Below are 57183 nucleotides of genomic sequence, written 5' to 3' on the forward strand. Positions count from 1 at the left end.
TGCAACATGCTATTTTCTAACATGCTAAATCAACAGCTAGATATAAATGAAAAATATAACGAGGTCACAAAAAAAGAGTACAATATATGCTCCTTGAGTGAAGTTAATGATTCCATATTAATGTGGTCACATTACTCTAATAATCATAAAGGTTTTGTAATGGAATACGACCTTACGCAAGAAGGCTCAATAGTCAATGACCTGTGGCCTGTTGTGTACAGCGATCATTTATTTAAATCTAATGCCATGCTGGAAAGCTATCTAAGATACGGTACTATTAATCCTATACTTTTTGTTCTAGCATCACTGTATAAATCCAAAGAATGGAAGTACGAAAGGGAATGGAGGATTATAGAAATAGATAGATCTAATTCAAAGACTCCTTACAATAGAAAAGTTCCAAGGGCTAAAGCCATATATTTAGGGGCGAAAATATCACCTGTTTATGAAAGGATCTTGAAAGATATCGCTAAAAGAAAAGGGGTTCCAATATACAAAATGGAACTTTCTACATCAGAATTTAAAATGACATCAAAGAAAATATAATTCAGTATTGGATTGGTTTGACCACAAGGGCTGCTAGAGCAGCCCTTTCTAACGTTTGGGGGTTGTGATAGCCAGATCAGGGAATCTGGCGGGTTGAAGGCAAGGGTGGTAAATATCCACTATTCAACTTTAACAATTGGGAATCCTTCTTTAGAGTAATCAACGCAATGCCCTTTATAGCCGATTATTTCAAAAATAAGCCTATACATAAAATAGTGACACATATGCATTCTAAGCATATCTTTTTTTAGAGTAGCATTGTCGTATTCCATTACAGTCGAATGAAGTTTTTTATTTCTTACCTTAGACCATGTTTTTGCAAGTTTCGTACTAATTGCAATTTTATTACATATTTCAACTGCAACAGTACTTGGTGACTTTCTCTTCATACTGGATAGTCGTGAGAGTGCATGTTCTCTTGCTTCGCATTTTTCTATCGATTCAACAGCCTCAATTATCCCGTCAAGACTTGTTAGATAATCTCTGTCGTCTTTTTCAAACATGGTCTGAAAATAACTGTCTATTAATCCTTCTATTTGAGCTGAACACGAGTATAGCCCTGAATGAATACTTCTTCGATTGGTCATTAATGAATCATGCCAGCGTGGAAAAACGCTATCATTATTTTCGAATTCTAGCTCCAATTTTCGCACATATGATTCAATGAAGTTTTTAGCATCTTCATTATTGTAATAATAACCCAATATAGGAAATAACGATTGAGAATCAATATCATTGTTTTTGGAATAGATTTTTTGGGATGCTCCTTCCAATACGTAAAGCTCAGATGAAATAGGGCATATCTGCTTCCCCAATAGCATACTAATAGGCTTATATATACAGTTAGATATCTTGTCTATCAAGTCTGAACTTTCAGATTGGATAAATACCTCTACAAAATCTGATTTAATATTAATTAATGCCATTGATTTTCCGATTTTTACATATATCTTATTAGGGCGCAAATTGGTTGAGCTGAAGCACATTATTGACTTAAATTCAGCTACATTATTAGAAATTTGAATATCCCTCTTAATCATAGTTACTGTTGCGAAGAGATTACTTTTGTCGTTTATGTTGTTTTTCAAACCTAATCTTTCAGCTTTCCAATTAACACCATTGTGATCAGTCGCATACAAGTCAAAGTATTCATGTTCGGGCTTAATAAACCCAACACTATTAAACTCATTCTGTGTGAAGTTTGGATAATCATTTGTAAGGGAGTTGGCTGTTAATTGAATGACACCATGTTCGTCTTGCTTCAATGTACCCTTAGCGATAATTGTTATTGGGGGCGATTTTTCTCTTTGTATAAGTTTAATGTTGATCAGTTCAAGATCTAATTTTTTGGATTGAATTTCAGATATTTGCATTTGTCTTTTTTTTAATTTATTGGCAATATCGCATTATACAATATATTTAGAATAAAATATAACAATTATAAGGAATAATTCTCTTAGTAGTTAATGAAACAATACAGGCTTTACGAATAAGAGCGTTCTTTGATTCGTGTGTTCTTAATATTATTGCCGAACATTTCAGGGTATATTTTCTATAAAAGTAAAAGAATACTATCAGCATAAGCCGATAAATGGGGTTATCGGCTTTAAATAAAAGCTCATAACATTATGATTTATTGATGTTTTTGCTGGTATGCATTTATTGTGCCAAGTGCGTATTATATAGATTATGTTAAACGGGCTGTGATTTGCGTTACATAATCAATGCAACAGAATGTAATCACAATTATAACCCGCCCCGCGTACTCGTAAGTCATTGAATATTAAGGCAATTTAACATAAAAACGGTAATCTGCATTTTTTGCAGATTACCGTTTAAATCTATTTCACTAAGATGTGTTAAAGCCCCATAAGCAGCTTAAAATGACTAAAGTTAGTCGAATTATGATCGCCGTTAAACTCAATGAAATTAACAGAAAAGCCATCTGCCATTAGAGCATCCTTAAAACTCACCGCAGATTCAATGCTGAACAACTGATCTTTATTTCCGTGAATCAAAGTAAATTTAGTATTTCTAGCTAAATCAGGAGTTTCTAATAACTTATTTAACGAGTTGTAATCCTCTAATAGAATTGAGTTTATGAGGCTTTTCAGACCTTTTGATTCTGTTACTGCTACCGACAAGTCTGAGAATCCAGATTGGATTATTACATTACTCACAGCAGAAGGATTTTGAACAAAAAGCTCTATTGCGTGAGCTGAACCAATAGAACGCCCCCATAATATTAACTCGCTCCCATCATAATGTTGCTCTAGCCATTTATTCGTTGCCTTTATGGAGCCTTTAAGACTAGGAAATCCATCGCTATTACCGTATCCAGGATATTCAATCATAACTATATTGTACCCAATCTCTCTGGACAGGTTTTTAAAGCTCCAAGCATAGTCGTCTACTAACTCCATGTTTCCATGAAAAAAGACAATGAGTGGCTTTGACTCATCTCCTTTAAAGTAGAGAGTTTTAATCTGATTGTTATCAACCACAATCTTCCCAACAACCATGTTTTCAGAGCTGCTAAGTTCGTACTCTTGAAGTGATCGGAAATACGCTGGGTAAATCGCAGCGTTTTGCAGTAGAAAAATCAATGCCATTCCAAGTATTATGGAAGAAGCAATGAGTGCAGCTTTAACTTTCATAATAAATTACCCACTACTACATTAATTAGAATGGTGATACTTTTAAGCAGACAGTATCAATATCTCTAGGCAAATCATCATCAAACAAGAACTTAACTGTACCCACATATGACTGACCATCTTGCTTGAAATCGGATAGTAAAGCACAAGGATGCCAATCATCAATCGCCTGACTCATCGCACTATATGACAACAAAAGATTTGTATCTGATACCACCTTAAACTCATACTTAGTCAAAAATGTATCTATACCAAATACATCAGCATCAATCTTACGTGTGAATTCAATTTCAATATCTACTTTTTTGAAGTCATCTTCAGATAGTGGTTTATTTACCGAATCTTGTTGGTTTACACGGCTAGCAAGCCCCTTCAACATTTGCTCAATTTCAGTAATTGAACTCTCTGCATCGTCGCAGTCGTATGATGATTCACCTACGTAACCTTTAGCTATCTCATTCACGTTACAGTCTTGGCATTCCAAAAATGCTTGTTCGCTACGAAAGATTTGATCTTTTCTTGATTTGCTCAACTCATCGCGAAGTGCATTCATCGTAAAAACTAAACTTGAAAGTCTGGCTTTAATCTCTTCTCTTCGCTCAGCAACAAGTTTAGCTTCTCGCTCTCTTTTTTCTCTACCTTGTAACTCCCTAATGTAGTCCATTATATTGATGGAAATTACAATTACGAAGAATGCAATGACAAACGCGCCAACTATAGCAGCTACATCTAATAACCCCAAAACCATATCTAAATTCCTCTATTTCTTTGAGTGTCAGGCATACATCTCTATGTAAATAATCCCGTCACTTAATTTATTTATTTTATTCTTTCAGTTAAAATAGCATGATTAATTAAACAAATAAAAAAGTTCATTATGGAAAATTCGGAAAAGTTTAAAAGAATAGTCGCGAAACATCTTGTAGGTAGCTCGGTAAAATGTTTAGACCATCGTAAACAATTAACGAATGGGGAATCTATAACATTCATGTATGGAAATAGTTATTCTGCTAGCAGGAAATTTACATTAGTTCCAGAAGGTAACAGTCTAAAACTCAAAACTGGCAAAAACACATTCGAGCATGTCGTAAACTTTACGCCATATGATTCTATTGATGAAGAATACTCTGAAGCATTTAATAAAACATTAACAGAGGATGGTTTTGCGATAGATGAAGATCTTATGGACAGATATTTTGAGCGATTCGAAGACTAGGGTGTCGTTAGATACCCTTTTAATTAAATGCCATAGGTCGTATTGGTATGAGCCGCTTGTTGGGTATAGTCATTAGTTCTTTCATTATTAACCCAAACACTTGAGTTCTCTAATTCAAACATCATGTCATGCGTAAAACCATCAAAATTGTCCACGTAAGCTATCATTCTCTGTTGCTTAACATCATTGATGGTCAGCTCCCCTAACCCCTTTTGTAGCAGCTCTCTTGACGCTTCTACCTTATCATTTTTAAAAGCCTTATGATAATGTTCGGTATTAGCTGACAATTCAGAAGCTATCGCTATCCAAGATTCATTTCCGCTCTTGTTAACTGCATCCAAGAGCGCTGAAGCTGCCTGGTTAATTTTTTCCGTTTTACCACTAGGACTTGATTTGTGTATATGCTCCAAGAACTGTTCAGTAACTAAACCGAATTCGAACTGTTGATTGACTCTATCCAGGTCATCCTTTGTTTTTACACGGTCTACAACAGTTAATGAATGTTCTACAAAATCCCTATTAAAGTCATAATCAATGACTTTAGTAGCTATAATCTCAGCCATTTTTTCAATTTCAGAGTTTGTTAGACGATGAAATTGTTCAGGGTCTTTATTGTATAGTGACTTCACAAAAGCCAAGCTAGGAACTGTTCTGTGCGTAGGGTTATGATTCCCTTCGTTTTCGATCTCTTTATTGTGAGCACGGACAACGGCTTTCCTGTCTCTGATCGCTTCATTCAAAAACTCATTAATGAATTCCTGGCTAGCACCAGACTCATGAAGTACATTGATGGTCTTTGCGCTCCCAATTACATCTGAAGAGTTTTCGAGCATGTATAACTGCTTTTGAGAAAAAATGAGCTTTGCTGCATCAATTGCGCCTACTTGCTGGTGTTCTACTGAATGACCAGCTTCATGCATCATTACAAACAAAGTCATCGCTCTTGCAATATCTTCGTTAACGGGGTTTTGCGATCTGAAATCTTTGTATACAGCCTGATTAATATATGAGTAATTGATATCCGCATTGAGTGGATTAGGATCTTGAATATGCCTTGAAGCAAGAGACTTTTCATCTTGGAGCATATCCTTTAGCATCCTATTCCAATCATAAACATCTGGGTCAATACCAAACTCACTCAAGTCATTTCGAATTCTGTCTGATGCATCTTTATCATGACTGAACTCAAACACTACCACTTTATCATCATACAATGGGTGCTTATATAAACCACTTTTACTATGGTCAACAATATCAGCAAATGTGTTGCCGTTCACTTCAGCAATTTGCTTTTGACCATAACTCATATCGATAGAATCCTGAACACTTTGCATAGCAGGTGACGCACAGCCTGCAAGAGCCATTGATGAAGCAAGTGCTATTGCTTTCATTGCTCTCATAGTAAGAAAGCTTGAGTTTCCATGCTCTATGCAAACACTATCTTTCAAAACCCCTAACAAGTTTTTTGTTGAAATTTTTGCCATAGCTATTTCTTATTGTTTGTATTAATTAAAATTTAGAAAACTTCGTTTTCACGACCAATTGGGCTTATTCTGTATGCTTCTTCAAATTCTGATTTTTCGTTTAAAAACGCTATTACTAGATATTCGATTTCATTAATTTTAGGGATTAAATGACTTTTGATGCCTTTAAGGACTAAGGTTTTTGATTTTGATTGTGATATCTCAGATGGCTCTATGAAGAGATCTTCATTTTCAAGTCTGAAAGCATAGCCATCAAGATTGCATTTATGCTCTGAAGACAAACCAAAAGTAACAGCAAATCTAGATTCGAAAGCTAAGAAGTCTGTAATTTTATTTTCCATTTTCAAGATCTCTTTATTTAATTTCTTTGATTATGCCGTAATCAGGAAAAATGATCCATCAAATGGGGTCTCAATCATTGAACTCACCTGAGAATAAAAAAGAATAGGCTCCCTACCCTTACTTAAAGCACTCATTGGTATCAAATGACACTGTATATCTTTGAATATGACTCGGAATTGTTGTTCCATACCAAGAAGAATCATACTCATACTTGATTACATTCTTTAAAGTCCCTACAGTAAATGAACATCCAGACTTGTATAAGTTTTCATATTCCATAGCGCCGCTCTTTTTATGCTTAGCTGTATAAATCAGCTCACCATTCAGGTATAGCTTTTTCATTATATGGCTAGTTGTCTCGTTAGACTCATAAATGGTCTCACCTTTGTATCCTTCAGGAACGCTTTTATAGTATCTGTCATTACAAATTGTTAGCTCTGCCATTTTTCCAGCAAACATTGTGTATGTTGAACTTGTCGCACAATTTATTGGATTAATAGCAGAAAGATACATCTGCTGCCCTGTAGGAAAAGTATCTTCTGGGGGTTGAGTTGGAGTTCCTGTTGACGAGGCAGTACCAACGATTATTTTTGTATTTACACTCATTAAGTCATTGTCAGCAGTGGCACTGAAAGATAACGCTATTAGTGAAGCAATAAGTATTTTTTTCATATTAAAATCTCTAAGGTTTGATCAAAATGTTTATTCATTAATATTCGTGCAACAAGGGACGCGAGGATCTAAATCTGATTTATTACAATATGGTATATAGACCTTCCTGGTTCCGTCTTCATACAAATGCACTTCTGTTGACTCTTCATTAAAATAAAAGTCGTCTTGCTCATTTGCCTTTTGACATATGTGGTAGGATTTTGGATCTTCCTGATCTAGAACTTTGATGTTCATTTTCTCATTTCTTTGCCAATCAAGAGGTAATTTACTTAGATATTGGTCATCGACCAATAAATTAAGGTCAAAATTATCATTTATTTCATTACCATTTGACGTGTATAACTCCAGTGCTGCTAGAACTTGTGAGCGCTCATTTCTGACTTTAGCCGCTTCAGCCTCAATTTGCTGCTCCTTGTAAATTTGACCTCCATAGAAGACGCCGAAAGCAGAAAGAACAACAATCAATGCGATAGCCAATATTGATATTATTAGATTAAACATTTCATTCTCTTTAATATTATTTATTTTTATTTTTATATTTATTAAATTATAAGCCCATTAATATCATAAGAGAACAATATTCCAATTTTTTTCTACACTTGAGTTAGTTTTGACCCAAAAAATCATTGTTAAAACTAACTCCATAATGTACAATTTTCTCGAAATCTAATTAATTAAATTTTAAATACATAAGTAAAAAGGAATAATAAAATGGCACTTAAAAAAGCACATGCTACCGCACTTGAAGATCTACTTAATCTTGCAAATCGCTTCTACAAGTTTTCTGGTGATGTTAAAGGTGTTGAAAGCGAGTTCAAAGCTGACTTCAATGAACTGATGGAAGAATCAAACACAAAAATCACTCTTGTAGAACGTGATGGTAAACTTGAAGCTGATGTTGTAGAGCTACAACGCGACTTTCTTAAAGTTGTACACAAAAACGAAGAAAACATCTCCATTAAGTCCAAAACCCTTGGCGTGGAAATTGAAGTTAAGGTTTGGCGACAAGATAAGTTTGAGCACACAAACGAACAAATTCGCACAGCTCTCCTTCAACTAGCTGACCAAATCGAAATCATCCCTACTGAAGCAAAAGATATTGATGAAGATATCTTGATCAAGGGCATCGACTTGTTCAAAAAGACTGAAACAGAATCTGAAGATGAAGATCTGCATGAGGAAGAAGAAGTAGAAGCTGAAGAGCTTGAAGAAGACCAAGATGAAGATCTGGAAGAAGAAGAGCAAGAAGAACTTGAAGAAGAGTAATTCCTCCTTGTTATAAGACTTTATACTGAAAGGCTCGAAATCAACATTTCGAGCCTTTTAATATATATTTTACATTAAGATATACACTCTATTTCTTTTAAGTCTAAGTCTAACTCAATAAAAACCATTAGCACCCTGTTTTAGTAATTATTAGTCGAGCAATAAGCGCCAGTAGTGCTATAGAACCAAGAACAATCAAGACTGGAAGGAATGGAACCATGAAAAAGGCTAAGAATAGAAATGTCACGCTTACAATTAACAACCAGTTAGCGACCTTTCTAACCTTAGATACCTGCTTTCCGCTTTGCTCGTCATCAAATGCCTCTTCTACTTGTTGCACCGTCTTGTCACTTACAAATTTAATTTGCTTAGAAAACTTTTTGCCAATCTTATTAATGATAAAAATTAAAATCGCTGCTGTGATGATAGAAAATGAGAAAATAATCCCTAAATTTACATAGTCTTGGCTGGTAAGATTCGAAAACATATAATTCTCCATTAATTAAGGCTAGCACCCTGCTAGCCTTTGTATTTACTTTATATTAAGTTTATTTTTTTGATTTAACATCTGAATCTTCATCATCAAAATCATGCGATGAGTCTTCTCCGTAACATTCTTCTGGTTCGTCTGCTTTAGGCGCTACAGAAGCAAAATCAATCTGCTCAGCTTTCTCTTGATACTTAATTGAAATTCCACGGTAAACACCTTTCAATTTGGTAACAATTAGCTCTTTCAAATGAGCAACCAAATCATCAGAAACATGATAGATAAAGCTAGGTAAGAAGCCTAGAATCCAACATGCAATTTTTTCCTTGTTTGAAGTGATCTTCATTTGCTCTTTGATTTTTTCTGCTTGTGATTGAGCTTGAGATACACAAATTTCACCTGATGAGACACTTTCTTTCAACTGTTCTAGCTTTTGAATTGACTCAATATTGAGTACAGCATATCTAGATCTTGACCATGCGATACCAAGCGCCAAGTACCCCACTGCACAACCTAGAATCTCATACCAGGCTAAATCGCTAGTACAAGCGAGCAGAACAAAACCGAAGAAAGACAGGGCTGCGGTTGTTTTTAGGTTTTCACAAAATGCCATGTAAATACTAAATACAAAGAGAACACCAAATATGACAAATGGCATTGCAAAAAAACCAAGTAAGGTTTCCATAGATTTTTCCTTTTTTATTGAAGATTTTTATGGAGTGTATACTCTGATCCAGCGCAATACAATTAGAATTACAAATAAAAAGCCCCTTTCGGGGCTTTTTTGTTTAGACCTTAATCTTAGAAGTTAAGTTATTAAGGAGCATTTTCAAACTATCTTGCGATTGCTTTTCAGGTATTGGCTCTTCAGCATAGTCATCAAATGCAAACTTTTTAGAAATAAATCCTATTCCTTTTTCAGCTTCGCTTTCACTTGCAACTACGTTCTTACCACCAAGCCTTTCCAGCTCAATCAACGTATTAGAAACATCAACTTTTTCGCCAGCACCTTGCTCGACAGTCTTCATTAGCCTTTCAACAAATGAAGTTTCAATGCTTTCAACACTTTCCCTAATAGACAAATCAGGACGGTTTTGCTCTTGAACAACGTCAAGGTATCCTGACTCCATCTCTTCAGCAATTTCTTGTTCTTTAGTTTTGACTTCAGGAGAAGATTTCTCTTGCCCTTCACTCATCACCTTGCTTTTCGCAAGATCAAGAATCTCTTTAGCAGATGGTTCTTTTTCCGTACTAGATGAAGGATTCGCTTGCTTAGCTTCTGATGGCTTAGAAAGCTTCTCTTCTGCTTTAACCTTATCCTTTGAAGGTTCTACTTCTTTTGCCGCAACAGGCTTAGCTTTCGCCTTAGGAGCCGCTTTAACAGCAGGTTTAGCTGTCTTCGGAGTATTATCCTCTAGAGATTTAGCGTTAAGAATTTCATCACGCATAACTTCTCTTAACTCATACGTACCAATAGCCATTTGAGCTGAATCTGAAATTGATAGTTTGTGGTCAATACACATGTTCAAATCAGAAATTAACTGTACGATACCAGGGTCAGACTCAAGATCACTAAAGTCTTGCTTTTCTTCTTCTTCCCACAGTCTCTTAAGTTTTTGGCAAGCATTGTTGTACTTATCCAAAATAGCTCTAGAAGGCTTATCAACCATCATAAACTTGTTTAGCTTGGCTTCTTCAACTTCATGAGGATCCGCAAAGTATAGAGAGCATCTTTCTAGTTTATCACCATTGATTACATGAGCTTTACCAGGTGGCTGCTGAACCAAGTCGCGAAGACTCATACGTTTAACAAGCTCAACCTGAGTATTCTTCATTTGTTTGTACAGAGCACCAATAGCAGCATCATCTTTTCCTTCGTGACCTGGAAGCCTTGCTAAATAAGCCTCACCTGCACGATCTTGCATAATTTGAAGCGTCTCTTTTGGATCTTCAAGTTTCATGCAGACTTTTATATTGGTATTCGCAACTGTTGCAGCAGCTTCTTCTTCTGATGCTTTCTTTAGCGACTGATAATCCTGTCCAGCGAACACAACCGACACCCCCAAAGATCGGGCTTGGGCGGCAACGACCGCAAAACCTTTTACCGCATAGTATCCGTATTCGTCCATTATCATTATGAATGGTACGGCACATTTAGTAGGCTTCTTATCGATAACATTTATCTTCAGACCTTCAAGCTCATCACCAAGTGCTGGAGCCAAAGCTGAACGAACACCAGCCACCACTAACTTGCCTAATCCTGCAAGCGCATCAGGGTCTTTCTCTAAACTTGGCAGTATTACAAACAACACTCGACGGTTAAACACGACATCTTTATAATCAACTTCGCCAAGCTTAGCTGAGAAGATATGACCATACGTTTCTGCCAAATCTGCCATGATTTCAGTAAGTTGCATCGTCAGATAACCATGCTGTTCATAGGCTTTTTGTTCAATTGTACCCATTAAAGCATCTTGCTCTTTGTAACCTGGCAAGTCTTGAAGGTATTTTTGGATGGAATTTAGAACACTTGGCTTGAAGTCTTCACGCATAGAAAGTTGCACAATCCTATCGAGAGGCATGTGGTCACGGATGGTGTCGATATCCAGATTTATCTCTCCAGAGTTCCTCATAGCAGTTAGTGCTTTAAGAAGAGTTCCTAACATTGATGATGCGCGACCTTTCCACATATCATCACCACCACCATCACGCATTAGACCTACAACCAATGATCTGAGCTGTTCTGAGGATCCGTGAGCAAATGGGTTTGAAGTATTGGATTTACGCTTAAGAGACGGTTTACCATCCATCGTCGTGTCTTCTTCACCTGTTAAGTAGTTAATAACAAGCAAATCATCGACTTTATCGACCTTTCTACAGAAACTGAAAACGAGCCACCATACGGTATTGTCCCCTTTTCCGTCCACATATAGGCAGCCTGATCCGAACATCATGCTTTGGTATAATACCCCCAATAAGAACCTGGTCTTTCCGCTCCCTGTAGTCCCGAACACGAGCATGTGGGTTCTCAAATCATCATCTGAGAACCATAATGCGGATTTATCTATGATTGAGTTACCTAAGAGAAGAAGACCTTTACCACTGCCCTTGAGCGGCTTTTTCTTATCGTCTACAGCAGAGATGGGTTCATGAAAGATATACTCTTTCACTTTTCGTTTTTGATATGGGTAATACATCATTGCCAAAACAAACAATGCTTCAGCAAGTATGACATTTCCCATTATTGGAGCAGCTAAGATAAGCAATCCAAGACCTAGCATTACCTCACCCGAGTTGTTATAGGTAAGATCTCGGAAAGATTCCATTGTTGTTCTGGTATCTTTCTTTACTAGTCCTGGTTGCAAATCTTCGTTTGCAGTTACACCATGAACTTGTACACTCATTATTATGCCTTTCTTATAATTTATTTATTTCTTTATTATTTATTATTAAATAATCTTGTACGAGATTTATTTATTATAATTCAGTTAGGATTTTATATTGAAATCAAAACAAAATCCAGAAAGATGAGGTAAATGAATAAAATTTTGAAGGTCAGGTTATACCTGACCATTAAAACGACTCTTTCCTTTTCTCACATTTAAATGTCCGCTTCCAATTCTCCACATGTGCTCCCTTAAGTCTTCTTCAGTAAACCATATTTCCTGAGTTGGATTTGGCATTAAATAGAATACATGATCAGGCTCTTTCTTCCTGAAAATATTCAACTTTCCGATTGCTGATAATATTTTTTTCATAATTTATTCTCTAGATTTAAGAATACAGCCCCTAAGGGCTGCATAAGTTACTCTGAGTAGCCTTCTCGCTCATGAAGCTTAAGCTCAAGTTTTAGTGCATTAACTGCTTCACTGACTTCAGCGTTCATCAATGGCTCGCCAATTACCTGTTCAACCAACCAATGTGCAAAAGGACCAGAACACTCAACAAACGATACTTTTCTACCGTGGGAAGATAAACAGTAGTACAAAACTCTATCGTGCTGCTTAACCCATCCAAGCTCACCCATATCAATTACACCAACACTTCTGGCTCTACCAAATAAACTCATCAAGCCACATCTGATAAATGCATGGTTTGCCAAAATATCTTGCGCATCAGCTTCTTTAATTGGAACAAGGTATTTATCATTTTTGATATACGTTAGAATTTTTCGCTTATCTAGGAACATGCCGCGTGTCATTTTTTGCTTCTTCTTCTTAGCTTCTGCAATTTCAGCGTCAATATCTTCCTTTAGAAGTTTGTATATTTGAGCATTAGGAGGCGTTAACTTCGAAACATTAATCTTTGGAGCATTAGGAACTTTGATTATCGAAGAAATATATTTTTTGAACTTTGGAATGTTCTCTACATGGTTAATTTCCATTCTCTTAATGAAGAAGTCGTAAACCCCTTTCTCAACATCATTTAGAGACTTAATGCCAGTAAATCTATTACCCATTTGAGCTATAAAAGCCCTCTCAGCCAAGTCCATGTCAAAACCGACATCACCATCCCAAATTGCTTTGAACTGGTTACTTTTCTTCGCTTCGTCTTCCAGACCCAACGGTGGAGATAAAAGAGCAAAATCTGATGGATCCAAGGAACATCCATATTGATATGTATCTTCCTTCATGTCCCTATCGTAGCGAACAGACTTGTATTCAGGTTTATCCTTCACATATGGCTTAAGGTGAGGGTAAATTTCTGAAAGCTCTGACAGCAATGTATCGTGGTTATAGATGGTATCGATCTTAGTCGTAGACATAGAACGTTTGAATCCAAGGTAAATAACCCAAACAGCGAAAGGCCAAGTTACCCAGCCAGATAAGTGATCATTGATGCTGAACACAGTATCTTTATGAATTAGGTCGTATGGTTGACTCCATATGTAATCAAACAGACCTTTTATTTCCATTTTTCCGTAGATTGGGAACCAATCTGGTAAAACATAGAATAATGAAAGTTCAGCAAGTTTTATCCATTTCCATAGAAAAACCAGCCAAGAATAATGCGTACTAACAAACCAGCAGAGGGCTAAAAAGCCCACTGCTGCTGCTATGTAAAACATATCATTGTCTTGTTGAGGATTTTGTTGACTCATTTTTTATTCTCTTTATTAATTATTCAATTTATCCACCAAATTTCGCCCCAAGCATTTCAAGAGGATCAATGAAATCGTCATCGTCATCATCATCATTGAAAACATCAGATTCTCCATCACCTAGATCAAATCCGACAAACCCCTCTTCTTCATTTTGAATCATTAAATCAGGGTCGATAATCTCTTCATCAAAACTGACTGGTTTTACTGCTTCTTTCTTAATTACTTGGCTTTCATTTGATTTATTAATGTTTTCTTCATTTTTACTTATGCTTTTAGACTCTTGAACACGCTTATTTTCTTCTCTAACTGACTCATTAAATTGTCGAGAATCACTTTGTTTCCTAACATCCGATGGGCTTTCAGAAGCTGGTGGATGAGGATTTCTTTCCATTTCTCTCTGTTCAGAGCTATCCCTTACCTCAGTCCTATGATCACTTTCTGGATAATTCATACCAGGTGGCATCATGTGCGGAGGATAAGGATATGGATAAGACGCGGGAGAAGGAAAACTTTGTTGATTGGCGGGGTTAGCCCCGCCTCTCATCATCTCAAACATTTGCATCATTCTGAACATATCATCAGGGCTAGTTTGAGGCGCTTGCTGTGTAGCAGGCGCTTTCTTCATTATTCCTGATAGCATCTCAACGACCATTTTCAGGTCATTTTCGTTCACTGAATGCTCTACAGCCTGTTGAGAATCCATATGCCTAATGAGAGTGTTATATCCAACTTTTATCAGAGTTCTTATTGCTTCTGAACGCTCCATTCCCTTTGGATGTTCAGCAATATAATCAGCTATTTCAGAGTCAAGTTTTTTATCTGTGTACAGATTTAAGGTATATCTAACTCTCATTATTTAGATACCTTATTTTTTTAATGCTGTTTCAATGAATTTAGCCATTCCGCGAGCATTAGCAAAACCAGGGTCTTTAACAATGTTTTGGTTACGGAACCAGCCTTGAAGCTCATGCTCTACAGCTACAGTTGTTCCACCTACAAAGTTTACGCTATCAAGATCCGCCGCAGAACCTAAACGTCTGCTAACTTCCGCATGAATCTTAGCCATTTCTTGCTTGATAGCTAATTCGATAAACTCAGATACATCATAGTCAGTTCCCCAAGCGCGGAACATTTTAGTTTTCATCACTTGGTTCATTTGAGCAGTAGTAGGAATAACATCGTACTCGTCTGAAATCTTCTCTTTAACAAGATTCTCAATGTTCAGCATACCAGCTTCAATAGTAGTAGATTTGTCGGTTTCAATATTGCAGTCTTCAATAACTGCGATATCTGTAGTACGACCACCAATATCTACGAAAGCAGTTGGTACTGATGACTTGTCTTTGTTCATTGTCAGATTGCCAGTTTCAGGGTCGCGCTCAAGAACGTAATCCATCCATGCAGCAATACCTTCAGAAATGACGTGATGCTCAACAATACGTGGAATGTTAAGGTTTGATAGAGACTTACCATTAGTGCCGTATAAAACCTCTTTTACATCATTAAGGAGCAGGTTTTTACGCTTAGCCTTAATAAGAGGAAGGTTTTTATCCTTACCACGGTAATAACGTTTGTACGGTAGACCTGTAGCAATAGCAAGGCGGTTTGCGCCTGTAAAGCCAAGTGAAATTAAGGCGTGAGTAACCAGAACGCGGTTCATAGCGCTGATTGGGTAATCATCATTTGATGTAGCATCACTTTCTTTAATTTTACCAACAATGAATGCGCCATCTTTGGTTTCATAAGGAAACACAGTTTTAGCACCACCATCAATGGAAATTTGCGTCATCTCACCTGCACGAGCTTGGGATGGAATTACGATCTTAACATCATCACTAACCCAGACTTTAGTTTCACGGAAACCATCGTCAACGCCTACGAAAGCTATCTTTTCTTTGTTATTTTCGCTCATTTTTACACCATGTTTTTCTATTATAATTAGTTTTTATTTATTAATTTATTGAGTTGTGGTGTATATTTTAAATTAATTGTTCAAATAGTCAAACAATTCAGAGCTTTTTAATGACAAATAAAAAGGTCGAGTTCATGGAACCCGACCTTCTTATGCTGCAACGACTTGAAGTCGTTTTTGTATGCTTTGTTTAACGCTTTTTATAGATGAAATAACAGACTCATTCGTGACATGCTTCTCAGCTCTATAGATACACCTCATGCACTCCCTTACTGAGCTGTTGTTGAAGTTATACTGCTTTGCCATTTTATAACTAATCTTTACAGCTAGATTTTGAAGTGATTGAATTTTTGGTTTTTTCTCTAATAAATCATCAATTTTTTTCAATGCATCATACAGTTTATCATTCGCAATCAGCTCTGTTATCTCGTTTTGAGCATTTTCAACATAGTTTTTTAACTTAAGCCTTCTTGCATTTTTCTCTTCTAATTTTTTCCTAATTTGGGAATACGTTTCATGAACCCCCATTTTCATCTTCATTCTTTCAACGAGGTTGTTAGCCATATCTTTATGGCATAGACCCAAGTAAAGAAACATTATGCTTATCATCGAATCTGAATTGTTTTCAATAAACTCTTTGTGCTCAACATAAGTTCTATTGAGTAAGCTTAGCGCTTTTTGGTTTTCACCTGCCTCATGCAAATGGATCACTTTAAACAACGCCTGGTTAACATGGATAACCTTACTTTCTGGAAAGTTTTCATATCCACGATTCAAGTACTTAATGCTTTCCTTGATAGCATCAATCATTGGAACTTTAATTTTTGATTCCGCATAGTCGCGTTTCAAATTTGCCATTTCCACATAGATGTCAGGATATGACTGCAATCTTTTTTCCAGCAAAGAGATGATTTTCTCGTATGAATCAATTGCTTGTTCATACTTCATTTCCTTAGCGTCAATCTTAGAAATTGCGAGACATGCCTTAATATAGTCTGGGCAGCAGCCAGTAACTTCCTTGTAGCACTTATAGGCTTCATCTGTATTTCCTAGATTGTCGTAAATATCGCCAAGCAACAGAGTGGCTTTAATACTAGAAGGATGTTTTCGCTTGCAGATCAGTACTTCTTGAAGCGCTTCCTTGTATCGGCGCGTTGCAATAAGTGATTCAGCAAGATAGGTTCTTATCCATTCAGCCTCATTATTAACCAAGAGGAATCGACAAAAACTCTCTATGTTTTTGTACATTTTCAGTTCTAGCATGGCTTGGATTTTTACTTTATATAGCCAGCCCCTGATTTGACCTGTATTAAAGTGCTTTTCAAGCTCATAAATAGATTCTAGTACTTCTTGATGATTACCTTCGCTTATAAGTTTTCGCAGTTTTAAAGTCATGATAATGTTTTGAGCATTAGCGAAAATTCTCTGACTTAAGACTTTTAATGTAAAAGGCTTAAGTATGATATCTTCTGCTTCAATTTGTATCATCTCGGCAATATTACGCTTAGTGTGGTTGGAACTGATAAATACAGTACACACCTTAGTATTTGACTCACGGATATGCTTAAAGAGTTCAACGTAGTTATCTTTTAACTCTGAATCAAAGTCGATAATAACCAAGTTAAACTTTTGTTTTTTGAATATACGAGCGGCTTTATCAGGACTTGAAGCTAGTGTGACGTTATGGATACCCATTGTGTAGCAATTTTTTCGAATGATTGCCTGAGTAAACTCCGAACTGTCTAAAATCAATACTTTTAATTTATTAGCGTCTTCTGCCGAAAACTTATGCATTTGATAAATTTACTTTATTAGTTAATTGGGCTGTCGATTATAATAATCAACAACCCTAAGTCAATACCTTATTGATTAAGTGCTCAAGAAAGAGTCAAGTTCTCAATTTTCTCTTTAGTTTTAGTGTATTCCGAGAATAGAGGGTGTCTATCACCAACATGACCTATTGATTCTAAAATTGTAAATGCCTGATTCAATAATCTTCCTGATCCAAGGTTCACATGGATTTCAATCAGGATATTTACAAACAACAATGAAGATTCTAGGTTGTTTGGTCTTAGCATATAAGCCTTGCGACCAGCTTCTTCAGCCTCACTCAAATTCCCACACTCAAACAACTCTTTAGCTTTCTCATACGACTCATTAGCCTTTTTAATCGCATCTGAGTTAATTTTAACATTTGAAAGCTCTGTCATTTCAGCAACATTTTGAAGCTTCATTAAACAGTCTGAGTCCAAGTTTAGCTTACCCGCCAGCTCAAGTATGTATTCCATTAGGTATCTGTTTTGAAGTAAAACCGATCTTTCTTTATTTACGATAGAGCCGATGTGAAGCTTAAGCTTCTGAATGTCTCCACGTAGTGCTGTTTCTTTCAGTTTATACTCTAAAAACGCTGCTTTTAACCAAGTTTTCTGGTGCTTTCTAAAACCTCGACCAATAGCGTTAGCCAATTTAGAAACAAGTGTTGTACTTGCCGCTTCATTGGATACCCAGTATTTATTTCCATAATGAATCAAGCGCTTATACGAATCCTCATCATCTTCTTTACAGTCAAGCCTTAGCTTCATAGAATCAAGTTCAACTTCAACGGAACTCTTAAATTCTCCACATTCAAAAAGGCTTTTTGCATGACTAGCGAAAACATCAAACTCCATCACCCCATTAGCAATGATTGTTGATGTAAGAGATTTAGCGCTTGAGAAATCCCCAATGGACATAAACGCCTGTGACATTACAAACAACGCTGCATTCGTCATAGAGCCACCTTCAATCTCATCAGCATAAAGCATCAATGCTTCTGAAGGTCGATTGTCAGCAATTAGCAATTTAGCCATAAGGATCTTGGCTGTAGGATCGTTACGATCCATCATAAGGTCACTAAGCAAAAACTTGCACTTATCTTTCATCCCTTGAGACATCAAAGATTCAAAAGTGACTTGCAGAAACCACTTATCCAAACCGCTAATTTGTCTGTTTTGTTTGGTGGATAAACGTTTATGAAGCATCGATTGAAGAGACAGTGAATCTCCAGCGAGGAACATTCGTCTAGCGTCAGACGTTACAACGTAATTTTCTTTGGCAGCACGTAGAGCGAGAAGAGCATCGTTAATTTTGAATGGTCTAGGTATAACGATATCTGCCTGCTTATCTACTGGAATTGAGATCGATTCAACCAAATCATTAGTTACCACGACAGTAACCTGGCTAAACTTAATATGATTAACCATCTTTAATGATTTTAAAGTCGAATACGATGACATACCCATGTCAATAATTACGGCATCAAATCTATCTCGCTGGAGGTGTGAAATTGCATCCGTTAGAGACAAACACACTTCATACTCATCAGAGGCAGGACTTTTAGCTAAAATTAACTTCCAGTCTCTCAGTGTTATAGATTTTGGGTGCGAAATGAGCAGAAATTTCATCTTCCCTCCTTTTAGAAGAGCCTAAATTATATTAGTGAGTAGTTGCATGTCAAGGTAAACACAATTAAACAGTTAAAATTCCCATATTTGGAAGCCGTGTCAAAAAATCCTTATAAATCAGATATGTTTTTATTTTGCAATCAATTGAAATGTGGAGAGTTTCATATTGTCGTGTTGCTTATGCTATACACACAAAATGAAAAAACTTGACCACTTGGTTAATAAAAGTTTCGTATTATTACAAGTATTGAAAGAAAATAAAGAATTGAATGCTGTTCAAAAAAAGTATCCAATATACAAACAATTTAGAAAAATCAAAAAACCCTACATCAATTGCAGGGTTTCTATTAACATTTTTTAATAACTAAAATCGTCCTATAGAGCCAACTCAGGCTCTTTAGCCTTACTCTTAGAGTTGCCAAATATGTTACCAAATGATTCCAGGTTAAGCCCATCTATGGACTCAAACTCACTAACATCAAAATTTTCCATGTCATAAACACGAAGATCACAACTGGTTACGTTGTCCATAGGATACTTATCTTCATTACTTTGGATGAACCTTAAATCTTCCAGTACCTGACTTAAGTTTAGTGACGTAGCCATAGAAGACGCTTCCAATGAGTCTAGCTGCTTTTCACCCTCAAACACTTGCAAGGTATCTTCTAACTCAATCATCCCAACAAGCTCTCTTTCTGAGTACTCCTGGCTATCATACTCACCATCAACAATGATCTTGATGGTATCCTTATCCCACATCATTTGGCTTTTAATTGTCATGAGAGGCTCATTCGAGAGATTTACAACCTCCATCTCAAACTCATCTTCATTGATGACCATATTGAATGCGAAACCGCGCTTTATCACTTTTTCCAACCTGCTTAAAGCCGCACTCAAGGATAGAAGTGATTGCTCTTTGGGAGTAGGTTTAATTGAAGTGACCTTTTCAAACATTTCTGCTTTAAACAGTAAAGAGTTTGGGTCTTGCCCATTTACTGTAGATTCCGTTTCAAATGGGATGCTTAGACCAAGCTTTTCATTAAGATTGTGAATAGCCGCGTTTCTTGTATTTAGTTGTTTCATAGCAATTCTCGTTATTTTTTATTTATTAATTAAATTATACCCTACGAAATAAAAAAAGCCCATCTATGATGGGCTAAAAAACAAGATAACTATCGCGTCCGTTACTTAAATCACTGTCTAAAACTAACAATGAGAAGTTAACCTAGAAAAATAAAGTATGTGTAACTCTATGATTAAAATTTACTACAAATATTTTTTATTTAATATAAAAATCACCTGTAAGTGTGACGACGATCATGCAATTATTTTACTCTCTAGAATGGACGTATTGATAAAAGTCAGTATAATGAGCGCAAATGAAACTAGAATTGACTGAAAAACATACAAATTATTGTTGATTCAAGCGTTTTTAATAACTAATGCAATTTAACAGTAGGCTTCAAATGGTTCATACAGACTCAACATCATCGGCAGCAAAAAGCCCATGCGTGAAAATACTTCTTCATGCCTGCGCTTATGTTACCAACTTCAAAAACTCTAGTGGTGATTGCAAGCTTCGCGCTGAAAATCTTAAGAAAAAATTAAAAGCTGGTAGCTGCAATTCTGAAGAAGTAATAAATGACCTTGTAGTGATTATTGGACAGTTAACAAGCGTTAATGATTCAACCTCAGAAAATTCATCGCTTCCAAAAGAAACCACCGTGTCCGACAAAGACGTTAAGGATGTAGAGAAGGCTGTAAATGAGGTGTTTGAAGGAAATCCAGAGTCTCCTGTTCGACTAGGGCTTCTTAACAAGTTAAATGCAAATAGAAACTGCGCATTCTCTGTAATGCGTCAACTGGTTAACTTTGCCATCATAGAAGCTCGTAACCGCGCCGAACGAGAGCGTCAATTAATGACGAACATTGAAGGTGCTGTATCTAGTCTTATTACCAAATCAAAGAGTGCTAAAGAAGCAGAAAGCTCTCACATCGCTGATACAGTAAGCTTTATTCGTGATATGACTAACTCATCAGCCTCACTTAAAGACGAGATAGGTAGCGATAGCGCCCTGAACAATCCCAAGGTGATTGGGCTAATTTCAAGCATTGAAAGCCAACTGAACGCCCAAGCGATCAGTCAAAAGACATACCAGGATAAAGCCGAATCTCTCTTAATCGCTCAGCAAGCCCAAGTTGACAACTTACTTGCTGAAACAGAGAATTTGAAGAAACAGCTATTGGAAACAAAAAAACTTGCTGAAACTGACTCGTTGACAAGACTAAAAAATCGCAGGTCTTTTGAAATCAAAAAGGCAGAGAATAAAAGCTTAAACAAGCCATTTTCTTTCGCGATTATTGATATCGACCACTTCAAGAAAATTAATGATAACTTTGGTCATGCGGCTGGAGATATGGTGATCAAGTCATTCTCCGATATTCTTCATTCAATTTCGTCATCGACAGTTCACCCATACAGAATCGGGGGTGAAGAGTTTGGTGTAATTATTGACGGTGAATATAATGCTCATCACTTATCAATGATGCGGTATATTAGAGTCTCAGCAGCAAAAGATACATGTAACACTCCATATGGTGATATTTCATATACAGTATCAATCGGTCAATCTTCATCTAAAGAAGGCGATAAGTTTGTTGAAATGGCTGACCGAAGATTATACAAATCCAAGGAGTCTGGAAGAAACATGATTACCTATATGAAAAAGGCGATTCAAAAATGACAAAATCAAAAATTTCCTTATCCGCCCTAAATGGTATGCAAAAGAAATACGAAACCTCTACCATAACAATGAGAACATGGCTCTCTGTATCGGTTATTTTCTTTGTGATAATGGTGCTTAAAGGCTCATACTTTTCACCCCAGTCGCTACTACCATCACCAGAGCTACTATTTGTTTTGAGTGGATTGGTAATTTCTGCATTCCTCTATGACAGAAACAAGAGAATTTCGAATCAGATTGAAGAACTCATTGAGGAAGATGAGCAAAAACTACTTAAAGATAAGTTTATTAATCGCTTATCGGGGATGAAAACTAAAGGTGGCACCGTTAAGCTTATCTTTCAGAAATATGGAGTGCTTGGTTGCATTGACCAAAAAACCAACCTAACTCCGTTCCAAAGAGCTAGATTGGTTTTATGCACACAGCATCTAATAAGAGAGAACTACTTTTGACTATGAACACGCAAACGCGTGTTCTTTTTTTATTTAGCTAGCTCATTAACTGGCGAGTCATTTTTTTCAATCTTCGCGACCAAGTAATCCCTTAGAACAATGCCCTTCTTCACTTCATAATCATTCATGTTTGATACAAGCTCTCTTGCCTGCTTTAAAGAATATTCTGAAAGTACATCTGGCGAAGAACAGCCCTTAGCCGTTGCGATCTGTTTAATTTCAAATTTCAGAGGGCTTCCAAGTCTCTCATTATCTGAAAGGTTGTCAGTTACGTAATTTGAGTCGAGCTGGAAAGTCCAGTCAACAAGAAACGATATAGGCTTCGATGTTGGCGTTGGTTTATCCGTTAAACCTCTTAAAGATGTCGTATCGCCCGTTCTTGTGAAACCTTCGTAATAAAGCATGTATGTTCTACGCTCTTTACTCACACCATCTTGTTCAATCTTAAACTTTGAGTTACTTTTGCCATTAGTTAGGGGCATTTCGTTACATGAGGTTATTTTGATCGTTGAAGTGTGTTCTGAGTTTTTAACCCTGTAGTTATCACTATGCAGGTCAACTCTCCCTGTACACATGCCCGAAATCTTTTCATAGAAATCAGGAGAAAGCTTTTCTTTCTCAGTGACAGTTCCATAAGTACCAATTAGCCCCTGAATATCGAATGCGCTAGTTACTGTTTTTGCAGTTGACGCTTCAAGCTTCATTTGGGAAACCTGTTCTCTTGCTTCTTTCTTGTTTTTCGCAAAAACAATAAGTGAATATTCTTCTTCAACGGACAGATCTAAAAGAGCAGCAGTCTTTTTGTTTTCCTCATCAAAAGCCACGTCATTTGCGACCAATTGATTATCAACGAGCTTAGAACTGCTGTAACTGAAAGGAATTCCAGATTGGCATTTTTTTATATTTGTAAAATTAACTACGAATGGCTTCATCTTTTTTATTCTTTAATTTATTTACTTAGCTTCTATCTTACCACTTTTTGCGCCACAGCAAAATAATTGGTGCTCGTTATTGACATAATTGGCAGCGCATGTAAAATAGCCGCAGTTTAAATGGATAATATTGATTTACATGAAAATTTATATGGGCAGACAGCCAATTCTCGATAGAGCGAGAAAGATTGTTGGCTATGAGTTGCTATTCCGTGACAGTGAAGAGAACAGGTTTCCTATGCATGTGCCTCAAGATGTGAGCACTGCGAAACTTCTGATCAATTCATTTCTAAATATGGACTTTGATGAGGTTGTGAACGGTAAAACAGCCCTTATAAATTTCCCTATCGAAATGCTTAGAAACAAAGTTTCTACACTATTACCGAATAAGCGTATTGTTATTGAAATCCTTGAGTCTGTTGAACCAAATGAAGAGACCAAGGATTTGCTTCGAGAACTACACCGAAAAGGTTATAGAATTGCTTTAGACGATTTTATCTACAGCCCTGAATGGGATGACATTTTACGATACGTTTCCATTATTAAGATTGATATCCAGGCTACCCCTTTGGATACGATCCCTCACGTTTTGGAAAAGTTAAAATCTCAAAAAGTAAAGATTCTTGCTGAAAAGGTGGAAACCTACGAAGAATACCAAGAATGCAGAAAAGCTGGATTCCAATACTTCCAAGGGTACTTTTTCTCTAAGCCTGAAATGATATCAGGAAACGAAGCTGAAATTTCTAACAGTTTGATCATGCAGATTTACAGAGAAGCGACAAGAAATGTTATTAATTTTGACCGCATTTCTAAACTTTTCGAACAAGAATCTACCCTTACGTATCAAACGTTAAAGCTGGTAAATACCCGCAGACAAAGCAATAAGAAACCTGAGATTAAGAGTGTAAAACAAGCTCTAGTTTATCTCGGTGAGCAGCATGTGAGGCGCTATGTTTGTTTGTTGGCAATAGGCAAGTTAGGTAAAAACAAACCTGCTGAATTGGTTAAAATGGCTCTTACAAGATCTCGATTCTTCGAGCAAATTGCAACTTTAACTCCATATAAAAGAGAAAGAGAAGAAGTGTTCCTTATGGGTCTACTATCGACTCTAGATGCTTTGCTGGATAAGGAGATGTCCACTGTTATGGACAGCTTACCCGTTAATGATGCAGTTAAAGATGCTCTAGTTTCGAAGTCAGGTAGGTACTACCCTTTCTTAGCTATTATATGCGCCATAGAACGTGCAGAATGGGATAAGTTTGAGCATTACTGCTCCAAAATTAATATCGACTCCCAAACCGCTATGACATTTTATAAAAATGTCCTACGAGCTGAAAGAAAGGATTTGCTGATTGCTGCCTAAACTTTACATTTTATATATTCAGTAAAACCTCCCTACTTGTAGTGAGGTTTTTTTGTTTATATTTTACACAACTGGTTTTATAGTGATAAAATAATTAAAACAATAAAAAAGGCAATAACATGAAATCTAGTGATCAAACCTCAAAAACAACAGCGACTAAACTTTGCACTTTAGCCCTTTTATTAAAAGAACGTGCCGAGATGAGAGTGGAGAAGTTTAAAGAAAGCCATGTGGCTGATAAAATCTTAAAAAAATTGAATGCTATAAAATCTGAATCACTTACATATCCCCGCGATTTAGAAGCATCTAAACCTTTTGGTATTGAAGAATCATTTAATGATTTTTTTGCTAAAGTAGATAAAATGAAAACCAGCTCGAATGATATTGGTTTCGATAAAAGCCATCTACTCGCAATAACTCTGGACAAGCTGGTGGATGAAGGGATTATCTACTTCGACTCTGAGTTTGTATTTGAAAAAGATAGCGATATCGATGTATATGCGGTTTCCAAAGCTCTTAATGAAAAGTTTGGCAAGGAAGTGTCTTTCGGCACATCAAACTTTTTGGAGAACAGCACTAAATTGCAAGTGTGCGGCTCTAAACGTGTTCTTGAATCACTAAGTAATGACTTTGGAATTTCACCTTCTACTTGCGATATTGAATACCTATACGTTGACTTACCTACCAAGAAAATAGACCCTGAACTTGATTGGGATTTCGCAAATAGTGACTTGTGGAATTCAGAAAAGAGCATGTCAATTCAGGCTCTTATTTGCAAACAGCATTTAGAAGAGAATAGTGAGCCAGCAAAAGCATCTGATAAATGGATTGCTAGTCAGTTGTCAAAAGCTAACACTCAAGAAAAAGAGCTAACTTTAGAAAAGTCTATGTAGCCTTCCTCTGCATATAAAAAAGCCCGCTTTGAGCGGGCTTTTAATTACTTGTACATTGGATGGTCTATGTTGTTCAGATCAAATGTATTAAGCAGCTTCATACCTATCGGATATATGACTGGCTCCACCCCAAGAACCCATTTGTACCCGAGCACTTGCTGAATCTCCAGCTTTTCACCTCTCATAAGCTCAAAGCGCTCAATAACAGACGAACTAGTGAACTTACTATTAGATCTCAATACTGGGTATGACAGTATCACAATAAGATCAAGCATAGTCATGTATTGCTTCAGTTTTACTTTCCAATTTGCACCATTCTTGATTTGGCTAATTTCAAGCAAGCGAAGCGGTAATCTTGCAAGCGCAAACAGTGAAAAGAACAGGCTAAAGAACAGTGCAATTGGTGGCACTATTATCATTTTCAGATAACCGTTACCTTCTTCTACACGACTTCCACCTGGCGCAAAGTCTCTCTTACTATTTTTCAGCTTAGAAACTTCTGCTCTCACTTCCGATGCAAGATTTCCATTGACATATTTACGCTCAAACTGTGACTTAGACAAGCCCAATGGCACTGAACCGCTATAAGCACTGCCTAGCAGCTTCTTAAATCCTGACTGAACTTCGTTCAGAGCAACGAATTGTGCCTTTGTTTTGGTTCCCGATGCACCTCCAGTTGCTTTATTGAACTCTCTTATAAAGTTAGCTTTGTTCATTGTCATGCCATATGGCAGATGAACACCTTTATCTGCAAGCTCAGAGCGTATGCTCATCGCAACCGTTGGCTCATTCATGAATTGGGAAACTGAGTTTATATCTGGATTCAGTCCAGACATGTAGCTAAACATCCCATCCATCAATGGCACAGCTTGTTTTGCCAAGAACTTTTCATCACCTGGACATTTGTTTCCATCACACCATTTTTGCCAATTAGACTTTGAACCCGTGGCTTGTTCCATGATGGCCTCAACTTTACCAAGGGCTTTTCTACGGCAGTTAGTGCCACAACCATTTGAGAATGCTTTCTCATACTGATCGTAAAGCAAATCGTGGATGTTGTTCTTTCTGATTTGCGTTTCTACGTATTCAGGAAATTCAACATCTCGCTTGTGCTTATAGTTAGCGTACTCTTTCGAAGATTTACTATATATTTTTTCCCACTGAGCATTCGGGTCAAGTGCCTTTTGACCAGAGTTGTACTTCTTCCATTGGGAATCGACCTCTTTAGACACCTGAAGGTAGCCATCATAAAGAAGGTCAGTTTTCATTGAGTTTCTGATCTTGACGATATCACTCACCCAAGAGTTAAGATCCTGTGTCAGCAACCCCTCTGTTCTAGTTGAGTCGAACATCATCAATGAATACATTGAAAAAAGCGCTAGCTCTTCAGCGCTTGTCGGGTTATCTCGATTGATCGGAACTTCTTTACCAAGACCAAAATCGCCAGATATCAATCCCTCTTTATATGTTACGAACAGTTCTGCTCTCGACTTGGTTTCAGCAGTTGCGTTACCAACAATTAAGTCATCTATAAGTAGAGACTGCGCTTTATGCATAAGCGGAATGCAAACAACAAGGGTTAAGATGAAGTTGAACACTCTTCTTCTAAAAGAATACTTAGTACCTAAGAAGCCGAACACAAGCAATGCCAAACCTACGCCGCTTAATAGGCGACCATACTTTTCTAGGTTATCAATCCCATGCTGGGTTACAACTAAACCACCACCCGCGTTCAGGATTGCAGCATTCAGAGCGAATTCAGACAAGATGTACAGCAACTCAAATACTATGAGAAACCGTATCCACTTAATTCTGTCTCCGTCAAAAAAGCTCTTCATCTTCTATTCCAATTAATTACATCACTGCACACAGTATACATAAAACAATATCAGAGTCAATTTTTTTAACTAAATATAAAAACAAAAATATTCATATATTCTATGATGATAGGATATTTCCGACTAAATAATTAAAATTGTTGCTGATAAAGCAATCAATTGTATAAAATTCAGTCATTTAATGCAATTCTTTTGTAATAAAAGCCTTTATCAGTTGATTTGACACCTATAGTCATGTAATGCAAAAAAGTTCAATTAAGTTACTAATTTTAGTGAAATTCTTTTTGACAATTCACAAAAAAACACTTATTGTAAGAACTATTGAGGCAAATGTTGCTCTCTATTAATAAACAAACCAAAAAAATATCTTTAAATAACTAAAGGAATTTAACTATGAAAAAGACTCTGATCGCACTTGCTGCACTGACTATCTCTGGCGTTGCTTCTGCTGCTTCTGTTGATAACGTTTCTGTTGGCTTCACTGATGTAGAAGATTTCCAGGGTATCACTGTAGGTGTTGAGAAAAGCATCACTGAAAGCGTTTACGTTGGCGCTAATGTACAAGCTCTAGAGCATGTAGATCACGCAGATGTAACTGCTCAAGATTACAGCGCTAAAGTTGGTGCTCTTCACGCTCTGAGCGCAACTCACAACCTTTACGGTGAAGTGGGTGTTGGTCACGTAGTGCTTGAAGATGTTGATGGCAAAGTGTCTGACGACTACGCAAGCCTAGAAGTTGGTGTTAAAGGCGACCTTTCTCAGAAAGCTCCTATCCAATACTCTGCGTTCGTAGGTAGCAAGGCTTACACTGATCTAGACAACACTTACTACGTAGGTGCAGACATGGATTACGCTGTAACTGACACATTCGCTGTTGGTGTTGGCTACAAATTCGAAGCTTACGATAGCAATGATCAATCTCTTTACGGTGAAGAAAACGAAAGTCAATTCTTCGTACAAACTAAATTCAAATTCTAATTTGAATAATGAAAAAAACGAGGCTATTGCCTCGTTTTTTTATGTCTATTAAAATATAAAAGTTTGTTTTTTAGGATTAAATCGATGGCTAAACATAAAAAATACAAAATGCTATTGGCAAAAGCCGACAATATGGATTTGGTGATTTTGCTCAAATACGAATCACAATACACTTGGGTTAAGTCTCCAAACTCCTACCCGCCAAATAATGACTATACTATTGGCTTCCTTTGCTTACCTAAGCATGAAGTAGCTTGTCTTAGTGCTCTAAATGGTTCAAAAATCCAAATTAGAGAAGGTGAAGGTGATTGGGTTGAAGTAGAGCTAGACAGTAAATGGAAAAAGACTGAATGGTATATGTCAGAACACTTTGACTCAAGAATTGCAAATTAGATTAACAAATAAAAAAGGGATGGTTTAACAAACCATCCCTTTTCTCATTTTTCAGCTAACAGAGATTCTTTTCAGTACGGCTATAGCTTCAGAGACAGTTTTTACAGGAATAATTTCCATATCTGTTTTTAGCCCTTTCATATTTGAAGCTGGAATTATTGCCCTATGGAAGTCATGCTTACGACACTCTTTAAGTCTCTCTCCACCACTCGGAACTGGTCGAATTTCACCACCAAGACCCACCTCCCCCATAACGATAACGTCTTGCGGAATGACTATGTTTTCAATTGCTGAACAGATTGCTAAGACTACAGCCAAATCTGAAGCTGTTTCACCTATCTTAATGCCACCGACTACGTTAAGGAATGTATCTTTATCATAGGTAGCCACTTTGCAGCGACTGTGTAGTACAGCCATCAGCATTGAGTTTCTATTTGAATCCAAACCCACAGATACTCTCTTTGTATATTGCGGATTTCCTTTCGCGACCAAAGCTTGGATCTCCAGCAACATAATACCATTGCCTTCTTTGTAAGGGATCACAACTGTACCAGGGGTAGGAACGTCTGGTCTTTGAAGGAAAATAGCGCTAGGGTTTTTAACGTCTTTCATTCCAGACTCAGTCATGATGAATACGCTCATTTCATTAGCAGTACCAAAACGGTTTTTTGCAGATTTAATTGTCCTGTATCTATCGCTGGTGGTCGTATCCAAATGGATGGTGCAGTCAACAGTATGTTCAAGAACCTTTGGACCCGCTAACGTTCCGTCTTTTGTAACGTGACCGATAACAAGTACAGAAACGTCATTTGTTTTCGCGTACTGAGTTAGGATATGTCCGCAATCTTTCACCTGTGAGGTTGAACCTGGCGAGGAATTGTTTGTTTCCGAGTACATAGTTTGAATTGAGTCAACAATGATGACTTTAGCATCTATTGAAGAAGCGTTTTCGATAATCCTTTCAACACAAGTTTCAGATTTTAACTTTACCTTATCGCCATTCTTTACATGTAATCTAGTTGCTCTCGAAGAAATCTGATCTACTGATTCCTCACCTGTAAAATAAGCTGAAGATACTTGAGACGCAAGGTAATCTATTGCCTGCAAGAGTATTGTTGATTTACCTGCACCAGGGCTACCAGATAACAAAACAACACTGCCTTTTACTAAACCCCCACCTAGAACCCTGTTAAGCCCCGCTATGCCTGTATCATATCTAGATAACGCGGCTTCTTTACCTTGCAACTCACTAAGGCTAACCATCCCTTCACTGATTTGACCAGCGTATCCTTTATGTTTCGCGTTTATAGCAGTGTTTCTTATCTTCTCATTAACGTTATTACTTACCTTCGATTCCGCAAAGGTGTTCCACGCTCCGCAGCCTCTGCACTGACCAACCCATCTAGGACTGTCATAACCACAATCGGAACAAATATACACTGTTTTCGTCTTACTCATAATTCTTGCTTTTATTTTGATTTAATTACCTATATTATAACGCAGACTTTTATTAAGACAAATAAATAGTCAAACCAAATCAATTAATAAAACTAAAGGTATATGATGATAAACATTCTAGAAAGAGGCATGAACTTTGCCATCTCAAGTGCTAGTGTTACAGTCGAAATCAACTCTCGTGATAACGGGCTAAAATTGATGGCTGTTGTAACAGATAGCAATCAGAACTCAAAAATCTCAGCGCTACAGATCCCTACAAATGAATGTGTATTTGAAACTGATAAAAAGTGCAAAATCTCACTACCATCTTGCGGTGCCGCATTCGAGAAAATTGAGTTTTACGCATTTAACGATGATGCGCAGTCTGTCGATGCTACCTTAATCATTACTCAAGACAATGGTGCTCGACATTCCATTCAAACCAATTTTGTCAACGCTAGCGCCTGCATGTTTGGCAGAATCTACAACCATAACGGCACATGGAAAGCTAAAAACCTTGCAGACATGGTAAGTGGCAATATTGATACAGTTCTAACCATGTATAAAGGTAACAACCTTGCTGAAGAATTGCTCAAAATGAAATCCCACGGTGGACTAAACAGCAACGGTAATAGTCAGATCAGCATGGCATCGAGCCAGCCTGTAGCTCAGAACCAGAGTGGTCATTTTAATATGGCTCCTACTCCATCACCGCAAAACGGGCAGGTTGAACGAATTAATCCTGGCTCAAACTTACCAGCTACAACAAGACCATCATTTGGTCGAAATCGTTCAAATTCTGGCTTTTCTAGCCGTATTGAGCAAGGTCAAGAGGCAGCTACACAAACCCTCGGAAATGTACTTAATCAAGGTCGCTCACTGTTCTCTCGATTCGCCAACTTTTCAAAAGGTAAAGCTCAAGAAGCTACAGATGAAATCAATAAACTTAGAAGCAAAAAGCTACTTGAGGGTGTCATCGCTTCCTGTGCGTATATGGCGTTTGCAGACGGTCACGTTGATGCAGTAGAAAAGCAGAAAACTCTTGAGTTGATGTCAAACCATCAATACCTAAAGCTATTTGACCAAAAAGATGTCATTGAATGCTTCGACTCTTACATTAAGTGCTTTGAAAATGACTTTGATGAGGGCGAGATCTACGTATTCGAATCTCTAAATCCATTGAAGGGTTCTACAGAAGAAAGCAGCTTAATTCTTGCTGTTGCTCTGGATATCGCGAATGCAGACGGAATCTTCTCACCTGAAGAAGAAAGAACATTGAAGCGTATCCGTCTAATCCTTGACGCTTAAATAAAATTAAAGATAAAAAGCCCGTTACGGGCTTTTTTAATTGTTTAATTAATCGATATTTTAGATATTTTAGAAAAAATATCCTATCAAAGTAAAAAAATCAGATATTTATGCTTTTTTGGTGTTGACAAGTTTTTATCATTCAATATAAACTCAATCTCAAATGAGGCAATGAAGTTCCTCTTAAATATCAATAAAGTTTGTAATCAATCAACAAATAAAAGGTAATATTATGCAAGTTATTAACATGTCAAAAGGTCAACGCATCGATCTAAGCAAACCAGACAACACTCCACTGAAAAAAATTCATGTGGGTCTGAACTGGAAAGAGCGTGTATCTGAAGGCGAAAAATTTGATGCAGACCTATTGGTTATGCTTAGCGGCGCAAATGGTGAAAACCTTGGCGTAGATAACTTTGTATTCTACGGCAACCCAGCAAAAGCAAGTACATGTGGCGCTGTTAAAATCAGTGAAGATAACCGTGACGGTGTAGACCGTGAAGGTGAAGATGATGAATGGGCAACAGTAGACCTAGAAGCGCTGAACCCTGCTGTGGAGCGCATCAGCTTTGCAGTTAACATTTTCGAAGCTGAAGCTCGTAACCAAAACTTCGGCATTATTGAAGACTGTGGTATCCGTATCGATGACCAAGAAAGCGGCGAAACACAATCTTCATACGATCTTACTGAAGATTACTGCCAGTACACTGCTGTACTAGTTGCTGAGATGTACAAAAAAGACGGCAAATGGAAGTTTGTAGCTAAAGGCGAAGGTCTAAAAGGCGGTCTAAACGAATTCCTAAACCGCTTTGGCTTCACAGCGTAATTACATTGCTCTATGGGATGGCTTAGCCATCCCTTAAAAATTAATTAATTAATCAATAAATAATTTATTAAGAGAAATAAAATGAATGCTCCAGTAATTAACTTAAGAAAAGCTCAGACAATTGATTTGCGTAAATCAAATGGTCAGGCAATGACTAACCCTTTCATTGCTATCGGTTGGAACGAAAGTCAAGCCCACCAAGATCAAGAATTTGATCTTGATGTATTGGCGATGATGCAAGATGCTGCTGGCAACGCAATTAGCCCAGAACATTTCATTTTCTATAATACTCCTGGTCGTATCAGCCAATGTCGTGGTATTGAAATTAGTCCAGACAACCGTACTGGCGCTGGTGAAGGTGATGACGAATGGCTAAAAATTGATTTTAACAAGATTGATCCTCGTTGTGAGAAGATCACTCTTGGTGTAAGCATTAATGATGCTGAGATCAATGGTCAAAACTTCGGTATGATTGACAATGCATTTATGCGCATTCTTGAAAGTGAAGGTGGTCGCGAACACGCTGTCTACGACCTTACTGAAAACTACCCTCAATACACTGGTATGATTTTCGGCATCTTCGAAAAACGCAATAACGAATGGTTCTTTACTACAATCGGTGAAGGTCTTCGCAATGGCATTGTTGAATTTGTAGAGCGATTCAATTTCCAAGGTCAAAAGTAAGTCGTTAGACTTAAAGCTAAAAAATAAAAAGCAAGGGTGTTAGCACCCTTGCTTAATTAAGTTAGCAAGTAAAATTGTTAATTTAACAAATATCTAAATAGACTAAATCAAAAACAAAATTAATGAGCATTAAATGAAAGTTGTAATAGATTCAGGAAAAATTGGGATTACCCCATCGTACATTCATGAAGACTTTAATGGTATTGAAGACTTAATTGGATTTGCAAACCGTAAAAATGAAAATCGTGGTTTTTTGTTTGTAAGCAAAGTTTTGGGTAAGCACATCCCTGTGACACCTACAGAAATGAACAAGGTTTACTCCGTATTCTCTAAAGAGTTATCTTCAGATTCAAAAGCATTTGTTGTGGGCTTGGCAGAAACAGCCACAGGTCTTGGCGCTGGTGTAGCAAGCAGTTTAGAAAATAAACAAGTTTATTTTCAGCATACAACTCGCTCTATCCTTCCACATGCTGAAAGATGGTTTGAGATTTCTGAAAGCCATTCCCATGCGGTTTCGCACATTATCTATAAGCCTAGCCAGGAAATGCTAGACAGCTTAATTGATGTTGAGAACCTTCTTTTGGTTGATGATGAAATTACAACAGGCAATACTCTTAAACAACTTGCTAAAGAGTATCTGAAGGTTCTTCCAAATATCAAAAAAATCAACATCGTTTCTCTTTTAAGCTGGCTTGATGATGTCAAGTTCTCCGAATTCAAGCGAGATGTAACTGAGTTTTGTGAAAATGAAGGCTTGGTAGCTCCTGAGCTTACTCAGAGCTTCCTGTTTAACGGTAGCTTTGAATTTGAACCAAACGTTAACTACAAACAGGAACTACCTAAATTGGCGCATAAGGGTGCTTCTGTACTCGATTGCTCTTGGAACATGGGACGCCTACCCGTTCAAATGAAGCATGTAGTAACAACTGACTATGTGACCAAGATTGAGAAGATTATTGCATCAGAAGGTTCTGAAAAAGAGATTTCAATAATCGGTACTGGTGAAAACATGTATTTACCATACCTAATTGCATCACAGCTAGAAATTTCTGGTTACAATGTCACTGTACAGTCCACTACTCGCTCACCAGTTGTTGTAGATGGCAAGGTGATTACAAGCTGTCACGAAATTCCAATGCATGATAATGGACTGGTAGAGCACTACATCTACAATTTGAATGTAAACAAGCTGAATGTCGTAATTACAGAAACTGGCTCAAAGTCAGAAAAGGAAGCATATCAACATCTAGGCTATGTGCTTTAAATTAAATTAATAAATAAATTATTGAATTTAGAATAAAAGATTAAATTTGGAAATATCATGAGTTTAGAACAGTGGAAGTCCAGTGAGTATGCTTCGAAAGTAAACGTAAATTCTCAGTTTGGACGCGTAATTTCTGTGATGGTTAATAATGCTGGCTGGCATACTCTTCGTGAAATTGAAGATATGATCCATGCAAAATTTCCTGATCGGGACACACAAGCAGCAATTTCAGCAAGACTAAGGGAGCTTAACCCTCTAAAGCATGGACTTGAAAAAGAAAAATGCATGGAAGTTGTCAACAAAAAGCAAGTTTGGCGATACCGATTAGTTCCAGCTAAAAAATGTGAATCACAAGAAAGCTAAACAAAAACTGATGCAATCTAAGGAATAACGATGAACACTTTAAAACCAATCTTAGGCAGCTATGCAAAAGAAGATTGCCAATTTCTAATGCAAGCAATTGAAACCGAGTTTGTTTCTGTTGAAGAAAAAGAAAAAAGGATTCAATCTGGAGAAGCTCACTATTCTGAAATGATTAACAAAGAAAATGCTCCATCTAAAGAGTACATGGCTTTGTTTAATCAGATGCTTGGTAAATACGAAGTTCGACTTGCAAAAGAAATCATGTCATTAGCGAGCAAAATGATTATTGCTAGACCTGATTATGGAATGGAGAACAAACCAATTGTTGTTGTTTCTCTTGCGCGAGCTGGCACTCCAATTGGCGTTTTAGTGAAGCGAGCAATTGAGTTTTTTGGTCTTAAAGCAGTTCACTACTCTGTTTCAATTATTCGAGACAAAGGCATCGATACCAAAGCGCTTGATTACTTAACAGATAAGTATGACGCTGAATCTATTGCCTTTGTTGATGGCTGGACAGCTAAAGGTGTGATTACTAAAGAGCTGGAAACATCTGTTGATTTATACAATTCAGCAAATGAGACCAAGATATCTGACGACCTGTTTGTAATTAGCGATATTGGTGGTTCAGCGACATATTGCGCGACAATGGATGATTACGCAATTCCTTCGTCCATTCTAAATTCAACAATCTCAGGTTTGATTTCAAGAACAATTTGTTCAGATAAAACTGAGGGCGGTTTTCACGGTTGCGTTAAGTACAAGCACCTTGAAGAACACGACATTAGCAACTGGTTCGTAGATAAGATTGCACAAAACTTCGATTATGAGTTTGCAAATGGTAACGCTACATACCTATGCCCTACTATCCGAAAAGAGAAAACTAAACAGTTTGTTGAAACTCTAATGGCAGAGCAAGGCATTGATCACATCAATATGATTAAGCCTGGTATCGCAGAGGCAACCCGAATCCTACTTCGCCGCGTACCTGACTTTATTATGCTTAAAAACGTCAAAAGCGATGACGTAAGTCACTTAATCCAAATGGCTAAAAAAGCGAACGTTAAAATTATCGAAAATGATGCAATGCCATTCCAAGCTTGCGCTGTTATCAAAAAAGTTACGGACTAAATTAAAATGAGCAATAAATACTTTCAATTAGGCGCTAGCCTATACACGCCAGCAACAAACAAAAACCTTCTAAAAGAACTTGATGGTTTAAAAAGCGAATCAAAATCAATGATTGTTGATACTGAAGATGCAGTTTCAGAAGAACGATTAGAGGAAGCGCTTGAGAACTTAGAAGCAGCACTTAAAAAGACTGTTGATAAGTCGAAAATCAAAAAATTGCGCTTCATTCGACCTCGCAACTCAACAGTTCTAAAACGCATCCTTAAAATGGAAGGCGTTGAAAAGATTGACGGGTTTGTACTTCCAAAATGCACAATTGATAGTTCAATTATCTACCGTGAGATCTTGGAAAACTGCGGAATGTCATTTGGTGTGATGCCTACTATTGAAAGTATTGAAATGACAAAAACCTCCAAGATTGAACAACTAAAATCAATCTTTAAATCTTTCGAAAAAACAGAGATTATCTGTATTCGCATTGGTGGTAATGACCTGTTTAATGAGTTAGGCTTAAAGCGTCACCCTAAAGTGACAATTTACGAGACTCCACTTCGAATTATCATTGAAAAGATTGTGCTCGGATTTAAAACCTCAGGTTTTGAAATTGCATCTCCTGTGTTTGATATCATTGACGATAGAATCACTCTTCAGCGAGAGCTAGAGTACGATATGAGTTACGGCTTCTTTGCTAAAACTGCAATTCACCCTTCTCAAGCAACTATCATTGAGCAGCACATTGGTGAATATGCGAAACAAAATGTTAGCAAAGCAAAAGGCGTTATCACTGAATCTAACGCTGTTTATATCCATGACGGTCAAATGATGGAAAAGACTTGTCATATCAATTGGTCACAAAGGATTGTTTCGCTTTCAAGCAATTATTAAAAGAGTTAAAAAATGGATACCCTTACAAATAAAATAAATGAATCACAAAAAAGCTTTTCGATCTTACTAAGCTGGTCTGGCAAAAATGGTAAAGAGATCGATCTAGACTTATCAGTCGGTTTTGTTAACGGTCTAAATGAACGTGCAATGCAGAAAGTCTATTTTGGTCATGAGGGAAGTATTGGTGTAAATTATCATGGCGATTCAAAAGGGGATGTACAGAATGATTGTGGTCTGAGTACCGAACGTATTTCTTTCTCACCATCAAAACTTCCTATTAATGTGAAATCTTCATTTGTAGTAATTACAAATAATGATATAAAAGAATTGTTTAGCGAACTTGAAAATTGTGATCTATGCATCAAAGATGATAGCTCTGATGATGTATTATTCGCTCTCAATCTATTAGAAGTTGACGGATTTACAGAAAGCTCTGCATTCTCACCTTTAAAAATAAATTTTGGTGAAAATGATTGGACTGTTAAAGAATCTAAAATTTCTCTAGAAAATACTTATCTTGATGATGTCCACAACCAATACTTTAATGTATTGAAATGTCTAAACCAAGATAACAGCAACACCAATTAATTAACAAATAAATTAATTAGTAAACAAATTAAATACTAAATTTAGGAAAAATATATGTCTCAAGTAATTAATCTACAAAAGAAACAAGTAATCAATCTATCTAAACACAAGCCTGGTCTATCTCGCGTATGTGTGGGTGTAAACTGGGGTCAAGTTTTGCGCGAGCAAAACGTAGGTGGATTCTTGGGTTTTGGTAGCCGCACTGAAATGAAGCCTACTCCTGTAGACCTAGATATCTCTGCTGGTCTTCTTGATGCTTCTGGTAGCCCTGTTCACAGCCCTGTTTGTTACTACAACCATGACGAACCAGGTCTTCACCATAGCGGCGATGATCTGGAAGGTGACGTTGTAAATGACGGTATTGACAACGAAGTTATCGAAATCGATTTCTCTCGTGTAAGCGCGAATGTAAGCCATATTCCTGTAGTTCTAAATGACTTCCGCCGTGAACTTAAGAACTTCGGTGAGCTTCCACACCTAGAGATTCGCATTTACGAAGGAACTCCTACTCGCGTAGATAATGTTATCGCTACATTCAACATCAAGAACAATGAAGATCTTAACAACGCGCAAGCGGTAGTTCTAGGTAACTTCTCTCGCGTTAATGGCGAGTTCCAATTCGAGGCGATTGGCAAATCAGAGCCAAACACTCGACTTGAAGATCTGATCCAGCGCGGTTTCAAAATCGCATCAAAGTAATTGATTACTAGTAAATAAGGTGTCATTCGTGACACCTTTTTTTTGGGAAAATAAAGATGAAAATCATAAGCCCTATTATCATAAGCAACACTAGAAAAACTGAGTTCCTAATTTTAAAGGAGCTGAAACTTCGAACTGATTCTGGCTGGGAAAAGGCATTTTTGGTTTGTGATACAGACTGCAAAAGAGTTGAATGTTACTTAGCCAGCGACTTCAATAATGAGTTTAGCTTCAAAAAAGATAGCACCATTGTCGTACAAGAACATTGTTTAAGTATTAAGCATGAAGATTGCCAGAAGTGGATTCATACAAAATCCAATGGAATGTATTCTCTCATCACCGAACTATGGATATTCATAGGAGGCGGTTTTCTTTCAGGAGTTCTATACAGATCTGTTGAAGATGATGAATCCTATGTCCGTGATTCAGGTAATTTTACCGCTTCATTTACTAAAAAATAAAAAAAGCCCAATGTTAAATTGGGCTTACTTTTGTATTGGGATATGAAAAGTCGTTACGCCACTTTCTTTATCAACATCAAAGTTTAAGATACCGCGCTTATTGGTAGCATAAGATGACAAATCAAAGTTTGGATTCAATTTGAATTGATCTTCTTCATTTTTAAGAAGGTATCCAACCTCTACCATGTATTCGAGAAAGAACCATAGCATCGTACCAATATCATTATTACCCCAATAAACCCACTTTACATCTTTTGAGAAGCTATCCTCTTCTTTTATAATACCTAGTGCTCTACCAATATAATGCTGAGCACCATCAATATCCGTCCAATTGTCTAAGTTAAACATAAAATTCCTCGTTGAAGTGACCTTCATTGAATCACATCAATGAAGGTTACTTGTTAAACTTCGTTTGCTTTCCTTACCTTTGCAATCATATCATGATCAAAATGATGTTCTGATATGATTTTCAAGGCAGTCTCGTAAGATGGTTCACATAGACACCATTGTTCTTTACTGTTTTTTCTAATTAAGCCTTGCTCATCAAGATTTTTCACAGCGCCATAGATTGGGGTTGCTGTAAGACCTGTTAACACGCAGAAATCAGCAGATCTCACACTTTTAGGTCTAGTATGCGCAATTGCCTGTAGAGTTGCTACTTCTGCCCTTTTGTTAGCATTTAGCTTCTCTTTTAAAATTGACTCAACTTCATCAATAACAACACACTTAACATATTGCAGCCAAGATTCTTCTACCAAAGAGCGTGTAATATGTTTCGTATTTTCAGCATAGAATGTTGCATTCTCGAAAACCTGCAAAGACAAATGAGAAAAATCCCTCGGATGACCCGATGTAAGTTTCGCTATAAATGGTAAAGCATCCTCATCATATGTGTATCCACAGTCTTTAGCGGCTACCTTAAGGTGTTCTAAGCATTCATCTTCAGGGAGTTCGAATACGCTAATTCTTCTACACATTCCGTAAAGACCTCTATTCCGACTCATGAATACATCACTCATCATTCTGCGCTTAGAGCCTGCAAAAATCATTGAAACACGCTCGGAACGCTGCAATCCCCCACGAATATCCCACTCTACCTTCTCACCATCGCTTAGGTTGATTTCAGATAGAGTTTGAAACTCATCAATAATCAGCGCTACCCTGGCATTACACTTTGAAGCTAATTGATCTAGAGATAGCAAAGCTTCCTCTAATGGACTATCCATCACTACTGGAGCCTTTAACTTCAATGTGACTTTTGCAAGATCTCTTCCACCCAGAGAAAATTCAGGATCGAATCTTGAGAAGATGTTCTTAATGTAATTCTTACCCTCTTCTTTCCCGTCCGTAAGCTCACTAGCAGCTTCAGCAATTGAATGAAGCACTTTTCTTTTGACTGCATCAATCGTTGGACAGGATGAGATATCACAATCGCTCCAAACGAATTTATCGATACCGAATTTTGAGGGGTTAGAAGCAATGTCGGAACAGACATGTATTGCCATTGAGGTCTTTCCTACTCTTCTCTCACCAGAAAGCCAAACCGATGATGAGGATGAAAGCTCTGTCATTAATGACCTACGCTCTTCAAACCTATCAAAAAAGGCTCTGTTTTTTGCGATTTTTCGAGAAAAGAAATCTGTATATCTGAGCATAGACACCTCGCTTTAATGTGAACCTATCCAAAATAGCACAATACAAGTATACACGCTCTAACAGTTAGACACTAGAACTTAGACACTAAGACTTAGTGTCGTGAAATTTAAGGGATTTAAATTCATTCAGTAAATATAAAAAAGGCTGGAAAACCAGCCTTTTCAGTACATTAAAGCTCAAAACCTTGCAAGTCTTCACTTGAAACATCGTTGTCAATTTGACCTACAAGATATGAGGAAATTTCCGCTTCCTGAGGCGCAACTTGGACGTTATCAGAGCTAATCCATGCGTTGATCCAAGGAATAGGGTTCGCCGTTGCATTTGGATAAGGAGCATCAAGACCTACAGCCTTCATTCGCAGGTTAGTAATGTACTCGACATACTGACATAGAATTTCTTTATTAAGCCCGATCATTGAACCATCTTTGAATAGGTAATCAGCCCATTCTTTTTCTTGTTCAGCCGCGTCTTTAAACAGTTTGAAGCAAACATCCTTACATTCTTCTGCGATCTCAAGCATTTCCAAATCATCTGTGCCGTTACGCAGAAGATTAATCATATGCTGAGTACCAGTAAGGTGCAGAGATTCATCACGAGCAATTAGCTTGATGATTTTTGCATTACCTTCCATTAATTCGCGTTCAGCGAATGCAAATGAGCAAGCAAAGCTTACATAAAAACGAATAGCCTCTAGTGCGTTTACTGACATCAAACAGATATATAGCTTCTTCTTTAATTCTCTTAATGAAACTTCAACTTTTTCACCATTAATAGTGTGCTCTCCACTACCGAACATATGATACATATTAGTGTATTGGATTAAGTCATCATAATAATGAGCTATATCTTTTGCACGTTTCAAAATATGTTCGTTTTCTACCACATCATCAAAAACAACTGATGGGTTGTTAACAATATTACGAATAATGTGCGTGTAGCTTCTTGAATGAATTGTTTCACTAAAAGACCAAGTTTCTAACCATGTCTCTAATTCAGGAATAGACACAATAGGTAATAAAGCTACGTTAGGACTTCTACCTTGAATTGAATCTAGTAATGTCTGATACTTCAAATTCGAAATAAAGATATGCTTCTCATGCTCTGGAAGCTTATTAAAATCGATTCGATCCTGAGAAACATCAACTTCTTCAGGTCTCCAAAAAAAACTCAATTGTTTTTCAATTAATTTCTCGAAGATTTCATACTTTTGCTGGTCGTATCTAGCAACGTTTACATTATTACCAAAGAACATTGGCTCTAATAACTGGTCATTCTTTTTAGTGTTAAAAGTTGTATATGCCATTTTTTATTCTCACGATTTATTAAAGTCGTTTATGGCTCACCAATCGGTGAGCCTTTATTTATTTGGTTAAAGATCTAAGTCAATTCCCATTCAGATCTTGCAACCGCCACCTGAACACGAGTCATCTTCTTGAACAATATCATCTTGGTTATCTTTAGCACCATCACGAGTGTTATGGTAGTAAAGTGTTTTAACACCAAGCTTATATGCCATTAACAAATCTTGAAGCAGCTTTTTCATTGGTACTTTAGAAGATTCGTATCTAGATGGGTCATAGTTTGTATTTGCACTAATTGCCTGATCCACGAATTTCTGCATGATGCCAACTAAAGTTAAATAGCCTGCATTGTCGCCAATATTCCATAGCAGTTCATAGTTCTCTTTGTATTCCTTAATACCAGGAACAACTTGCTTTAAAATACCGTCTTTCGATGCTTTAACAGATACGTAGCCTCTTGGTGGCTCAATACCATTTGTCGCATTTGAAATTTGAGAACTTGTCTCTGAAGGCATAAGAGCTGTTAAAGTTGAGTTTCTTAACCCATTAGCCTGAATCTCTTTACGAAGTTCTTCCCAATCTAGTTGCAATGGAGTTTTACATACAGCATCCAAATCAGACTTGTAAGTGTCAATTGGCAAGATTCCTTGACTGTAACGTGTCTCATTGAATCCAGAACAAGCACCAAACTCTTTAGCCAAGTTCATTGAAGCTTTTAGTAAGTAGTATTGGATTGCTTCAAATGTCTTATGAGTCAGATCATTTGCACTACCGTCTGAGTACTTAACACCATTCTTAGCTAAATAGTATGCGTAGTTGATAACACCAACACCAAGAGAACGTCTCTTCATTGTAGAAATTCGTGCCGCTGGCAATGGGTAATCTTGATAATCCAATAGAGCATCCAGAGCGCGAACTACAAGATCAGAAAGCTCATCAAGCTCACTAAGATCAGAAATTGCACCAAGGTTGAAAGCTGATAGAGTACAAAGAGCAATCTCACCGTCTTCACTTTCAACATTATTTAAAGGCTTAGTTGGCAGTGCAATTTCAAGACAAAGGTTTGATTGGCGAATAGGAGCTACAGACGGATCAAACGGACTGTGAGTATTGCAGTGGTCAACGTTCTGAATGTAGATTCGACCTGTTGATGCTCGTTCTTGCATTAAGAGAGTAAACAGCTCAAGAGCTTTAACAGTCTCTTTTTTGATCTTCGGATCGTTTTCATAATGAACATAAAGTCTCTCAAACTCATCTTGGTCTGCGAAAAATGCTTCGTACAATCCTGGTACATCAGATGGAGAAAATAGAGATATGTTTCCACCATTCACCAAACGCTGATACATCAATCTGTTTAGCTGAACACCATAGTCCATATGACGAACACGGTTTTCTTCAACACCACGGTTATTTTTCAATACCAATAGTGAACGCGCTTCACCATGCCATAAAGGATAAAATACTGTTGCAGCACCACCACGTACACCGCCCTGAGAACAGCATTTAACAGCCGTTTGGAAGTATTTTAAGAAAGGAATGACACCCGTGTGGAATGCTTCACCACCGCGAATCTCAGAACCAAGAGCACGGATACGTCCAGCGTTAATGCCGATACCTGCACGTTGAGAAACGTAACGAACGATTGAGCTAGCAGTTGCGTTGATAGAATCTAGACTATCATCTGATTCAATTAGTACACATGAGCTAAATTGACGTGTAGGTGTACGAACACCAGACATAATAGGAGTCGGTAACGAGATTTTGAATTTTGATGATGCATCATAAAAACGCTTAACATAGCGCATACGTTTTTTAGGCTTGTATTTTGAGAACAAGCAAGCAGCAACAAGCATGTACAGGAATTGAGGGCTTTCGTAAATTTCACCAGAAACACGGTTCTGAACCAAGTATTTATTCTCTAGTTGTTTTACAGCAGCATATGCAAAATCCATATCACGATTATGATCGATATAATCATTCAATTCGTTCAATTCTTCACGAGTGTAATCCTCAAGAATATGCTTGTCATACTTACCCATTCCAACAAGCTTAACTACATGATCATAAAGGTGTGGTGGATTAAACTCACCATATGCTTTTTTGCGGATATGGAAGATAGCCATACGCGCTGCAAGAATTGCATAATTTGGGTTCGTCTCTGAAATCAGATCCGCTGCTGACTTGATCAAGGTTTCATGAATATCTGATGTTTTCATACCATCAGAAAACTGAATTCTTGCTCTCATTTCTACTTGGCTGACTGAAACACCTTCTAGATCTTCAGCAGCCCAAGTTACCATGCGGTGGATCTTGTCAATGTTGCCTTGTTCTAGTTTGCCGTTTCTTTTAGTTACTTTAATGTCCATGATTATCACTATATATGGTTTATTTTTATTAATTGGGATACTACATGTTGATATTATATCACCTGAAATTGAGATAGATCAACAATGTGTTATTTAATATTTTTTATCTAATATATTAAATGAGCCTTTTTGAGCAAATAAAAAGCACACAAAAACATACACTTTATGTTTATTTTTGTGTGCGCTCTAACTGTTCAATAAATCCAAAACATTCTAGATAACGGTCTAAATTAGGGCTAGCTTGGCTAGCCCAATAGCAAATGTTTACTTCTTCTGTACTGCTTCCGTTACCACGAATGGAGCATCACATGAAGCCTTGCTAGTAACTGTACCAACCATAGTGATTTCTTCACCTTTCACCATGTAGTAGCCTGCGCCTTTCGTCTTAAAGAAGACTTTAGCTTTAGCTTCATCACCAGCTTGGATTTCGACGTAATCTTTGTTTACATCGACAACTTTACCAGACCATTTCACGTAGCTTCCAGCATATTCCTTATTGAATACATCTTGGCTACGCTCCGCAGAGTACTTAGTTTCACAACCAACTTCTTTGCTTGCTTCTGATAGAGATTTCACGCTGAATTCGATTGTAAGCAATGGAGCTACATCACCACGACCTACATTTTCTACAGTTAAAGGAGCGCTTTCAAAAGCAGTGGCTTCTGAAGATTCACTTTTCAAGATTGATGTTCTTGTAATGTTACTCACTGTAGCTTCCGCATCAAGACGATCTTCAAGCTCAGCAATTTTTTGCTTCTGCTCTGCGATTAGTTTGTCTTTCAAAGCAATTGTCTCTTTCAGCTTACCAAACTCTTTACCAATACTATTAGTAGAGTTCTTCAGCTTATCTTGTAGCCTTTGGATTTCAGCATCTTTATCTTTGATTAGAGCATCATATTCAGCTTTTACTGCTTCCAGTTCAGCTTTTGTAGAAACTTTACCTTCTTCAAAAGGCAGAACTTCTGGAAGAACATCAACTTCTAGCTGTAGTTGCTCACGAGCAGCTTGGTTAAACTCAGCCTTGAAGAAACGCTCTGTGATCAACGCGCCAGAAAGAAGCGTTAGCATGATAACGGTAACAAGCCAGCTACCCTTCCATCCACCTTTACGAGGGCGGAATCTATTCCAAAGACCAAAAGTAAGAATAGAGATAAGCCAGTAAACGAAAATATTCATTTTCTTATCTTTCTTATCTACAGCTTTTTTGTCTTTCTTGTCAGAAGGCTTACCGTTCTTGTTCTTATCATCACCATTATCACCAGGCGCAAAACCAAGACCTTTATCTGAACCTGCCTCTTTATTTAGCTCAGCGCCACCAGCAACATTTTGATTTTCTGTAGAAAGCTTGTCACTTACTGGTGTTGAGGCATTTTCATTATTTTGATCCATAAAATACTCCAAGTTTATTTATTGATTAATTAATTGAATTAAGGTTGCCCTTAAAAGCAACTCAACACCATTACGGTGCTGAGTTGTTTACTTTTTTGTGTTTTGTGTTTGTGTTGGGTCATTAGTTTATGACTTGAGAATAAATTACCTAAATAAAAAAGATAGGTCAACACAAAAAACAATATTTTTCACTAAGATGAAAAAAGTTCTTGCCAACCTATTTTGATGCATGTATAAACTCGACCCAGCAAAAAAAGGCAGCACTGTTCATATATGGTTACAGTTGCAAAAAGCCGTATGCTTGTTTAGTGACCAGAAGTTATGTTGTAACGTGTAAGATTTCTGGTATGATCAATAATCAAATGAATATTAAATTTAAAATATGGCATGGCGAGTCCTGCCATTAGTTTATAATAAATAGGTAAAAATATGGACAACTCAACTCCTGAAATGACGAATGAAATTCGTGAAGCTTTTCGTGCTCGTCTAATCGAAGAAGAAATTAAAGTTACTAATCAACGCAAAGCAGCACTTGAATCAGCAAACGGAACTCAAGAAAAATCGGCAGACCAATGTGATGAAGCTAGTCGAATTGAAGATCGTAACTATCATCTTGCTATGGCAGACCAACAACTTCTTCGCCTACGTGAAATCCAAGTAGCCCTTAAGAATTTTGATGATGATTTTGGTTACTGTATTGATTGTGGCGATGAAATCAACATTAAGCGACTAGAAATCAACCCTGCATATCAACGCTGTACTTCTTGTGAACATGACCATTCATTAAGAAAGAAAAACGGGTAATGGATATGAAGGTTGTAACAGGGAACGCTAAAAAATTTGTAATATCAGCTACTCTGCTGTCAGCTATTTTGCTTTCAACTAATGTAAATTCTAAAGAAGTTGGTGAAAGTTACATTTATGACAAGTCAGTAGTAAAAAGCTTGCTTCAACCTTCCATATCAAAAGCTGAAAAAAGTAAAGTTACTCGTAAAGTAGAAGAAATCATAAAGCATTATAGCCAACAAGATAACTACCTTGCGCACAAACTGCTTTTTACAATTTACTCTGAAGATAAAAGTGACTTCTATTCTCTGCGATCAGCAGAAGAACAGTTAGAGAAAATGGGAACTGTAAGTCATGGTTCCTACTCTAAATATGTCATAGATTATTATGCAGATAAAAACTCACCTTTTTACAATCCTAAAAGAGCAGAGAGAATTGCAAGTGTATGCGCAGAACAAGGCGTAGAGAAATGTCTTGTTATTATGTTTGATGCTGCACTACATGATAAATCCTTTGAAAAATCTCTTACATCAGTAATGAAAGAGTCATTTTATAAGCTTGCTAAAGAAGGATTTAAAACAAACAAAGCCAAGTACACTTATGCTCGCGCAGCAGGTACAGGAATTCTTCCAAACAAAGGATTGCAAGATAAAATGCTCATCGAAGCGGCAGAAGATCTACACATCCCATCATTGGAAACTGTAAGTGGATTGTACGCAGAGCAATTCTACAAAGATCCCTCTAAAACCAAAACATTTTACTACACCTATTTAACCATGATTGTGAAGAGTGACTTATCTCCGACAGCAATGACTCGCTTAGGTGATTCCGCATCAGGTGTCCCTTTGGAAGCAATTGAGAAGACAATGAAGTTGGCAAATGAAAAGCTAATTTCAAGAGGCTATAAGATTCCAGACCAGTTCGCACAACCTTAATGCACATTTGACATTTAGGTTGAGTTGGTAGATAATCCTGCTAATCGCTTAATAGCATAGCAGGATTTTTAATATGACCGATAAATTTGACGCGTACCGCCCTAACGTTGGCGTTACAGCAGTTCCATTAATTCTCAAAGACAATAAAGTTCAGGTTCTTACTTACGTTCGTCCCGATGATGCTGAAACATTTGCGTCAAAAATCGCCCTACCTAATGGCTTTATGAATATCACCAAGCATACCACTCTTGAAGATGCTGCTATGGATGCGCTTTTAGAGAAGACTGGCGCTAAAGTTGCTCGACTAGAACAGTTTCATGTTTTCTCTGGTGACTACATTGACCCAACAAGACGTATCACGCTAAACGTACCATTTTTAGCGATGCACAAGATTAACGAAATCTCTTTTGTTGATGGTGACGATACCCCGTCTATCAATCACGCTCAGTGGATGCCAATTGAAGAAGCTCTAAGCCTCACAGAGAGCGATTTCGCGTTTAACCACTACCAAGTATTGTCTAGCGCTATCGAGCAGATTAGAAAGCCTGGCAACGAGGTACGATCTGCCATTGACCTTTTACCTGAGCAGTTTACCATTCCTGAGCTTATGGAGGCTTACAAATCCATTACAGGAACTGACATTAATGAAAACCGCCTAAGAAAGAAAATCCGCGACACTAACTTCATTATTGATAGTGGTGAAAAAAGACGAATCAAAGGCATTCGTCCAGCGACTCTGTACACGAATAATCCGAAGTACGTTGAGCCTATCGTATTCAATTAATCTCCTTGTATTCTTTTAAATAGCCAGACACTTGTCTGGTTATTTTTTATTCATCGAAAATATTGAATGACTCCATTTATAAATTCGACTTTTTTAAACGAAGTTATTGTTGGATAATGCTTTTCATCAACTAAATTAACGAATAAATAAAATGAAAGAAGCACCAAAAAACTATAGCTTAATGATGAGAACGATACATTGGTTCTCAGCACTAACCGTTGTAGGCATGTTTGGTTCAGGGTTGTGGATGGTAGATTTATCCTACTACAGCGAATGGTATAAGACAGCACCACATTGGCACAAGTCTATTGGTATTATGCTAGCCGCAATCACCATCTTTAGATTTATATGGAAAGCCTTTACCAAGCAACCTAAAACCGAAGGAAAGAAACCTGAGGTTCTATTGGCAAAAGTTGCGCATTTAAGTATCTACTTGCTACTAGCCGCATTGTTTGTCAGTGGGTATCTAATATCCACATCAGACGGTAGAGGGATCGATATATTCAATTGGTTTACATTACCTGGCGCTGGAGAGATTTTTAGCAATCAATCTGACATCGCAGGGAGAATCCATTTGTATGCAGCAGTATCACTAATTGCATTATCAGTTCTACATGCGCTTGCAGCAATAAAGCACCACTACATCGATAAAGACAACACATTAAATAAAATGATAGGAAAAGCAAAATGAAAAAGTTACTACTCGCGACAGCACTTACAGCTTCCATGTTCGCATCTTACACAGCTAATGCAGCAGACTATGTAATCGACACAAAAGGCGCTCATGCTTCTGTAAACTTTGCTGTTAGTCACCTTGGCTACAGCTTTATTAAAGGACGATTTAACTCATTCGAAGGTGAATTCAGCTTCGACAAAGAAAACGTGGAAGCCTCCAAGATCAATGTTACTGTTGACACTCGCAGTTTAGATTCGAATCATGCAGAAAGAGACAAGCACATTCGAAGCTCTGACTTTATCAATGCTCAGAAGTTTGGCACCGCGACCTTCCAAAGCACTAAGGTGACTGATCAGGGTGATGGAAAGCTATTGATCGATGGTGATATAACTCTACATGGCGTAACTAAGCCAATTAGTATTAATGCTACGTTCATCGGTGAGGGGCAAGACCCTTGGGGCGGTTACAGAGCTGGCTTTGAGGGTTCTACTCGAATTGAGCTTGAAGATTTCGGCATTCCTATCATGGGTACTAGTAGTTATGTTGACCTAGAACTTCATGTTGAAGGTGTTCGAAAATAATGTTTTTTAATAAACAATAAAAAAGCTCCCTGATTGGGAGCTTTTCATTTCTAAAGGGGGCTTAATTTTCCCCTGATTTTTTCATTCTACTTTCGTAGATTTCGATAGCTGTTTTAAATTCTTCACGAAGCGATTTTGCAGCTAACTCCATTCCTTCTGCTTTTTGCAGCATTTGATTAGCTTCATATCTCATCTTGCCTGCTTTCTTCTCAATGTCTTGAATAGCAATGATTACATTGACAGTTTCAACATTCATCGATTGAATCCTTTAAAACTATTGAGTTTTATTATCATCGCCTTTCTTAATCTCTGTACAGAAGTACAAGATAAGAATATGAATCATAGTGTAAGAGAAAAGAACATCACCCTGATCCACCAGCATGTAACAAAGGATCATGCTTACTGGCAGAATGATAAGCGCTGCGGATCGCACCTTGAGAACAGTATCGTTAATAGATACCGTTGAGCGATGAGAAAAGAAGTGCTTAACCTTACGCCAAGTTAAAGCACAAACTTCACCAAGCGTATAGTCCTCAATAGGCTTATCTTCAATTACGTCATTGTCTTTCTCTAAGCCAAGCAACATTCGGATAGCCAAAACGATTTCTTCTTTAAAGTAAAACAGAAGACCAAAGATAGTTAACATCACAATGTATTTCATAATTCACCTTTTATTGATTTTTGATTATTAAAACAATCAGATTAATTTTTATTTGATTGATAGATAAATACTACAGTAAAGAAAGTTTGAAGTCATTGAAAATTGGAGGTCATTAAAGACCTCCTAAAAGAACCCAAGCTGATCACATGCCTCACGAGGCTTTTTACTCAAACAACCTAGTGCTGGCTTTCCAAGTATCATCAAACCTTCCAAATCTGGAGGTAAAATTTTTTCGAACGATTTAAAGCCATTATTGAAGACAATTTCTCTTTGCTCCATCCATAGTCTACCAAGCACGTTCATTCCATATAGACTGCCATCCTCTTGAAGTTTCGCGCCCCAAAAGTCATCATGCTTTGAAATTTCAACGATGGGCATCCCTTTAGATTCATTTAGGATTGGAACAATAACATCCCAGTGTTGCGCGATCTTAAGCTGTAAACACCATCGCATAAACTGAATCCTTTCTTTCATCCAATACTTTCTAGATTTTTCAACAAAAGGCTGACAGCACTTCTTAGAAAAGTACAAGTTCTCCTGTTCAAAAATCAGTTTTTGGATTTCAGGGTGTTCAGTAAAACGAAGTGATTGATACAAAGCTTCTGTGCCAAGAAGTTCCAATCCATTAATTGAGATCGGAAACCCCGCACACATGTTAGACAGCTCTCCCCACTTCCCTCTTGTTTTCAAAAAGGCTGCTGAGGTTTCTTTATCATATGTACGAAAATGAACCTTGTTTTTTTGTTGATTCATAAAATTTCCTTTCTCAATCCTTTAAGGGGGCAAGCCCCCAAAAATCGACTCTTAGCTTAGTCTCTTTATCTTGTCTGGCGCTTGAACATTTTTCCAGGCGATAACTTCAGGTTTCTTACCGCGTTTCTCCCCATCTGCCGCGATAGAATGGTTTTTCGTAATTACTTTAAACTCGAATCCATTTTCTTCTAGTAGACTTAGAATGAAGTCTGTAGGGTTATTTGTTAGTACTGTAGGCAACCCTGTGCTACCAGCCCACTTAATACAGCGTACATGATCATCTTTTGAGAAACCTTCTACCCAGTAGCTAGAGAACGTTTCATCGTATGGAGAGTCAACAAAAAGGAATGCGTTATCAGGAAGAAGAATCTTTTCAAAGTCCGTAGAGAGGATTTCCCAATTACTCATGATATTTTTGTAGCCAAGAAGGTCTTCACGGATTAGTGGCTTAGAATCGCCTTGTGGGACGTTGAAGAAGCCTTTCTTATTGTAGCGACACATACCATTGAAGCTTGTTCTAAGAATGACGTAAAACAGTATGGCAAATTCCTCACTGTGCGTTTTACCATTGGTGATTAATTGATTTAAACGCTCTCGGTTTTTATAGTAATCACCGTCGATACCGTATTTCTTCAAATCAACTACCAGACCGCTCTTAACGTGCCTGTACATATTCATTAGATGAGGGTTTATGTCGTTAACAATGGTTTTTTCAGCTTCAATCGCAAACGCGCAAGCTCCACCACCAAAGAATGGTTCAACAAAGCTTGTTGCTTCGCTATTGGTGTAAAACTCTTTTATAACATCAGTAAGCCAACGCTTACCACCAGCCCACTTGATAAACGGTTCATAAGTAATTCCACTCATTTTTTATCTCTTTTATTAATTAATTTTTAGTTCTTCAATTTGTTTAGTGCGAAATACAGGTAAAAATGCACATCAAAATATTTTACCACATAAAAAAGATTGTGTAAGATGTAAATAATCAAAAAATGACAAATAGTAAAATTTATGAAAGAGTTAAGCGAAAAACTACGCGAGCTGGCTGGCAATCCAGAAACAGAAAGCATGAGTAAAGAAGAAGTAATTAACCAGATTCGAACACTATGCGGTGATGATAATAGTGACCATTTTTTCCTAGCTCGATTTCATTTCGAAACAACAAGAATGGACGTGTTTAATGAGATGCTTTCAATGTCAATGATTGAAGCCATTCTTCCTGACTTAATCAAGATTGACGACATGGATTCCCCACTAGCTGATATTGCATCAATGACTCTGATGACAATGAGTGTCAGTCATGACCCATTTGTTGATAAGTTAAAAGATGGTTTAGGCGACTCATTTCCTCTTTGGGAAGAAAAGATGTTAACTAGACTAAAGTTAACAATGAGAAATCTATTTTATCATTTCAAGAGCGTGGGCGAATCAGAGTCTGAAGCCAGAGCCAGGATAAACTCACACTATCTTGCAGAATATGCCAAATCAAGGTATCTACCTTTCGTAAGAAAAAGCCTTGAATTTATCTAGAACACAACAATCTTAATATTGCGGGAAAATACAATGGTCGAATCCCTTGTAGTAACATCATTATGTTCCAGCTACGACATTCCATCGGATATCGAGAAGGAATTAAAGATTGAGATAGGAAGGTCGATCCAAGCCGCGTTAAATGACGGGTTCGAAGCATCTAAAACACTTAACCAGCCCCCACTCATTCTTACCAACAATCTTATCCAGAAGTATGGAATTTCACTTTGTCTTGATCACAATCTATCGAGCATTGTAAGCGAAGTGCTTTGTAGGGCGTTTATGGATGGACACGCGCAAGGGAAAAGGATTAGAGAATTCGTTGATTTAACTGAGTGTAGTGAAGATCAAAACATGTGTCTGATTGGTAGAATTATTAATACTCATGCTAAACCAGACCATTTAGCCGTATTGAACTACTTAACTTAATTTTTTCCCTTAAATCAATAATCCGACTATTTACTTTAGTCGGATTTTTGCTTTGAGATTAACCCTAAGCACAATGAAAATGACTTCGGGTAGATCACCCCTACAACATAAATTATCGCATTTAAGCCAAGACAAACATATTGGACTAATATAGGCTCAATTCCCTGACTAGATAAAACATGCATGGCAAAGGGGATGTGAGTCAAAAGAAGCAATGCGCTCAACATTCTTACCCTTGTCCCGTTACCTATCCTCATTAGAAGAAGCCTAGTTGTTGCTGAGAACCTATTTCCCTACCTGAGGTGTTATTAAGTTCCAGATCCAGTTCCTTCTCTTTCTTCTCAACAATTGTTATGTCTCTCCCCTTCAGTTCGGTAGCAATGATATTTGATACTGTTACCCAACATCCATTAGATAGTCCAGACGCGATTCTAGGCATCAGAATCCTGCCTGTTGGGAATGCCTTATTGATTGCTCTTAAAGACTTTCTAACAGCCTCATAATCGCTATGAAGTATCGGTTGTCTTCCCCACCTAAACTGAGTGTATGCATTTACAACAGTGAAGTTTGCATCGCCGCGCTGAAGGTTTGCATAGGTGAAAGTACCAAGCTTTTTCCTATCAGCTTTTTTGGTTCGTAGATCAGCTTGGTACGCCTCATTAAATTCTTGCTTAACTCTCAGAGCGAAACCACTACCCATCGCATTTTGACAGTTACAGCCATGAATAAGTATGTCGTATTCCTTGTCCAACATAGCCTGCACAAAGTCACCCTTATGCACTTTCTTAAATGGTTGGAACTCATTGTATTTCTTCTCAACATACTCTAGTGGATCAAACCCAAAATGCTGAAGAATCACATGTCGCGCATTTTCGAGCTTCTGATCAATTAACGCATCAATTTGAGGATTACCTGTATTAAATACCTTGATACCTCTTCTGCTAGCTATACGGATAGCTTGACCAGTACCTCCCGTCTTTGAAGATGTTTGAGATTCATCTAAAGCACCATCAGGAGTGTGGCACATGACAAAGTTCACAGGCTTCTGGAGTGTTTCACCAAGCACCTGGCAGGTGTTTCTACACATCATATTTCTTGCGCCATCCCCAAGATACTGCCAATCTGGATGGTGACTTTGAGCAATGCTAACGATCTGATTTGTTTTAGGCGGAACGATATATTCTTTGCCGTTACCTCTACCATTAAAACCAGCCCAAGGTAAGAAGCAGTTTAGCACTCTTTCGTATTCACCCTTTGGCAATCCAAAGTTATCTGAAAGCCAATCATACGCAAGCTTGGAACCAAATTCTGTCGATGTGTCTATACCATCTGCCCCGCCTGTGTTGTTCGTATAACCAAACAACGCCATGCAGAATGCAAACTGCGCATGTTTTAGTGAAGTAATATGACTGATTCGTCTACTACCGATACCTGCGAAAGACCCTAAATTTGCATAGCCTATGATGGGATCAAACATTCCTAACCTCTTAGCTTATCTCTTAGCTGAGAAAGGGAGCTGTCACTTAAGAACTCTGGAACAAACCAATGATCCATACTGAGATTATCAATATGCTCATCTTCAATTTTGGATGTAGAAAACTTTTCTTCGATAAAACGAGCCACATTACTAACGCTATTTCTGTTTGTGTAGAAACAGAAAGCCTTTGTTTTATTAAAGTCGTGAGATTTATCAATAAAAAGAAGATCATCTTCATGAGTTTTTAAGTATTCATCTACAAACTCATTAATCATGTTTCCATCAATACTTTCATCAGTAATTCGAATCGCAGAATCAAAGAAGCGGATACCTTCAACTTCCATTTCTCTTTTCTTTTTAAGGATTAACATGTCAACTTGCATAGCAAATTGAGTGTTATGCTGATTACGATATTGTACTTTCTTAATGGTTAGCTCAACCAATTCAAGCAATAATTTTTTCTGAATTTTTGTATATTTCATTATAACTTATTTTTTATTGATTTAATAAATTTAATGCGGGGTGCTAACACCCCGCCCCTGAATCATAAGCTGATTAAGACAGCTCAAATGACTCACTATTAACATAACTAATGACTGCTAACTCTTTAGATTCCACCAGCTCGTGGAAGAACTCTTTATCACTGTATGCTTCAATCAAAAGACCTTCTTCCAATGATTTAATTTCTCTATGAAGAGCGAATTCCATCAAAGCAATGAAGATTGCAATTCCTAGCGTTGAAGCCAGAATCACTGGAACGAATAAGAGCAACAAAACCACAAAGAATGTTTCGATAGACAAGAAATCCATAAAATCTAAGAATTTTGCTCTTAGCTTTCCATAAACACCCATGCCATGAACATAGTTCGATGTAAAGTATCGATGCAAACCAAATGGCGCACTTTGAGGTTTGCTAGAATACTCGACAAAAAGCCTATGTGGGTTTTTGAATTCGAAACTAGCAAAAGACAAAGTTCTTTCCCTTTCATCTTCTGACTCTTTAGATTTCGCAACTAGAAAGTCATAGATGTCACGAAATTTATCGTGGTCTTCAATTTTAAAACCTGGAAACATTTTAGCTATCTCCAAAGATTAATCTAAAGGCTTTTCATCTGATTTCTCAGACTCATCAACTGCTTCTGTGTCTGCAATTGAAACAATCACTACGCGATCATCAACCATTTTTTGGTAAAACTCTTCACTAGAAGCCATGTGCGCAAAAACTTCATCTTTGAAGATCTTGTAAGCAAGATGCATAACACCTGCGAATACCAGTGTCGCTAGCAAGAACATACGTAGCGGCGTGATTAGCAGCAAAAAGTTCATCGCCCAGAAAAACGCTTTGTGCTTCTGATAAGCTGCAAGCGGCTTAATGAGTTTGTTTTTCTTATGTCGCATCAATGAATCAGGGAAAATTGTCTTTGATTCTTCAAGTGACACAAAAACATTAACAAGCTCTTTGCTATTGATAGCTACTTGTACTGTATCGTTTAGCGACTTGAAGTTCGCGACAAACTCCGCATGGGTTGCATTTCTCATACTCATAAATTTTCCTTTTCAATGTTAGTGAAGACCAGCGAAGCTCAACTAACACTCTAAAATTACATTTTCATTTATTAATTGATTTGAATATTTCAGACCTGAATCTTTACTTTCTATCTTAACCAACTCCCAAGCTTCTTCATTATTGAGAAGTTCAGTGAGAGCCAAGCTATTTAGAGCGTGTCCAGATTTGAACGCTGTAATCTTGCCTACAATCTGTTTCCCCTTCACATAGAAGTCACCGACTGCATCCAAAATTTTATGATTGACGAACTCTGCGTCACATCTTAACCCATTATCATTCAAAACCTTAAAATCATCAAGCACTATCGCATTGTCAAAACTACCACCTTTGACCAAGCCTATGCTTTGTAGATACTCAATTTCCTTTAGAAACCCGAACGTTCTAGATCTAGCCACTTCACTTACCAAGTCCAAAGAAGCAAAGCTAAACAAAGCTTGTTGCGGAGTGCTTCTGATTGCTGAGTGTTCAAAGTCTATTTGATAGTCAATAACGAAGTTACTTGATGGTTCAATAGTTATATACTTATCATCCATTTCAACATGAATCTTACGCTTAACCTTGATGATTTCCTTTGGCGCATGTTGAATCTCAATGCCAGCTTCCTTGATCAGATAAACGAAAGGACTCGCTGACCCATCCATAATTGGCATCTCATCGCCACTTACGAAAACACTGATATTATCAATTCCTGTCATTGCTAAAGCAGCCATGAAATGTTCTACAGTCTTTATCTTTGCACCGTTGTACTCAATAGCTGAACAAAGCTGTGTATCTTTCACTGATGCTAATGAGAGAGGGATCTCTACATCCATATCAGACTCGCGCTTATAAAATCTGATGCCTTGGTTTACAGGGGCAGGCATTAAAAGCACATGGGAAATTTTCCCTGTATGCAATCCAATACCAGAAAACTCTGATTTCTGCCTAATAGTTCTTTGCTTCATTTCTTTTTCTTCTTATTTTTTATTTGCAATATCAATTGATAATAACAACTGAGCGATAGTTGGTCAATTTTGGTCATACCAGTAATAAAAAAGCCGCTTAAAAGCGGCTAATATCAAATGTAGCTCTTGTCTATGCCTTCTCGGAAGATGACATCTTTCACTAATGGGAAGACAACTTCATCAATAGCCTTTCCCTCTTTAATGAGATTCCGCACTAACGTACTTCGGATGCTTACGATATCCTGAGCTACCGATAAAGACCATTTCTCTTTTATCTCCGCGCTGCGGTAAAACGCATCAAAGTTATCTTCATTATCTTTACCTATGATTAGGCTAAATTCACAACCAGGATACTGCCGTGTCAGGTGAGAAAGGAGATCGTAACTATAAACAGGCTTACCATCTTTCGCGATGTCCTTTTCACAGTATTCCCCTTTGACCTTTACACCATAGTTGTTGACCATCTCTTTACTAAATGCATCCACCAGCTTACATCTTAGGTCGAAATCGACCATCTGCTTACCGAAAGCATGGCTAAAGTTTGGAACCATCCAAATTTCATCAAACTGATCGTGAACTTGCAATATCGCATTTGCATGACCCATTGTTGGTGGATTGAATGCACTACCGAAAATTCCTATCTTAAGACTCATAAAAAACCTTTTTATTTCAAATGTAAAAACTTGATTGGGATATTACCTTTCTATTTCTATATAAGAGCACAAAAATACAAACCAAGCAACCTTAATTCATTTTTTGAATTTAGGTGTTGACAGGATACTTTCTGAGGGTTAGTATTTACCTAAATTCAGATTATGCATTAAGGTAAATCACATGAACGGTCAAACAAATACTCAGTTTAAAAAAGAACAACACAACTCCCTTTTAAGCAATGTAGAGGTAAATGCTATTAACTCTGCATTCCATCATCGTGACCGTATTATCACGAGCTTACTTGATAACGATTTCTACAAGTTCAATAT

General features: G+C 37.3%; 62 protein-coding genes (2 of these 62 only partly in view). 27 read left to right on the forward strand and 35 right to left on the reverse strand.

Going from position 1 to position 57183, the window contains the following annotated elements; genetic code table 11:
- On the forward strand, positions 1 to 546 hold the 3' end of the coding sequence (locus tag R7P80_RS02240; RefSeq protein WP_318096650.1) for a DUF2971 domain-containing protein. Its footprint begins 579 nt before the window's first position; 546 of the gene's 1125 nt are visible here — the last part of the coding sequence; its start codon lies off the left edge, out of view; it ends in the stop codon at positions 544 to 546.
- Between the two features lie 119 nt (positions 547 to 665).
- Here R7P80_RS02240 and R7P80_RS02245 read toward each other — a convergent pair whose 3' ends face one another.
- The 3 genes from R7P80_RS02245 to R7P80_RS02255 form a co-directional block, all read right to left on the reverse strand.
- Positions 666 to 1919, reverse strand: a complete 1254-nt coding sequence (locus R7P80_RS02245; RefSeq protein WP_318096651.1) for a hypothetical protein — start codon at positions 1917 to 1919, stop codon at positions 666 to 668.
- Positions 1920 to 2405: 486 nt separating this feature from the next.
- Entirely contained in the window at positions 2406 to 3203 is a 798-nt protein-coding gene (locus R7P80_RS02250) for an alpha/beta hydrolase (RefSeq protein ID WP_318096652.1), read from the reverse strand.
- Between the two features lie 25 nt (positions 3204 to 3228).
- Positions 3229 to 3951, reverse strand: coding sequence for a hypothetical protein (locus R7P80_RS02255; protein WP_116921182.1), 723 nt, complete (start codon positions 3949 to 3951; stop codon positions 3229 to 3231).
- Positions 3952 to 4080: 129 nt separating this feature from the next.
- Between R7P80_RS02255 and R7P80_RS02260 the strand changes: the two genes are divergently transcribed.
- Positions 4081 to 4419 (forward strand): hypothetical protein, encoded by a 339-nt coding sequence (locus tag R7P80_RS02260; RefSeq protein ID WP_038129023.1) that lies wholly within the window; start codon positions 4081 to 4083, stop codon positions 4417 to 4419.
- A gap of 23 nt (positions 4420 to 4442) precedes the next feature.
- On the opposite strand, the gene R7P80_RS02265 is transcribed toward R7P80_RS02260, so the two are convergent.
- The 4 genes from R7P80_RS02265 to R7P80_RS02280 form a co-directional block, all read right to left on the reverse strand.
- Positions 4443 to 5903, reverse strand: a complete 1461-nt coding sequence (locus tag R7P80_RS02265) for a hypothetical protein (protein WP_318096653.1) — start codon at positions 5901 to 5903, stop codon at positions 4443 to 4445.
- 32 nt (positions 5904 to 5935) lie between these two features.
- Positions 5936 to 6244 (reverse strand): hypothetical protein, encoded by a 309-nt coding sequence (locus tag R7P80_RS02270; protein ID WP_116921180.1) that lies wholly within the window; start codon positions 6242 to 6244, stop codon positions 5936 to 5938.
- A gap of 118 nt (positions 6245 to 6362) precedes the next feature.
- On the reverse strand, positions 6363 to 6917 hold the full coding sequence (locus R7P80_RS02275; RefSeq protein WP_318096654.1) for a hypothetical protein: 555 nt from the start codon (positions 6915 to 6917) through the stop codon (positions 6363 to 6365).
- 30 nt (positions 6918 to 6947) lie between these two features.
- Positions 6948 to 7418 carry a hypothetical protein gene (locus tag R7P80_RS02280; protein ID WP_116921178.1) on the reverse strand — a complete coding sequence of 157 codons (471 nt, stop codon included), beginning with the start codon at positions 7416 to 7418 and terminating at the stop codon, positions 6948 to 6950.
- Positions 7419 to 7628: 210 nt separating this feature from the next.
- Here R7P80_RS02280 and R7P80_RS02285 point away from each other — a divergent pair, with 210 nt between their 5' ends.
- Complete coding sequence (locus tag R7P80_RS02285) at positions 7629 to 8183, forward strand: hypothetical protein (protein WP_116921177.1); 555 nt, start codon at positions 7629 to 7631, stop codon at positions 8181 to 8183.
- Between the two features lie 127 nt (positions 8184 to 8310).
- Here the strand turns inward: R7P80_RS02285 and R7P80_RS02290 are convergent, their stop codons facing one another.
- From R7P80_RS02290 to R7P80_RS02335, 10 genes are all read right to left on the reverse strand, one after another.
- Positions 8311 to 8670 (reverse strand): hypothetical protein, encoded by a 360-nt coding sequence (locus tag R7P80_RS02290; protein WP_116921176.1) that lies wholly within the window; start codon positions 8668 to 8670, stop codon positions 8311 to 8313.
- Positions 8671 to 8731: 61 nt separating this feature from the next.
- Entirely contained in the window at positions 8732 to 9355 is a 624-nt protein-coding gene (locus R7P80_RS02295; RefSeq protein ID WP_241619772.1) for a hypothetical protein, read from the reverse strand.
- A 103-nt stretch (positions 9356 to 9458) separates the two neighbouring features.
- Positions 9459 to 12074, reverse strand: a complete 2616-nt coding sequence (locus tag R7P80_RS02300; protein WP_241619774.1) for a TraM recognition domain-containing protein — start codon at positions 12072 to 12074, stop codon at positions 9459 to 9461.
- 156 nt (positions 12075 to 12230) lie between these two features.
- Positions 12231 to 12428 (reverse strand): hypothetical protein, encoded by a 198-nt coding sequence (locus R7P80_RS02305; RefSeq protein WP_229623795.1) that lies wholly within the window; start codon positions 12426 to 12428, stop codon positions 12231 to 12233.
- 47 nt (positions 12429 to 12475) lie between these two features.
- On the reverse strand, positions 12476 to 13771 hold the full coding sequence (locus R7P80_RS02310) for a hypothetical protein (RefSeq protein ID WP_020331347.1): 1296 nt from the start codon (positions 13769 to 13771) through the stop codon (positions 12476 to 12478).
- A gap of 28 nt (positions 13772 to 13799) precedes the next feature.
- Complete coding sequence (locus R7P80_RS02315) at positions 13800 to 14627, reverse strand: hypothetical protein (protein WP_116921173.1); 828 nt, start codon at positions 14625 to 14627, stop codon at positions 13800 to 13802.
- 12 nt (positions 14628 to 14639) lie between these two features.
- Entirely contained in the window at positions 14640 to 15686 is a 1047-nt protein-coding gene (locus R7P80_RS02320; protein WP_020331349.1) for a ParM/StbA family protein, read from the reverse strand.
- 150 nt (positions 15687 to 15836) lie between these two features.
- The gene (locus R7P80_RS02325; protein ID WP_020331350.1) at positions 15837 to 17480 is read right to left on the reverse strand and encodes a response regulator; all 1644 of its coding nucleotides are present in this window, start codon (positions 17478 to 17480) and stop codon (positions 15837 to 15839) included.
- An 83-nt stretch (positions 17481 to 17563) separates the two neighbouring features.
- Positions 17564 to 19129, reverse strand: coding sequence for a hypothetical protein (locus R7P80_RS02330; protein ID WP_116921172.1), 1566 nt, complete (start codon positions 19127 to 19129; stop codon positions 17564 to 17566).
- Between the two features lie 375 nt (positions 19130 to 19504).
- Positions 19505 to 20212 (reverse strand): hypothetical protein, encoded by a 708-nt coding sequence (locus R7P80_RS02335; RefSeq protein ID WP_085762402.1) that lies wholly within the window; start codon positions 20210 to 20212, stop codon positions 19505 to 19507.
- Positions 20213 to 20595: 383 nt separating this feature from the next.
- Here R7P80_RS02335 and R7P80_RS02340 point away from each other — a divergent pair, with 383 nt between their 5' ends.
- Positions 20596 to 21873 (forward strand): GGDEF domain-containing protein, encoded by a 1278-nt coding sequence (locus R7P80_RS02340; RefSeq protein WP_318096655.1) that lies wholly within the window; start codon positions 20596 to 20598, stop codon positions 21871 to 21873.
- Positions 21870 to 22325 (forward strand): hypothetical protein, encoded by a 456-nt coding sequence (locus tag R7P80_RS02345; RefSeq protein ID WP_045592958.1) that lies wholly within the window; start codon positions 21870 to 21872, stop codon positions 22323 to 22325. Before R7P80_RS02340 ends, R7P80_RS02345 begins: the two co-directional genes overlap by 4 nt.
- Positions 22326 to 22354: 29 nt before the next feature.
- Here the strand turns inward: R7P80_RS02345 and R7P80_RS02350 are convergent, their stop codons facing one another.
- A complete protein-coding gene (locus R7P80_RS02350; RefSeq protein ID WP_229623793.1) occupies positions 22355 to 23257 on the reverse strand; it encodes a hypothetical protein in 903 nt (300 codons plus the stop codon).
- 139 nt (positions 23258 to 23396) lie between these two features.
- Here R7P80_RS02350 and R7P80_RS02355 point away from each other — a divergent pair, with 139 nt between their 5' ends.
- Both R7P80_RS02355 and R7P80_RS02360 read left to right on the forward strand, forming a co-directional pair.
- A complete protein-coding gene (locus tag R7P80_RS02355) occupies positions 23397 to 24620 on the forward strand; it encodes an EAL and HDOD domain-containing protein (protein WP_045592962.1) in 1224 nt (407 codons plus the stop codon).
- A 119-nt stretch (positions 24621 to 24739) separates the two neighbouring features.
- Positions 24740 to 25513 carry a hypothetical protein gene (locus R7P80_RS02360; protein ID WP_229623792.1) on the forward strand — a complete coding sequence of 258 codons (774 nt, stop codon included), beginning with the start codon at positions 24740 to 24742 and terminating at the stop codon, positions 25511 to 25513.
- A gap of 44 nt (positions 25514 to 25557) precedes the next feature.
- Here R7P80_RS02360 and R7P80_RS02365 read toward each other — a convergent pair whose 3' ends face one another.
- On the reverse strand, positions 25558 to 27351 hold the full coding sequence (locus R7P80_RS02365) for a hypothetical protein (protein WP_229623791.1): 1794 nt from the start codon (positions 27349 to 27351) through the stop codon (positions 25558 to 25560).
- 393 nt (positions 27352 to 27744) lie between these two features.
- Between R7P80_RS02365 and R7P80_RS02370 the strand changes: the two genes are divergently transcribed.
- Positions 27745 to 28329 carry an outer membrane beta-barrel protein gene (locus R7P80_RS02370; RefSeq protein WP_053318437.1) on the forward strand — a complete coding sequence of 195 codons (585 nt, stop codon included), beginning with the start codon at positions 27745 to 27747 and terminating at the stop codon, positions 28327 to 28329.
- A gap of 84 nt (positions 28330 to 28413) precedes the next feature.
- A complete protein-coding gene (locus tag R7P80_RS02375) occupies positions 28414 to 28722 on the forward strand; it encodes a hypothetical protein (RefSeq protein ID WP_048515929.1) in 309 nt (102 codons plus the stop codon).
- 51 nt (positions 28723 to 28773) lie between these two features.
- Here R7P80_RS02375 and radA read toward each other — a convergent pair whose 3' ends face one another.
- Positions 28774 to 30180 carry a DNA repair protein RadA gene (gene radA / locus R7P80_RS02380; RefSeq protein WP_020331360.1) on the reverse strand — a complete coding sequence of 469 codons (1407 nt, stop codon included), beginning with the start codon at positions 30178 to 30180 and terminating at the stop codon, positions 28774 to 28776.
- Between the two features lie 129 nt (positions 30181 to 30309).
- On the opposite strand from radA, the gene R7P80_RS02385 reads away from it, so the two are divergent.
- The 10 genes from R7P80_RS02385 to R7P80_RS02430 all read left to right on the forward strand — a co-directional run bounded on the left by R7P80_RS02385 (position 30310) and on the right by R7P80_RS02430 (position 38365).
- Positions 30310 to 31467 carry a TerB family tellurite resistance protein gene (locus tag R7P80_RS02385; protein WP_048515930.1) on the forward strand — a complete coding sequence of 386 codons (1158 nt, stop codon included), beginning with the start codon at positions 30310 to 30312 and terminating at the stop codon, positions 31465 to 31467.
- Positions 31468 to 31699: 232 nt separating this feature from the next.
- Positions 31700 to 32293: a TerD family protein gene (locus R7P80_RS02390; RefSeq protein WP_045592977.1), complete on the forward strand. Its 594-nt coding sequence runs from the start codon at positions 31700 to 31702 to the stop codon at positions 32291 to 32293.
- Positions 32294 to 32374: 81 nt separating this feature from the next.
- Positions 32375 to 32977, forward strand: a complete 603-nt coding sequence (locus tag R7P80_RS02395) for a TerD family protein (protein WP_020331365.1) — start codon at positions 32375 to 32377, stop codon at positions 32975 to 32977.
- A gap of 133 nt (positions 32978 to 33110) precedes the next feature.
- On the forward strand, positions 33111 to 34241 hold the full coding sequence (locus R7P80_RS02400) for a phosphoribosyltransferase domain-containing protein (protein ID WP_048515931.1): 1131 nt from the start codon (positions 33111 to 33113) through the stop codon (positions 34239 to 34241).
- Between the two features lie 57 nt (positions 34242 to 34298).
- Positions 34299 to 34604, forward strand: coding sequence for a hypothetical protein (locus R7P80_RS02405; protein WP_045592983.1), 306 nt, complete (start codon positions 34299 to 34301; stop codon positions 34602 to 34604).
- A gap of 30 nt (positions 34605 to 34634) precedes the next feature.
- Positions 34635 to 35732 (forward strand): cysteine protease StiP family protein, encoded by a 1098-nt coding sequence (locus R7P80_RS02410; protein WP_080930757.1) that lies wholly within the window; start codon positions 34635 to 34637, stop codon positions 35730 to 35732.
- Between the two features lie 6 nt (positions 35733 to 35738).
- Entirely contained in the window at positions 35739 to 36617 is an 879-nt protein-coding gene (locus R7P80_RS02415; RefSeq protein ID WP_020331370.1) for an aldolase/citrate lyase family protein, read from the forward strand.
- 12 nt (positions 36618 to 36629) lie between these two features.
- Complete coding sequence (locus tag R7P80_RS02420) at positions 36630 to 37205, forward strand: hypothetical protein (RefSeq protein ID WP_048515932.1); 576 nt, start codon at positions 36630 to 36632, stop codon at positions 37203 to 37205.
- Positions 37206 to 37259: 54 nt separating this feature from the next.
- Entirely contained in the window at positions 37260 to 37904 is a 645-nt protein-coding gene (locus tag R7P80_RS02425) for a TerD family protein (RefSeq protein ID WP_021485646.1), read from the forward strand.
- A 56-nt stretch (positions 37905 to 37960) separates the two neighbouring features.
- Positions 37961 to 38365: a hypothetical protein gene (locus tag R7P80_RS02430; protein WP_038129046.1), complete on the forward strand. Its 405-nt coding sequence runs from the start codon at positions 37961 to 37963 to the stop codon at positions 38363 to 38365.
- A 24-nt stretch (positions 38366 to 38389) separates the two neighbouring features.
- Here R7P80_RS02430 and R7P80_RS02435 read toward each other — a convergent pair whose 3' ends face one another.
- The 5 genes from R7P80_RS02435 to R7P80_RS02455 all read right to left on the reverse strand — a co-directional run bounded on the left by R7P80_RS02435 (position 38390) and on the right by R7P80_RS02455 (position 45077).
- Entirely contained in the window at positions 38390 to 38713 is a 324-nt protein-coding gene (locus tag R7P80_RS02435; RefSeq protein ID WP_045592987.1) for a hypothetical protein, read from the reverse strand.
- A gap of 53 nt (positions 38714 to 38766) precedes the next feature.
- The gene (locus R7P80_RS02440; protein ID WP_155399629.1) at positions 38767 to 40020 is read right to left on the reverse strand and encodes a hypothetical protein; all 1254 of its coding nucleotides are present in this window, start codon (positions 40018 to 40020) and stop codon (positions 38767 to 38769) included.
- A 170-nt stretch (positions 40021 to 40190) separates the two neighbouring features.
- A complete protein-coding gene (nrdB, locus tag R7P80_RS02445) occupies positions 40191 to 41324 on the reverse strand; it encodes a class Ia ribonucleoside-diphosphate reductase subunit beta (RefSeq protein ID WP_038129054.1) in 1134 nt (377 codons plus the stop codon).
- A gap of 90 nt (positions 41325 to 41414) precedes the next feature.
- The gene (nrdA, locus tag R7P80_RS02450) at positions 41415 to 43688 is read right to left on the reverse strand and encodes a class 1a ribonucleoside-diphosphate reductase subunit alpha (RefSeq protein ID WP_411979027.1); all 2274 of its coding nucleotides are present in this window, start codon (positions 43686 to 43688) and stop codon (positions 41415 to 41417) included.
- A 264-nt stretch (positions 43689 to 43952) separates the two neighbouring features.
- The gene (locus tag R7P80_RS02455) at positions 43953 to 45077 is read right to left on the reverse strand and encodes a hypothetical protein (RefSeq protein ID WP_045592990.1); all 1125 of its coding nucleotides are present in this window, start codon (positions 45075 to 45077) and stop codon (positions 43953 to 43955) included.
- A gap of 429 nt (positions 45078 to 45506) precedes the next feature.
- Here R7P80_RS02455 and R7P80_RS02460 point away from each other — a divergent pair, with 429 nt between their 5' ends.
- The 5 genes from R7P80_RS02460 (at position 45507) to R7P80_RS02480 (ending at position 48839) form a co-directional block, all read left to right on the forward strand.
- Positions 45507 to 45881: a TraR/DksA family transcriptional regulator gene (locus R7P80_RS02460; protein ID WP_020331377.1), complete on the forward strand. Its 375-nt coding sequence runs from the start codon at positions 45507 to 45509 to the stop codon at positions 45879 to 45881.
- The gene (locus R7P80_RS02465; protein WP_318096656.1) at positions 45881 to 46798 is read left to right on the forward strand and encodes a hypothetical protein; all 918 of its coding nucleotides are present in this window, start codon (positions 45881 to 45883) and stop codon (positions 46796 to 46798) included. The genes R7P80_RS02460 and R7P80_RS02465 overlap by 1 nt, the downstream gene beginning before the upstream one ends.
- Positions 46799 to 46871: 73 nt before the next feature.
- Positions 46872 to 47582, forward strand: a complete 711-nt coding sequence (locus R7P80_RS02470) for an NUDIX hydrolase (RefSeq protein ID WP_020331379.1) — start codon at positions 46872 to 46874, stop codon at positions 47580 to 47582.
- Between the two features lie 151 nt (positions 47583 to 47733).
- Complete coding sequence (locus R7P80_RS02475) at positions 47734 to 48273, forward strand: cytochrome b (protein WP_116921161.1); 540 nt, start codon at positions 47734 to 47736, stop codon at positions 48271 to 48273.
- Positions 48270 to 48839, forward strand: a complete 570-nt coding sequence (locus R7P80_RS02480; protein WP_241619785.1) for a YceI family protein — start codon at positions 48270 to 48272, stop codon at positions 48837 to 48839. The genes R7P80_RS02475 and R7P80_RS02480 overlap by 4 nt, the downstream gene beginning before the upstream one ends.
- 61 nt (positions 48840 to 48900) lie before the next feature.
- Here R7P80_RS02480 and R7P80_RS02485 read toward each other — a convergent pair whose 3' ends face one another.
- From R7P80_RS02485 to R7P80_RS02500, 4 genes are all read right to left on the reverse strand, one after another.
- Positions 48901 to 49095, reverse strand: a complete 195-nt coding sequence (locus R7P80_RS02485; RefSeq protein ID WP_020331381.1) for a hypothetical protein — start codon at positions 49093 to 49095, stop codon at positions 48901 to 48903.
- Between the two features lie 18 nt (positions 49096 to 49113).
- Positions 49114 to 49500, reverse strand: a complete 387-nt coding sequence (locus tag R7P80_RS02490; RefSeq protein ID WP_020331382.1) for a hypothetical protein — start codon at positions 49498 to 49500, stop codon at positions 49114 to 49116.
- Positions 49501 to 49623: 123 nt separating this feature from the next.
- On the reverse strand, positions 49624 to 50253 hold the full coding sequence (locus R7P80_RS02495; protein WP_045592999.1) for an NADAR family protein: 630 nt from the start codon (positions 50251 to 50253) through the stop codon (positions 49624 to 49626).
- Positions 50254 to 50304: 51 nt separating this feature from the next.
- A complete protein-coding gene (locus tag R7P80_RS02500; RefSeq protein ID WP_045593001.1) occupies positions 50305 to 51120 on the reverse strand; it encodes a DNA adenine methylase in 816 nt (271 codons plus the stop codon).
- Between the two features lie 144 nt (positions 51121 to 51264).
- Between R7P80_RS02500 and R7P80_RS02505 the strand changes: the two genes are divergently transcribed.
- Together R7P80_RS02505 and R7P80_RS02510 are read left to right on the forward strand one after the other, a co-directional pair.
- On the forward strand, positions 51265 to 51783 hold the full coding sequence (locus R7P80_RS02505) for a hypothetical protein (RefSeq protein ID WP_038129059.1): 519 nt from the start codon (positions 51265 to 51267) through the stop codon (positions 51781 to 51783).
- Positions 51784 to 51816: 33 nt separating this feature from the next.
- On the forward strand, positions 51817 to 52212 hold the full coding sequence (locus R7P80_RS02510; protein ID WP_318096657.1) for a hypothetical protein: 396 nt from the start codon (positions 51817 to 51819) through the stop codon (positions 52210 to 52212).
- Positions 52213 to 52468: 256 nt separating this feature from the next.
- On the opposite strand, the gene R7P80_RS02515 is transcribed toward R7P80_RS02510, so the two are convergent.
- The 6 genes from R7P80_RS02515 to R7P80_RS02540 form a co-directional block, all read right to left on the reverse strand.
- On the reverse strand, positions 52469 to 53689 hold the full coding sequence (locus R7P80_RS02515; RefSeq protein ID WP_207802502.1) for a hypothetical protein: 1221 nt from the start codon (positions 53687 to 53689) through the stop codon (positions 52469 to 52471).
- Positions 53690 to 53691: 2 nt separating this feature from the next.
- Entirely contained in the window at positions 53692 to 54171 is a 480-nt protein-coding gene (locus tag R7P80_RS02520; protein ID WP_045593008.1) for a hypothetical protein, read from the reverse strand.
- Positions 54172 to 54244: 73 nt separating this feature from the next.
- Positions 54245 to 54763 carry a hypothetical protein gene (locus R7P80_RS02525; protein WP_038129067.1) on the reverse strand — a complete coding sequence of 173 codons (519 nt, stop codon included), beginning with the start codon at positions 54761 to 54763 and terminating at the stop codon, positions 54245 to 54247.
- Between the two features lie 18 nt (positions 54764 to 54781).
- On the reverse strand, positions 54782 to 55234 hold the full coding sequence (locus R7P80_RS02530) for a hypothetical protein (protein WP_020331391.1): 453 nt from the start codon (positions 55232 to 55234) through the stop codon (positions 54782 to 54784).
- A 42-nt stretch (positions 55235 to 55276) separates the two neighbouring features.
- The gene (lpxC, locus tag R7P80_RS02535; protein ID WP_318096658.1) at positions 55277 to 56200 is read right to left on the reverse strand and encodes a UDP-3-O-acyl-N-acetylglucosamine deacetylase; all 924 of its coding nucleotides are present in this window, start codon (positions 56198 to 56200) and stop codon (positions 55277 to 55279) included.
- A gap of 113 nt (positions 56201 to 56313) precedes the next feature.
- Complete coding sequence (locus R7P80_RS02540) at positions 56314 to 56853, reverse strand: nicotinate-nicotinamide nucleotide adenylyltransferase (protein WP_229623784.1); 540 nt, start codon at positions 56851 to 56853, stop codon at positions 56314 to 56316.
- Positions 56854 to 57034: 181 nt separating this feature from the next.
- Here R7P80_RS02540 and pncB point away from each other — a divergent pair, with 181 nt between their 5' ends.
- Positions 57035 to 57183, forward strand: partial view of a nicotinate phosphoribosyltransferase gene (gene pncB / locus R7P80_RS02545; RefSeq protein WP_080930758.1) — the 5' portion only. Its footprint extends 1159 nt past the window's final position; only the first 149 of its 1308 coding nucleotides appear in the window; it begins with the start codon at positions 57035 to 57037; its stop codon lies off the right edge, out of view.

The organism is Vibrio sp. 2092 (assembly GCF_033339635.1).
Taxonomy (GTDB): domain Bacteria; phylum Pseudomonadota; class Gammaproteobacteria; order Enterobacterales; family Vibrionaceae; genus Vibrio; species Vibrio alginolyticus.

What these genes read in the sequence shown, in the direction of transcription:
- R7P80_RS02345 (WP_045592958.1), top strand. Translation starts at nt 21,870, where the DNA reads ATGACAAAATCAAAAATTTCCTTATCCGCCCTAAATGGTATGCAAAAG.
- R7P80_RS02325 (WP_020331350.1), bottom strand. Translation starts at nt 17,480, where the DNA reads ATGCATAAGTTTTCGGCAGAAGACGCTAATAAATTAAAAGTATTGATT.
- R7P80_RS02440 (WP_155399629.1), bottom strand. Translation starts at nt 40,020, where the DNA reads ATGCTCAGATATACAGATTTCTTTTCTCGAAAAATCGCAAAAAACAGA.
- radA (WP_020331360.1), bottom strand. Translation starts at nt 30,180, where the DNA reads ATGAGTAAGACGAAAACAGTGTATATTTGTTCCGATTGTGGTTATGAC.
- R7P80_RS02520 (WP_045593008.1), bottom strand. Translation starts at nt 54,171, where the DNA reads ATGAAATATACAAAAATTCAGAAAAAATTATTGCTTGAATTGGTTGAG.
- R7P80_RS02505 (WP_038129059.1), top strand. Translation starts at nt 51,265, where the DNA reads ATGAAAGAGTTAAGCGAAAAACTACGCGAGCTGGCTGGCAATCCAGAA.
- R7P80_RS02485 (WP_020331381.1), bottom strand. Translation starts at nt 49,095, where the DNA reads ATGAATGTTGAAACTGTCAATGTAATCATTGCTATTCAAGACATTGAG.
- R7P80_RS02480 (WP_241619785.1), top strand. Translation starts at nt 48,270, where the DNA reads ATGAAAAAGTTACTACTCGCGACAGCACTTACAGCTTCCATGTTCGCA.
- R7P80_RS02360 (WP_229623792.1), top strand. Translation starts at nt 24,740, where the DNA reads ATGAAATCTAGTGATCAAACCTCAAAAACAACAGCGACTAAACTTTGC.
- R7P80_RS02495 (WP_045592999.1), bottom strand. Translation starts at nt 50,253, where the DNA reads ATGAATCAACAAAAAAACAAGGTTCATTTTCGTACATATGATAAAGAA.
- R7P80_RS02350 (WP_229623793.1), bottom strand. Translation starts at nt 23,257, where the DNA reads ATGAAGCCATTCGTAGTTAATTTTACAAATATAAAAAAATGCCAATCT.
- R7P80_RS02310 (WP_020331347.1), bottom strand. Translation starts at nt 13,771, where the DNA reads ATGAGTCAACAAAATCCTCAACAAGACAATGATATGTTTTACATAGCA.
- R7P80_RS02290 (WP_116921176.1), bottom strand. Translation starts at nt 8,670, where the DNA reads ATGTTTTCGAATCTTACCAGCCAAGACTATGTAAATTTAGGGATTATT.
- R7P80_RS02370 (WP_053318437.1), top strand. Translation starts at nt 27,745, where the DNA reads ATGAAAAAGACTCTGATCGCACTTGCTGCACTGACTATCTCTGGCGTT.
- R7P80_RS02245 (WP_318096651.1), bottom strand. Translation starts at nt 1,919, where the DNA reads ATGCAAATATCTGAAATTCAATCCAAAAAATTAGATCTTGAACTGATC.
- R7P80_RS02430 (WP_038129046.1), top strand. Translation starts at nt 37,961, where the DNA reads ATGAAAATCATAAGCCCTATTATCATAAGCAACACTAGAAAAACTGAG.
- R7P80_RS02465 (WP_318096656.1), top strand. Translation starts at nt 45,881, where the DNA reads ATGGATATGAAGGTTGTAACAGGGAACGCTAAAAAATTTGTAATATCA.
- R7P80_RS02460 (WP_020331377.1), top strand. Translation starts at nt 45,507, where the DNA reads ATGGACAACTCAACTCCTGAAATGACGAATGAAATTCGTGAAGCTTTT.
- R7P80_RS02275 (WP_318096654.1), bottom strand. Translation starts at nt 6,917, where the DNA reads ATGAAAAAAATACTTATTGCTTCACTAATAGCGTTATCTTTCAGTGCC.
- R7P80_RS02415 (WP_020331370.1), top strand. Translation starts at nt 35,739, where the DNA reads ATGAGCAATAAATACTTTCAATTAGGCGCTAGCCTATACACGCCAGCA.
- R7P80_RS02320 (WP_020331349.1), bottom strand. Translation starts at nt 15,686, where the DNA reads ATGAGCGAAAATAACAAAGAAAAGATAGCTTTCGTAGGCGTTGACGAT.
- R7P80_RS02260 (WP_038129023.1), top strand. Translation starts at nt 4,081, where the DNA reads ATGGAAAATTCGGAAAAGTTTAAAAGAATAGTCGCGAAACATCTTGTA.
- R7P80_RS02385 (WP_048515930.1), top strand. Translation starts at nt 30,310, where the DNA reads ATGAACTTTGCCATCTCAAGTGCTAGTGTTACAGTCGAAATCAACTCT.
- nrdA (WP_411979027.1), bottom strand. Translation starts at nt 43,688, where the DNA reads ATGGACATTAAAGTAACTAAAAGAAACGGCAAACTAGAACAAGGCAAC.
- R7P80_RS02270 (WP_116921180.1), bottom strand. Translation starts at nt 6,244, where the DNA reads ATGGAAAATAAAATTACAGACTTCTTAGCTTTCGAATCTAGATTTGCT.
- R7P80_RS02390 (WP_045592977.1), top strand. Translation starts at nt 31,700, where the DNA reads ATGCAAGTTATTAACATGTCAAAAGGTCAACGCATCGATCTAAGCAAA.
- R7P80_RS02435 (WP_045592987.1), bottom strand. Translation starts at nt 38,713, where the DNA reads ATGTTTAACTTAGACAATTGGACGGATATTGATGGTGCTCAGCATTAT.
- R7P80_RS02410 (WP_080930757.1), top strand. Translation starts at nt 34,635, where the DNA reads ATGAACACTTTAAAACCAATCTTAGGCAGCTATGCAAAAGAAGATTGC.
- R7P80_RS02340 (WP_318096655.1), top strand. Translation starts at nt 20,596, where the DNA reads ATGGTTCATACAGACTCAACATCATCGGCAGCAAAAAGCCCATGCGTG.
- R7P80_RS02285 (WP_116921177.1), top strand. Translation starts at nt 7,629, where the DNA reads ATGGCACTTAAAAAAGCACATGCTACCGCACTTGAAGATCTACTTAAT.
- R7P80_RS02375 (WP_048515929.1), top strand. Translation starts at nt 28,414, where the DNA reads ATGGCTAAACATAAAAAATACAAAATGCTATTGGCAAAAGCCGACAAT.
- R7P80_RS02280 (WP_116921178.1), bottom strand. Translation starts at nt 7,418, where the DNA reads ATGTTTAATCTAATAATATCAATATTGGCTATCGCATTGATTGTTGTT.
- R7P80_RS02265 (WP_318096653.1), bottom strand. Translation starts at nt 5,903, where the DNA reads ATGGCAAAAATTTCAACAAAAAACTTGTTAGGGGTTTTGAAAGATAGT.
- R7P80_RS02490 (WP_020331382.1), bottom strand. Translation starts at nt 49,500, where the DNA reads ATGAAATACATTGTGATGTTAACTATCTTTGGTCTTCTGTTTTACTTT.
- R7P80_RS02355 (WP_045592962.1), top strand. Translation starts at nt 23,397, where the DNA reads ATGAAAATTTATATGGGCAGACAGCCAATTCTCGATAGAGCGAGAAAG.
- R7P80_RS02540 (WP_229623784.1), bottom strand. Translation starts at nt 56,853, where the DNA reads ATGAGTCTTAAGATAGGAATTTTCGGTAGTGCATTCAATCCACCAACA.
- R7P80_RS02330 (WP_116921172.1), bottom strand. Translation starts at nt 19,129, where the DNA reads ATGAAATTTCTGCTCATTTCGCACCCAAAATCTATAACACTGAGAGAC.
- R7P80_RS02315 (WP_116921173.1), bottom strand. Translation starts at nt 14,627, where the DNA reads ATGAGAGTTAGATATACCTTAAATCTGTACACAGATAAAAAACTTGAC.
- R7P80_RS02425 (WP_021485646.1), top strand. Translation starts at nt 37,260, where the DNA reads ATGTCTCAAGTAATTAATCTACAAAAGAAACAAGTAATCAATCTATCT.
- R7P80_RS02305 (WP_229623795.1), bottom strand. Translation starts at nt 12,428, where the DNA reads ATGAAAAAAATATTATCAGCAATCGGAAAGTTGAATATTTTCAGGAAG.
- R7P80_RS02510 (WP_318096657.1), top strand. Translation starts at nt 51,817, where the DNA reads ATGGTCGAATCCCTTGTAGTAACATCATTATGTTCCAGCTACGACATT.
- R7P80_RS02420 (WP_048515932.1), top strand. Translation starts at nt 36,630, where the DNA reads ATGGATACCCTTACAAATAAAATAAATGAATCACAAAAAAGCTTTTCG.
- R7P80_RS02295 (WP_241619772.1), bottom strand. Translation starts at nt 9,355, where the DNA reads ATGGAAACCTTACTTGGTTTTTTTGCAATGCCATTTGTCATATTTGGT.
- lpxC (WP_318096658.1), bottom strand. Translation starts at nt 56,200, where the DNA reads ATGAAGCAAAGAACTATTAGGCAGAAATCAGAGTTTTCTGGTATTGGA.
- nrdB (WP_038129054.1), bottom strand. Translation starts at nt 41,324, where the DNA reads ATGGCATATACAACTTTTAACACTAAAAAGAATGACCAGTTATTAGAG.
- R7P80_RS02365 (WP_229623791.1), bottom strand. Translation starts at nt 27,351, where the DNA reads ATGAAGAGCTTTTTTGACGGAGACAGAATTAAGTGGATACGGTTTCTC.
- R7P80_RS02255 (WP_116921182.1), bottom strand. Translation starts at nt 3,951, where the DNA reads ATGGTTTTGGGGTTATTAGATGTAGCTGCTATAGTTGGCGCGTTTGTC.
- R7P80_RS02470 (WP_020331379.1), top strand. Translation starts at nt 46,872, where the DNA reads ATGACCGATAAATTTGACGCGTACCGCCCTAACGTTGGCGTTACAGCA.
- R7P80_RS02405 (WP_045592983.1), top strand. Translation starts at nt 34,299, where the DNA reads ATGAGTTTAGAACAGTGGAAGTCCAGTGAGTATGCTTCGAAAGTAAAC.
- R7P80_RS02300 (WP_241619774.1), bottom strand. Translation starts at nt 12,074, where the DNA reads ATGAGTGTACAAGTTCATGGTGTAACTGCAAACGAAGATTTGCAACCA.
- R7P80_RS02525 (WP_038129067.1), bottom strand. Translation starts at nt 54,763, where the DNA reads ATGTTTCCAGGTTTTAAAATTGAAGACCACGATAAATTTCGTGACATC.
- R7P80_RS02500 (WP_045593001.1), bottom strand. Translation starts at nt 51,120, where the DNA reads ATGAGTGGAATTACTTATGAACCGTTTATCAAGTGGGCTGGTGGTAAG.
- R7P80_RS02400 (WP_048515931.1), top strand. Translation starts at nt 33,111, where the DNA reads ATGAAAGTTGTAATAGATTCAGGAAAAATTGGGATTACCCCATCGTAC.
- R7P80_RS02515 (WP_207802502.1), bottom strand. Translation starts at nt 53,689, where the DNA reads ATGTTTGATCCCATCATAGGCTATGCAAATTTAGGGTCTTTCGCAGGT.
- R7P80_RS02250 (WP_318096652.1), bottom strand. Translation starts at nt 3,203, where the DNA reads ATGAAAGTTAAAGCTGCACTCATTGCTTCTTCCATAATACTTGGAATG.
- R7P80_RS02530 (WP_020331391.1), bottom strand. Translation starts at nt 55,234, where the DNA reads ATGAGTATGAGAAATGCAACCCATGCGGAGTTTGTCGCGAACTTCAAG.
- R7P80_RS02455 (WP_045592990.1), bottom strand. Translation starts at nt 45,077, where the DNA reads ATGGATCAAAATAATGAAAATGCCTCAACACCAGTAAGTGACAAGCTT.
- R7P80_RS02395 (WP_020331365.1), top strand. Translation starts at nt 32,375, where the DNA reads ATGAATGCTCCAGTAATTAACTTAAGAAAAGCTCAGACAATTGATTTG.
- R7P80_RS02475 (WP_116921161.1), top strand. Translation starts at nt 47,734, where the DNA reads ATGAAAGAAGCACCAAAAAACTATAGCTTAATGATGAGAACGATACAT.
- R7P80_RS02335 (WP_085762402.1), bottom strand. Translation starts at nt 20,212, where the DNA reads ATGAAACAACTAAATACAAGAAACGCGGCTATTCACAATCTTAATGAA.